The following is a 55,514-nucleotide window of genomic DNA, read 5'->3' as shown; positions in this document are numbered from 1 at the left end:
CCGAGCTTGTCCATGACCTTCAGCCACAGGTTCCGGTGCCCGCCCCGGGCGTCCGCTCGGGCCAGCGACCACTTGGTGAGCGCGATTCCGGTCCAGGCGAACGGCTCGGGCGGGAACGGCATCGGCCTGGACTTCACCATTTCCAGCCGGGTGCGCTCGGTGGAGAGCCCGTCGAGCAGGTCGAGCATGACCTCCGCGCCGAAGCGGGTGGCGCCCACCCCGAGGCCGGTGTAGCCGGCCGCGTACGCCACCTTGCCGGAGTGCGCCGTCCCGAAGAAGGCGGAGAAGCGCGAGCAGGTGTCGATCGCACCGCCCCAGGCGTGGCTGAATTTCAGCCCCTCCAGCTGGGGGAAGGCGGTGAAGAAGTGCTCCGCGAGCCGGAGGTAGGTCTCGGGGCGGTGGTCGTACTCGGAGTCGAGCTTGCCGCGGTACGGGTAGATCGCGTCGTAGCCGCCCCACAGGATCCGGTTGTCCTTGGTGATCCGGAAGTAGTGGAACTGGTTGGCGCTGTCGCCCAGGCCCTGGCGGTTCTTCCAGCCGACGGACGCCAGCTGGGCCTCGTCCAGCGGCTCGCTCATCAGGGCGTAGTCGTAGACGGGGACGGTGAAGGGGCGGATCCGCCGGACCAGCGACGGGAAGATGTTGGTGCCCAGGGCGACCCGGCGGGCGAGGATCGTGCCGTAGGGGGTCTGCACGGTCATTCCGCGCCCCGCCGGGGCGAGCTTCAGGCCGCGGGTGTTCTCGTAGATCCGAACCCCGAGGTCCAGGCACGCCTGCTTGAGGCCCCAGGCCAGCTTCGCCGGGTTGAGCATGGCGACGCCGTCGCGGTCCCAGAGGCCCGCGAGGAAGGTCGGGGAATCGACCTCGGCGCGCACGGCGTCGCGGTCGAGCCATTCGGATCCCCTGGCCAGGCCCAGGCGGAGCGCCTCCTCGTGGAGTTCCCGCAGTTCCTCGACCTGGTGCGGTTCGGTCGCGACGTCGATCTCCCCGGTCCGCTCGAAGTCGCAGTCGATGCCGTAGCGGGCGACGGCCTCCTCGATGGCGTCGAGGTTGCGGGCGCCCATCTCCTCCAGTTTCGCCAGCTCGCCGGGCCAGCGGGCGATGCCGTTGCCCAGGCCGTGGGTGAGGGAGGCGGCGCAGAAGCCGCCGTTGCGGCCGGAGGCGGCCCAGCCCGCCTCCTTGCTCTCGATCAGTACGACGTCCCGCTCGGGGTCGCGCTCCTTGGCGAGCAGCGCGGTCCACAGGCCGCTGTAGCCGCCGCCGATGACCAGCAGGTCGCAGCGCTCGTCGGAGGTGAGCGCCGGCTGCGGGGCGGGCTTGCCGGGGTCGTCCAGCCAGTACGACACCGGCTTCGCTTCGGAAAGGGATTTCGCAACACTACGCATGGCGACTGGGGCCATGGCTTCCAACTCCCTACGGAACTGATTACTTCGGTTGTGCCTTCTTGCGGCGGTTGCCGACCACCTGGCCGGCGAGGACCACCAGCACCGCGATGACGAACATCGCCGTGCCGATGACGTTGATCTGCACGGGCGTACCGCGCTGCGCCGATCCCCACACGAACATGGGGAAGGTGACGGTGTTGCCCGAGTTGAAGTTGGTGATGATGAAGTCGTCGAACGAGAGCGCGAAGGAGAGCAGTGCGCCCGCCGCGATGCCGGGTGCCGCGATGGGCAGGGTCACCCGCAGGAAGGTCTGCACCGGGCCCGCGTAGAGGTCTCGGGCGGCCTCCTCCAGCCGCGGGTCCATGGACAGGACGCGGGCCTTGACGGCGGCGACGACGAAGCTGAGGCAGAACATGACGTGGGCGATCAGGATCGTCCAGAAGCCCAGCTGGATGCCCATGTTGAGGAAGAGCGCGAGCAGCGAGGCGGCCATCACGATCTCCGGCATGGCCATGGGAAGGAAGATCAGCGAGTTGACCGCGCCGCGCGCCCGGAACCGGTAGCGCACCAGCGCGAAGGCTATCGCCGTGCCCAGGGCGGTCGCCGCGAGCGTCGACCACAGGGCGATCTGGAGCGAGAGCCCGAGGGAGCCGCACATGTCGGCGACGCCGCAGGGGTCCTTCCACGCGTCGAGCGAGAACTCCTGCCAGGCGTAGTTGAAGCGCCCGGAGGGGTTGTTGAAGGAGAAGAGGGTGACGACGACGTTCGGCAGGATCATGTACGCGAGCGTGGCGAGGCCCGCGATCACGACCAGGTTGCGCCGCAGCCAGGTGAGGGGGGTGCGCATCAGACCAGGTCCTCCGTCCCCGCTCGGCGGATGTAGATGGTGACCATGATCAGCACGATGGCCATGAGAATGAAGGACAGCGCGGCCGCCGTCGGGTAGTCGAGGATCCGCAGGTACTGCGACTGGATGACGTTGCCGATCATCCGGGTGTCCGTGGAGCCGAGCAGTTCGGCGTTGACGTAGTCGCCGCTCGCCGGAATGAAGGTGAGCAGGGTCCCGGAGACCACGCCCGGCATGGAGAGCGGGAAGGTGACCTTCCGGAAGACCGTGGCGGGGCGGGCGTACAGGTCCCCGGCCGCCTCGTGGAGGCGGGTGTCGATGCGCTCCAGCGAGGAGTACAGCGGCAGGATCATGAAGGGGAGGAAGTTGTACGTCAGGCCGCAGACGACCGCGAGCGGCGTGGCCAGGACCCGGTCCCCCTCGGTCATGCCGAGCCAGCTGGTGACGTCGAGGAAGCCGACCGCGTTGAGGCCGGCGACCACCGGGCCGCCGTCGGCCAGGATCGTCTTCCAGGCCAGCGTGCGGATCAGGAAGCTGGTGAAGAACGGGGCGATGACCAGGACCAGGAGCAGGTTGCGCCAGCGGCCCGCCTTGAAGGCGATCAGGTAGGCCAGCGGGTACCCGAGCAGCAGGCACAGCGCGGTGGCGGTGCCGGCGTACAGCAGGGAGCGCAGGAACTGCGGCAGGTACTCGGTGAAGGCGTCCCAGTACGTCCGGAAGTGCCAGGTGACCTCGAAGCCCTCTTCGAGGGAGCCGGTCTGCACCGAGGTGGAGGCCTGGTAGACCATCGGCAGCACGAAGAAGACCAGCAGCCACAGGATCCCGGGGAGCAGCAGCCAGTACGGGACCAGCCGCTTGCGCGCGGACGGCTTGTGGACCGGGGGTCCGGCGGGGGCGGGCGCCTGGGGCGGCGCGGCGGTGGCGGTCACGCGCTCTCCTCGACCGTCTCGATGCCCGCGTCGATGTCCTGGGCGGCGTCGAGGCCGAAGGTGTGCTCCGGGTTCCAGTGCAGGACGACCTCGGCGCCCGGGACCAGGCGGCTGTCGCGCTCGATGTTCTGGACGTACACCTCGAGCTCGGGGCAGACGGGGCTGTCGACGACGAACTGCGTGGACACTCCGATGAAGGAGGAGGCGGCTATCCGGCCGGTGATCTTGTTCCGGCCTGCCGCTATGGCGTTCTCCTCCTCGGCCGGAACCAGCGACACCTTCTCCGGGCGGACACCGACCAGCAGCTTTCCGCCTGCGCGGGGCGTGGTCGAGCATCGGGCGGCGGGCAGCCGCAGGGCGGTACCGGAGGCCGAGACGACGACATCGGATCCGGCGGACTCCACGGAGGCCTCGATGAGGTTGGAGGTGCCGAGGAAGTTGGCGACGAAGGTGGTCCGCGGGTTCTCGTACAGCTCGGCGGGGGCGCCCAGCTGCTCGACGCGGCCCGCGTTCATCACGGCGACCGTGTCGGCCATGGTCATGGCCTCCTCCTGGTCGTGCGTGACGTGCACGAAGGTGATGCCGACCTCGGTCTGGATCCGCTTGAGCTCCAGCTGCATCTGGCGGCGCAGCTTGAGGTCGAGGGCGCCGAGGGGCTCGTCGAGGAGCAGCACCTGCGGGTGGTTGATCAGGGCGCGGGCGACGGCCACGCGCTGCTGCTGGCCGCCGGAGAGCTGGTGCGGCTTGCGCTGGGCGAACTGGCCGAGCTGGACCAGCTCCAGCATGTCGTCGACCTGCTTCTTGACCGACTTGATGCCGCGGCGGCGCAGGCCGAAGGCGATGTTCTCGAAGATGCTCAGGTGCGGGAAGAGCGCGTAGCTCTGGAAGACCGTGTTGACCGGGCGCTTGTGGGGCGGCAGGTGCGTGACTTCCCGGTCGCCGAGGTGGACCGTGCCGGTGGAGGGCTCCTCCAGCCCCGCGATCATGCGCAGGGTGGTGGTCTTGCCGCATCCGGAGGCGCCGAGCAGGGCGAAGAAGGAGCCCTGGGGAACGGTCAGGTCCAGCGGGTGCACGGCGGTGAAGGTGCCGTAGTGCTTGCTGATCCCGGAGAGGCGGACGTCGCCGCCTTCGGTCTTGTCAGTCATGGAGGGGTCCCGGGGTTGGGTGGGCGAAGAGGTCAAGGACAGGAGATCGCCGCGACGCGGCCGTCGGCGCGGCGGGCGGACAGGCCTAGGCGCCGATGAGCTTGGCGAACTTCTCCTCGTACGCCGTCTCTTCCTCGCCGGTGAGGGAGCGGAAGGCGTGGGACTTGGCGGTCATCGCCTTGTCCGGGACGATCAGGGTGTTCTCCGCGAGCTCGGGGTCGATCTCGGCGAGTTCCTCGCCCACGCCCTCGACGGGGCACACGTAGCTGATGTACGCGGCGAGCTGCGCCGCGACGGGAAGCTCGTAGTAGTAGTCGATGAGCCGCTCCGCGTTGGCCTTGTGCCGGGCCTTGGCGGGGACCAGCAGGTTGTCGCTGGAGGTGATGTAGCCGGCGGCGGGGATCGCGAACTTGATGTCCGGGTTGCCGGCCTGGAGCTGGATGACGTCGCCCGCCCAGGCCAGGCAGGCCGCGAGATCGCCCTTGTCGAGGTCGGAGGTGTAGTCGTTGCCGGTGAAGCGCCGGATCTGGTTCTTGTCCACGCCCTTCTGGAGCCGGCCTATCGCCTCGTCGAAGTCCGCGTCCGTGAAGGAGGAGGGGTTCTTGCCCTGGTCGAGCATGGTCATGCCGACGCTGTCGCGCATCTCCGTCAGGAAGCCGACGCGGCCCTTGAGGGAGGGGTCGTCGAGCATCTGGGTGACGGAGTCGACCTTCTTGCCGTCCGTCGCCTTCTCGTTGTAGGCGATGACGGTGGAGATGCCCGTCCAGGGATAGCTGTACGCGCGGCCCGGGTCCCAGTCGGGGCTGCGGAACTGCGGGGACAGGTTGGCGAAGGCGTGCGGCAGGTGCGCGGGGTCGAGCTTCTGGGCCCAGCCGAGGCGGATGATGCGTGCGGCGAGCCAGTCGGTGACGACGATCAGGTCGCGGCCGGTGTCCTGGCCGGCCGCGAGCTGCGGTTTGATCTTGCCGAAGAACTCGACGTTGTCGTTGATGTCCTCGGTGTACTTGACCTTGATCCCGGTCCGCTTGGTGAACTCCTCCAGCGTGGGACGGGACTTTTCGTCCTCGCTGGTGTCCATGTACTCGGTCCAGTTGGAGAAGTTGATCTCCTTCTCCCGGTCCGAGTGGTCGTCGGAGGCCGCGGCCGCGCCGCCCTCGCGCTTGGCGGGCGGGATTCCGCACCCGGCGAGGGTGGAGATGCCTCCGAGGGTGAGCGCTCCGACTCCGGAAGCGCGCAGCAGCGAGCGGCGGGTGAGGGCGCCGCGCCCGCTGGTGAGGCTGCGCCGCATCGCGGCGAGTTGTGCCGCGGAGAGGCGGTCGGGCTCGAACTGCTCCATGCGCTGTGGCCTTTCGGAAGGTGTACCGCTGGTCGGGCGGTGGTCGGCTATCGGTCCCCGAAGATCGTGCGGTGCCAGTCCTTCGCGGCCACCGCGGTGTTGTCGTACATCACATGCTTGACCTGCGTGTACTCCTCGAAGGAGTAGGCGGACATGTCCTTGCCGAAGCCGCTGGCCTTGTAGCCCCCGTGGGGCATCTCGCTGATGATCGGAATGTGGTCGTTGACCCACACGCAGCCCGCCTTGATGTCGCGCGTGGCACGGCCCGCCCGGTAGACGTCGCGGCTCCAGGCGGAGGCGGCGAGTCCGTACGGCGTGTCGTTGGCCAGCGCGATGCCCTCGTCGTCGCTGCCGAAGGGCAGGACCACGAGGACGGGTCCGAAGATCTCCGACTGGACCACCTCGCTGTCCTGGGCGGCCCCGCTGATGAGGGTGGGCCGGTAGTACGCCCCGGCGGCGAGGTCCCCGCCCGGGATCTCGCCGCCGGTGACGACGGTGGCGTAGCCGCGGGCGCGCTCGACGAAGCCGGCGACGCGGTCGCGCTGGGCATGCGAGACCAGCGGGCCCAGGTCGGTGCCCGGCGCGAAGGGGTCGCCGAGGCGGACGGTCTCCATCAGCTCGGCGACCCGGGCGACGAAGGCGTCGTGCAGGGGGCGCTGCACGTAGGCGCGGGTCGCGGCCGTGCAGTCCTGGCCGGTGTTGATCAGGGAGGCGGCCACGGCGCCGTGCGCTGCGGCCTCCAGGTCGGCGTCGTCGAACACCAGGAAGGGGGCCTTGCCGCCGAGTTCCAGGTGCAGGCGCTTCACGGTCGCGGTGGCGATCTCCGCGACCCGCTTGCCGACGGCCGTGGAGCCGGTGAAGGAGGTCATGACCACGTCCGGGTGGCCCACCAGGTGCTCGCCCGCGTCGCGGCCGGCGCCGGTCACGATGTTGATCACACCGTCGGGCAGGCCCGCGTCCTTGGCCGCCTGGGCGAACATCAGGGAGGTCAGCGGAGTCAGCTCGGCGGGCTTGAGCACGATGGTGTTGCCCGCCGCGATCGCCGGGAGGATCTTCCAGGCGGCCATCTGGAGCGGGTAGTTCCAGGGGGCGATGGAGCCGACGACTCCGATCGCCTCGCGGCGTACGTACGAGGTGTGGTCGCCCGAGTACTCGGCGGCGGCCTGCCCCTGGAGGTGCCGGGCGGCACCCGCGAAGAACGCGGTGTTGTCGATGGTGCCGGGGACGTCGAACTCGGTCGACAGCTTGATCGGCTTGCCGCACTGGAGGGACTCGGCGTATGCGAAGTCCTCGGCCTGCTCGGCCAGTACGGCGGCCAGCCGGTGCAGGGCGTCCGACCGCTCGCCGGGGGTGGCGCCGGACCAGGCGGGGAAGGCGCGCCCGGCGGCGGCGACGGCCTCGTCGACGTCCGCGGTGCTTGCCAGCTCGTAGGTCAGGACCTCCTCGCCGGTGGCCGGGTCGACCACGGTGTGTGACCGTCCGGAGGTGCCCGCCCGGAGCTGCCCGTCGATGTACTGCGCGCCGTCCGCGAAGCGGTCCTTGACCTGGAAGCGGTTGCCCATCACGCTCTCACGCTCTCCGTAGCTACAGTTCGAGCTACAGCTCGAATTGAGTGCCGATCCTGACAGAGGTGATGCCCTCGGCCAAGTGATTCCGTTGTTGCCTTTTGATTACGCGACGGAATCGGTCGACCATGTGTCGAGGCACGCCGGAAATCCGGTACGAAGTGTCAGTGGCGGGTGTCAGACTCGCGTGCATGGAGATGATCGAAGACCTGATCAAGCAGGTCAGCCGCGGTGAGCGGGTGAAGTACCTGCCGTTCTGGGGGCACCGGCCGCAGCCCGACGGGCGGCTCGGCCCGAGCTGCCTGAGCCAGTGGTGGCCGTCCGACTTCACTGTCGGTGACGTCCGTTACGCGACGGCCGAGCACTGGATGATGGCCGGCAAGGCCCGGCTGTTCGGGGACCCCGAGGCCGAGCGCGCCGCCGTGGAGGCGAAGAGCCCGGCCGAGGCGAAGAAGATCGGCCGGCTCGTGCGCGGCTTCGACAACGCGACGTGGGAACGGGAGCGGTTCGCCCTGGTCGTGGAGGGCAGCGTGCACAAGTTCGACTCCGATCCGGCGCTGCGCGCCTACCTGCTGGGCACCGGGGACCGCGTGCTGGTGGAGGCGAGCCCGATGGACCGGATCTGGGGCATCGGGCTGGCGGCCGATGACGAGCGCGCCCTGGACCCCGCCCGCTGGCGCGGGCTGAACCTGCTGGGCTTCGCCCTGATGGAAGCCCGCAAGCAGCTGCGCGAAGTCGCCGTGTGACCAAGCGCCCCCGGGTCGCCGCCGTGATCATCCCCGACGGCTGCGTCCTCATGGTGCGCGGGCGCGGACCGGGCCCCGGGGCGGCACCACGGGGCCGAGGCCGCTGACCGGGGCGAGGGGCCGGGGCGGGCGTAATTGGCTGGCGGAGCCGGAAGGCCCCCGCCTAACGTGTTCCTCGTCCAGGTGCGAAGGCGAGACCTACTTCGACTCATAATCGGGCGGCCGCGGGTTCGAGTCCCGTCACCGGCTTCGGGCCGGTGTAGCTCAGTTGGTAGAGCACCTTGTGGTTTCGCCGGCCTTGTTCTCTGGACACCTACGTCACGCACCTCCCGGTGCGCAGGCTGCGGCTCCTTCTTTTGCAGAGAAACCCAGGCCGCCGCCACCTTGATCTCGGGAGGCCGCGTGGGGGATGCCCGGTGCGCAGGCGACGGTTACTTCTCCTCATCAGCGGGTCGCGGGTTCAAGTCCCGCCCGGCTCAAGCCGGTAGCTCAGAAGATCAGAGCAGCTGACACAAGTCCGCCGCCGACCCCCGATCTCGGGCATCCCCCATGCAACGCCTCCCCCCAATCCATCGAATTCGGGGGGATTCCCATGGCTCGCTTCAACCTGCGCGCGCTCGTCAAGTCAGCGCCTGCCAGGCCCACTTCGCCCGTGCGCTCCACCACAGTCGCCCGCACCGCCGAGGGCGGCCCGGGCCGCCTGCGCGATCCGCGCTCCGAGCTGTTCCTGCTGGCCGTCGCCAACTTCGTGACGCAGCGCACCGCTTACGAGAGCGGTCAGGCGCGCGACGACCGCTTCGCCGCGCTCGTGCGCACCCTCGCCGTCGAGGATCCCGCGTGGACTGCCGGCCTGCTGGGCTGGCTGCGCGGGGACGCCAACATGCGCACCGCGTCCCTCGTCGGCGCCGCCGAGTACGTGAAGGCCCGGCTCGACGCGGGCGTCACCGACGGCCCTTCGAACCGCCGTGTCGTGGACAGCGTGCTGCGGCGCGCCGACGAGCCCGGCGAACTGCTCGCCTACTGGACGGCCGCGTACGGCCGGGCCGTGCCCAAGCCCGTCAAGCGCGGGATCGCCGACGCCGTGCGCAGGCTCTACTCCGGCACCTCGCTGCTGAAGTACGACACCGACTCCAAGGCCTACCGCTTCGGCGACGTCCTCAACCTCGTGCACGCCTCCCCCGACCCGGACAAGCCGTGGCAGGGCGAGCTGTTCCGCCATGCCCTGGACCGCAGGCACAACCCGCAGAGCGCGCAGGTTCCGGCGGGCAACCGCACCCTCGCCGCGCACCGGGCGCTGATGGAGCTGCCGGTCTCCGAGCGGCGCGGTGCCGTGGTCGCCCCGGACGGCGCGGAGCGGCTCGCGGCGGCGGGCATGACCTGGGAGGCGCTGGCCGGCTGGCTGCAGGGACCGCTGGACGCGGCCGCCTGGGAGGCGGTCATCCCGTCCATGGGTGCGATGGCGCTGCTGCGCAACCTGCGCAACTTCGACGAGGCCGGGGTGTCGGACGCGGTGGCCGCGCAGGTCGCCGCGAAGATCTCCGACCCGGAGGTCGTGGCCCGGTCGCGGCAGTTCCCGTTCCGCTATCTGGCCGCCTACCAGCACGCGCCCTCGCTGCGCTGGGCGTACCCGCTGGAGCAGGCGCTGGGCCACTCGCTGGCCAACGTACCGGCCCTGCCCGGCCGCACGCTGGTCCTCGTCGACCGGTCGGGGTCGATGTGGTCCCCGCTGTCGGACCGCTCCCGGCTCAACCGCGCCGACGCCGCTGCCGTCTTCGGCGCGGCGCTGGCGCTGCGGGCCGAGCACGCCGACCTCGTGCAGTTCGGCACGACCAGCGAGGCGGTCCCGCACGCCCGGGGCGAGTCCGTACTGAAGGTGCTCGAACGGTTCGGGGACCTCGGTGGCACCTACACGGCCGCGGCCGTGAAGAAGCACTACCGGAACCACGACCGGGTGCTGATCGTGACGGACGAGCAGGCCGCCTCGTACGGCTACAGCGGGGACCCGACGGAGCACGTGCCGTCCGACGTACCCGTCTACACCTGGAACCTGGCCGGCTACCGGGTGGGACACGCGCCCTCCGGATCCGGGAACCGGCACACCTTCGGCGGGCTCACGGACGCGGCCTTCCGGATGGTGTCGCTGATCGAGGGAGGCCGGGACGCCGAATGGCCGTGGCTTCAGACCCGTTCGTGAAGCCGTGAGTCCGAATACGGGCTCTCGTGGTTCGGGCCGTCGTCCCATCCTCCGCCGAGGAACGGGGCGAACATGGCGAACACCATCAACAGGCCCAGGGCGATGCCGATCGCGCCCAGAATGATGCCGGCCAGGGCCATACCGCCGTTGTCGGCCTCGCCGCGGTTGGCCTTGCCCTTGCCCAGGGCGCCGAAGACCACGGCCCCGATCCCGAGCGCGACCGCTATGAAGCTGGTGATGCAGCCGACCACCGCGAGGATCCCGAGGACGAGCGCGGTGACGCCGAAGCCGTTGCTGGGAGGGCGCCCGTACGGCGGGTACGCGCCGGGGAACGGGTATCCCTGCTGGGCGGGGTACCCGGGATACCCGGGGTAACCCGCGTCGCCGGGGTACCCGTAGGCCGGCTGGGCTGCCGGATAGCCGTACGCCGCCGGGGCCGGTCCGGCCGCGGGCGGCGTGGTCGCGCCGGGGCCCGGCGCTGCGGGGGCCGTGCGGTCGCCCGGCATCCCGGCGAGCGTCGGCTGGTCGTGCGCGGACGGCGGGCCCGAGCCCGGCGTGCCGTGACCGCCCTGTGGTTTGCCCAGGTCCACCGGCGGCCGCTCCGGCGGCGCCCACGGGTCCCGCGGCTCAGGACTGCTGTCGTTCATACGGAGCCCCCCTCTCTCGTACGGCCATGCTAAGCGCTGCGACCGACAGTCACGGCCGTGCCTACGATGAAGGCGACCTGCCCGCACACCGTCCCTCCGGAGGCACCCCCATGACCGACCTGCACCCTTTCATCGCGGGGCTGCCCAAGGCCGAACTCCACGTCCACCACGTCGGCTCCGCCTCCCCGCGCATCGTGGCCGAGCTCGCCTCCCGGCACCCCGACTCCAAGGTGCCCACCGATCCCGAGGCCCTCGCCGACTACTTCACCTTCACGGACTTCGCCCACTTCATCGAGGTCTACCTGTCGGTCGTCGACCTCGTCCGCACCCCCGAGGACGTACGGCTGCTGACCTTCGAGGTCGCCCGTGACATGGCCCGGCAGAACATCCGCTACGCCGAGCTGACCATCACCCCGTACTCCTCCACCCGCCGCGGCATCGACGAGAAGGCCTTCATGGAGGCCATCGAGGACGCCCGCAGGGCCGCCGAGAAGGAACTCGGCGTCATCCTGCGCTGGTGCTTCGACATCCCCGGTGAGGCAGGCATCGAGGCTGCCGCGGAGACCGCGCGGCTCGCCGTCGACCTGCGCCCCGAGGGCCTGGTCTCCTTCGGCCTGGGCGGTCCCGAGATCGGCGTCCCGCGCCCGCAGTTCAAGCCGTACTTCGACGCTGCCCGGGCCGCCGGCCTGCACAGCGTGCCGCACGCGGGCGAGACCACCGGCCCGGAGACCGTCTGGGACGCCATCCGCGATCTGGGCGCCGAACGCATCGGCCACGGCACGAGCTCCGTCAAGGACCCGGAGCTGCTCGCGTACCTCGCCGAGCACCGCATCGCGCTGGAGGTCTGCCCGACCTCGAACATCGCCACCCGGGCGGTGACCGACCTCGACCGGCACCCGGTCAAGGAGATGGTCGCCGCCGGCGTGCTCGTCACCATCAACAGCGACGACCCGCCGATGTTCGGCTCCGACCTCAACAACGAGTACGCGGTGGCCGCCCGACTCCTCGACCTCGACGAGCGCGGGCTCGCGCAGCTCGCCAAGAACGCCGTCGAGGCCTCCTTCCTGGACCCGGACGGCAAGGCGAAGCTCAACGCGGAGATCGACACGTACACGACGCAATGGCTTGCGCGCTGAAGTCCCCCCGAGAATGGGGCCATGCGCACCCTGACTGCCATCGGCCACCGCGGCGATCCCTACCGCATCCGTGAGAACACCCTGCCCTCGATCCGCTCCGCCTTCGCCCGCGGGGCGGACGCGGTCGAGGTCGACGTACGGCTGACCCGTGACGGGGTGCCGGTCCTCCTCCACGACGAGTCGCTCAAGCGGCTGTGGAGTCACGACGTGCGGCTCGACGAGATCTCCGCGGCACAGCTCGAGGAGTTGACGGAGGGCGCCGTTCCGACGCTGCGCGACGCACTGACGACGCCCGGGGCGGGCAGGCTGATGCTCGACCTCCCGGGCGCCACGCCCGACGCGGTCCGCACCGTCGTGGGCCTGGTCCGCGAGTGCGGTGCGCGGGAGCGTACGTTCTACTGCGCGGGACCGGGCTCGATGCTGGTGCTCCGCGCCGCCGATCCCGATGCGGAGATCGCGCTGACCTGGACGACGCTGTCACCGCCCCGGCGGGTCCTGATCGACGCGGTGGCACCGCGCTGGCTCAACTACCGCTTCGGGCTGGTGAGCCGGGAGCTGGCCGACGCCCTGCACCGGGACGGCCTGCTGGTGTCGGCGTGGACCGCCGACACCAAGCGCACGATGAAACGGCTCATCGCGGCGGGGGTCGACGCGATCACCACGAACCGGGTGGACGCGCTGACGGCCGTGCGCGCCGAGTTCGCCCGGTGATACCCGCGCCGGGCCGGCGGGTCCGGCGGCTGCGCGGGGCCCGTCCGTGGATGGTGGACCTGGGCCTGACCGTACTGGTGCAGCTGGCCGTCACGATGCCGTTCGTGCTGCCGCGGGAGCCCGGTCTGCCGCCGGTGACCTGGGCCTCGTACGCGTTCACCACGCTGGGGGTGCTGCCGCTGGTGTGGCGGCGGCGCCGGCCCGTGCTGGTCCTGGTGGCGATCCTGCTGATCGGCGGCGTCTACAGGGTGGCGATCGACGGGCCGGGCCAGCCGCTGCCCTACGCCGGGCTGATGGCCTTCTACACGGTGGCCGTGCAGTGTCCCGGCCGGGTGCGGGCGGCGGTCGGGGCGGGCTCGGTGCTGGCCGTCGCCGCGTCCGTGAGGCTGGGGACGGGGACGGCGAGGGAGCTGTCGTTCACCCTGTTCTGCGCGGGCGCCGCCTACGCGCTGGGCCGGCTCCAGTACACCCGTCAGGCCTACACCGCGGCCGTCGAGGGCCGGGCGGCGCAGTTGGAGCGGGCGAACCGGATCGAGGCGGAGCAGGCCGCGGCCCGGGAGCGGGCCCGGATCGCGCGGGAGATGCACGACGTCCTCTCCCACGCCGTCAGCATCATGATCGTGCAGGCGGAGGCCGGGCCGGTGGCGGTGCGGCGGGCACCGGAGCGGGCCGAGGCGGCCTTCGAGGCGATCTCGGAGACGGGCCGGGAGGCGATGGCGCAGCTGCGCACGATGCTGGGGGTGCTCCGCGAGGCGGACGGCCCGGCGCCGCGCGGGCCGCAGCCGGGGGTGGCGGCGCTCCCGGCGCTGCTGGACCGGGTGCGCCTGGGCGGGCCGGAGATCGTGTACGAGGAGACGGGCGAGGTCGGGAGCCTGCCGTCCGCGGTCGACACGGCGGCGTACCGGATCGTGCAGGAAGCGCTGACGAACGTGGTGAAGCACGCGCGGGCCCGGCGGGTGGGCGTACGGCTGCACCACGGGGACCGGGAGCTCGAGATCACCGTGACGGACGACGGGCGGGGACCGGCGGGCGGTGGCGGAAGCGACGGAGGAAGCGGCGGTGGGCACGGGCTGATCGGGATCCGGGAGCGGGCGGCCGCCCACGGCGGGTCGGCGCGGTACGGTCCGCGGCGCGACGGCTCGGGGTTCGAGGTGCGGGCGGTGCTTGTAACCTCGCGGCTGGAGGTGGGGAGTTGACGATCCGTGTGGTGGTGGCCGACGACCAGGAGCTGGTGCGCAGCGGGTTCGCCATGATCCTCGACGTCCAGGAGGACATCGAGGTGGTGGCGGAGGTCGGGGACGGCGCGGCGGCGGTAGCGGCCGTGGAGCGGCTGACTGCGGACGTGGCTCTGCTGGACGTCCGGATGCCGGGGCTGGACGGGATCGAGGCGTGCCGGTCGATCTCGGCGCGCAGTGCGTGCCGGACGGTGATGCTGACGACCTTCGATTCGGACGAGTACGTGTACGAGGCGCTGCACGCCGGGGCGAGCGGGTTCCTGCTGAAGGACGTGCGGCGTGATGACCTGGTCCACGCGGTACGGGTGGTGGCGGCGGGCGAGTCCCTGCTGGCGCCCTCGGTGGCGCGCCGGGTGATCGAGGAGTACACGGCGGCGACGGTGCGCGCGCCCGCCCTTCCGGCGCGGCGGCTGGAGGTGCTGACGGCGCGGGAGCGGGAGACGCTGCTGCACCTGGGGCGGGGGCTGTCGAACGCGGAGATCGCGGCGGCGCTGGTGGTGAGCGAGCACACGGTGAAGTCGCATGTGGGGAACGTGCTGGCCAAGCTGGGGCTGCGGGACCGCATCCAGGCTGTGATCTGCGCGTACGAGACGGGTCTGATCTCGGCGGGTACTCCCTCCGGGGAGTGAGGGGACGGCGTGTCGCCTCCCTCGCGCCGGTGAGTTGTCGTACCGGTGAAGACCCCTCTCGCTGGTGATCCGCAACCGCCCTTGCGCACAGGAGCATTGAGGTCATCGGGGCGGAGGGCTCCGAGTGACCGCAGGGGGAGCACACCGTCATGAACGCGAAGATGCGCACACTGGTCGCCGCGGCTCTGGTCGTCGGGATCGCGTCGGGTCCGGCCGTCGCCCACGCCGCGGGGGTGCCGGCGCCGGCCGCCTCGGCACGGATGGCGCCGTCGGTTCCGGCCCCGCCGAACGCGGCTGCGCTGGAGGCGGCGATCGCCGGGCTCGGTCCGCAGCACGGGCATGCGACGGCCGCACTGGTCCGGGTGGGCGGCACGGCCGGCCGCTGGCAGGGCAGTTCGGGAGTGGTGGACATCCGCACGGGGCGGGCTGCCGTCGAGCAGGGCAGGTTCCGGGCGGGGTCGGTGACCAAGGCGTTCACGGCGGCGGTCGTCCTCCAACTGGCGGCGGAGGGCCGGGTGGACCTCGACGGACCGGTCCGGCGCCACCTGCCCGGCATCGTCCCCGACCGCTACGGGGCCGTCACCGTACGTCAGTTGCTCAACCACACCAGCGGTATTCCGGCGGCCGACGGTCCGGGTGAATCCTTCGAGGCGCAGTGGGAGCACCGGTTCGACGTGACCGATCCTCGGGCGCAGATCGCCGACGCGGTGGCCAAGGAGAGCGAGTTCGCACCCGGGACCGCCCAGCACTACCTGAACATCAACTACACGGTGCTCGGTGTACTGATCGAGAAGGTGACGGGCATGCGGTACGAGGAGGCTGTCGGCGCCCGGATCCTGCGGCCGCTGGGGCTGCGGCGGACGTCGTTCCCGGGGCGGACGGAGACGAGGATCCACGGCCCGCACAACCGGGGGTACCAGGCGATGACGAAGGCGGACGGCTCGCGCGAGCTGCGGGATGTGACCGAGTGGAATTCCTCGGACCGGTGGGCGGCGGGCGACATCGTCTCGACGACGGCTGATCTGGAGCGGTTCACCGTGGCCCTGTTCAGCGGGCGGGTGGTGCCGCAGGGCCGGCTGGAGGAGATGTTCACGGTGCCGGACGTGAAGGACTTCGCGAGCGGCAAGCCGGCGGTGATGACGGCCGGCCTGTCCAGGACCGTGCTGCCGGACGGCACGGTGGCCTGGGGGAAGTCGGGCGGGCGGCACGGCTACAGCACCGCGATCGGCGCGACCCGGGACCTCTCCCGCACCCTCGTCTACTCGGTGAACGCCACGAACGCCAAGGGCCAGGACATGAACCCGGTGGCCCTCGGCGTCCTCATGGCGGCCTTCACGAAGTAGCGGCGGCCTCGGTCTCCAGCCGCTTGATCATGCGGCGCAGGATCAGGAGGGGTATCACCCCGAAGACGCCGAAAGAGATGTCGATGACGCTCCACCAGAAGGGGATGCCGCGGATCGGGCCGCAGATCAGGGCCAGGGGGATCACTCCGACGCAGGCGATCACGCCGGCTTCGACGATCCAGATGTTGCGGACGGGGTCGCGGTACACACCGTAGAAGAACACGGCGATCACGAGGTGGGCGAAGGCGAGCCAGTCGGTCCCGTACAGGAGGAAGGGGTAGTCGGCATCGGCCCGCTCCAGCCCGTCGCCCACGCGCCGCAGCCATATGTTGTCGATCAGGGCGTTGGCCCAGCGGACTTCTGTCACCAGGGGAAAGGCCGTGAGTCCGCTGAGTACGAGGCAGACGACGAAGACGGTCAACCAGGCCCGGATCCGACGCTCGAGGGCGCTTCTCTCGCTCATGGAAGGAAGCCTACGCAGTTTTCTGAACACGTTCAGCCAATTGGATGAACGCGTTCAATTCTGTGTCCTGACCGTGATCGAAGCCCGACGCTCGCGCTCCACCGCCCGGCGGGGAAAGGCGGGTCGAGGCGTGGGCACGGCCTCCGCGAACGCCGAAGGGGCGGGCAGCGGACATGCTGTCCACCGCCCGCCCCTTCGGGCGCCCTGCTGCGATCGGCGCGGCCGATCAGCCGTCGAGCGAGGTCATCACGTGCTTGATGCGCGTGTAGTCCTCGAAGCCGTAGGCGGAGAGGTCCTTGCCGTAGCCGGACTTCTTGAAGCCGCCGTGCGGCATCTCGGCGACGAGCGGGATGTGGGTGTTGATCCACACGCAGCCGAAGTCGAGGTTCTTCGACATGCGCATCGCGCGGCCGTGGTCCTTCGTCCACACGGAGGAGGCGAGGGCGAACTCGACGCCGTTCGCGTACTCCAGGGCCTGGGACTCGTCCGTGAAGGACTGGACGGTGATGACGGGGCCGAAGACCTCGTTCTGGATGATCTCGTCGTCCTGCTTCAGGCCGGAGACCACGGTCGGGGCGTAGAAGTAGCCCTTCTCGCCGACCTGGTGGCCGCCCGCCTCGACCTTGGCGTGGGCGGGGAGGCGCTCGATGAAGCCGGCGACCTGCTTCAGCTGGTTCGGGTTGTTCAGCGGGCCGTAGAGCACGTCCTCGTCGTCCGGCGCGCCGGTCTTGGTGTCGGCGGCGGCCTTGGCGAGCGCGGCCACGAACTCGTCGTGGATCGACTCGTGCACGAGCACGCGGGTGGCGGCGGTGCAGTCCTGGCCGGCGTTGAAGTAGCCGGCGACGGCGATGTCCTCGACGGCCTTGGGGATGTCGGCGTCCTCGAAGACGACGACCGGGGCCTTGCCGCCGAGCTCCAGGTGGACGCGCTTGACGTCCTTGGAGGCGCTCTCGGCGACCTGCATGCCGGCGCGCACGGAGCCGGTGATGGAAGCCATCGCCGGGGTCGAGTGCTCGACCATGGCCCGGCCGGTCTCGCGGTCGCCGCAGATGACGTTGAAGACGCCCTTGGGCAGGACCGAGTCGATGATCTCCGCCATCAGGACGGTGGAGGCCGGGGTGGTGTCGGACGGCTTGAGCACGACCGTGTTGCCCGCCGCGATGGCCGGCGCGAACTTCCACACGGCCATCATCATCGGGTAGTTCCACGGCGCGACCTGGGCACATACGCCCACCGGCTCGCGGCGGATGATCGAGGTCATCCCGTCCATGTACTCGCCGGCCGAGCGGCCCTCGAGCAGGCGGGCCGCACCCGCGAAGAAGCGGATCTGGTCCACCATCGGGGGCAGCTCCTCGCTGGCCGTGAGGCCCAGCGGCTTGCCGGTGTTCTCCGACTCGGCGGCGACGAGCTCGTCCGCGCGCGCCTCGAAGGCGTCCGCGATCTTCAGCAGCGCCTTCTGGCGCTCGGCGGGGGTGGTGTCGCGCCAGCCCGGGAACGCTGCCGCGGCAGCGGCCATGGCGGCGTCGACATCGGCCTGGCCCGAGAGCGGGGCGGTCGCGTACACCTGGCCGGTGGCCGGGTTGACCACCTCGGTGGTCCGCCCGTCGGCGGCGTCCTTGAACTCCCCGCCGATGTAGTTGCGCAGACGACGCAGTTCGGTGGTCACTACAGCCACACTCCTGATCACATGTCCAACGATTGAGACGTTTACCAAAGCCTAGCCCGTCGGCGGAGGCTTTCGACAGACCCGCACGCCACCACCTACGAAATCAGTGTGATCGGAGTCTTCAAACAACGGATTTCATCGATTCCGTCTTGCGGAACAGACGACCCTCGTGCACAGTGAGGTCGTGGTCAGTCGAAGCGCAGATTCCAGGAACAGACAACCGTCCCCTTCGGTCGATGCTGTGTCTCTGGCGATCATCGAGCAACTGCAGGAGGACGGTCGCCGTCCCTATGCGTCCATCGGCAAGGCCGTCGGCCTGTCCGAGGCGGCCGTACGCCAACGCGTACAGAAGCTGCTCGACCAGGGCGTCATGCAGATCGTCGCCGTCACCGACCCGCTCACCGTGGGCCTGCGGCGCCAGGCGATGGTCGGCATCAACGTCGAGGGCGACCTCGACCCGGTGGCCGACGCGCTGACCGCGATGGCCGAGTGCGAGTACGTGGTGATGACCGCCGGCTCGTTCGACCTGATGGTGGAGATCGTCTGCGAGGACGACGACCACCTGCTGGAAACGATCAACAAGAAGATCCGCACGCTCCCCGGCGTGCGGTCTACCGAAAGCTTCGTTTACCTGAAGCTGAAGAAGCAGACCTACATGTGGGGAACCCGATAACCGTGACCCAGGACCTGTCCAAGACCGCGTACGACCACTTGTGGATGCACTTCACCCGCATGTCGTCCTACGAGAACTCCCCCGTCCCCACCATCGTCCGCGGTGAGGGCACCTACATCTTCGACGACAAGGGCAAGCGCTACCTGGACGGTCTCGCCGGACTCTTCGTGGTCAACGCCGGTCACGGCCGCAAGGAGCTGGCCGAGGTCGCCTACAAGCAGGCGCAGGAGCTGGCCTTCTTCCCGGTGTGGTCCTACGCCCACCCGATGGCCGTGGAACTCGCCGAGCGCCTGGCGAACTACGCTCCGGGCGACCTGAACAAGGTCTTCTTCACCACCGGCGGCGGTGAGGCCGTCGAGACCGCCTGGAAGCTCGCCAAGCAGTTCTTCAAGCTGCAGGGCAAGCCCACCAAGTACAAGGTCATCTCGCGTGCGGTCGCCTACCACGGCACCCCGCAGGGCGCCCTGTCGATCACGGGCCTGCCGGCCCTTAAGGCTCCGTTCGAGCCGCTGGTGCCCGGCGCGCACAAGGTGCCGAACACCAACATCTACCGCGCCCCGATCTACGGCGACGACCCCGAGGCCTTCGGCCGCTGGTGCGCCGACCAGATCGAGCAGCAGATCCTCTTCGAGGGCGCCGACACCGTCGCCGCCGTCTTCCTGGAGCCGGTGCAGAACGCCGGCGGCTGCTTCCCGCCGCCGCCCGGCTACTTCCAGCGGGTCCGCGAGATCTGCGACGAGTACGACGTGCTCCTCGTCTCCGACGAGACGATCTGCGCCTTCGGCCGCCTCGGCACGATGTTCGCCTGTGACAAGTTCGGCTACGTCCCGGACATGATCACCTGCGCCAAGGGCATGACCTCGGGCTACTCCCCGATCGGCGCCTGCATCGTCTCGGACCGCCTCGCCGAGCCGTTCTACAAGGGCGACAACACCTTCCTGCACGGCTACACCTTCGGCGGGCACCCGGTGTCCTCCGCCGTGGCCCTGGCCAACCTCGACATCTTCGACAAGGAAGGCCTCAACCAGCACGTGCTGGACAACGAGGGCGCCTTCCTCCAGACGCTGCAGAAGCTGCACGACCTGCCGATCGTCGGCGACGTCCGGGGCAACGGCTACTTCTACGGCATCGAGCTCGTCAAGGACAAGGTCACGAAGGAGTCCTTCACGGACGAGGAGACCGAGCGCGTGCTCTACGGCTTCCTCTCCAAGGCCCTCTTCGAGAACGGCCTGTACTGCCGGGCCGACGACCGGGGCGACCCGGTCATCCAGCTGGCGCCGCCGCTGACCGCGGACCAGGGCACCTTCGACGAGATCGAAGGCATCCTGCGCTCGGTGCTCACCGAGGCCTGGACCAAGCTCTGACCGGTCCGTAGACGCTCCTGGGCACGACAGTGCGAACACACGGCCCGGATCCTCCGTTCGAGTGAGAACAAGGGGGTCCGGGCCGTGTGCTGTCAGCATTCAAGCGGTTCATCTCTTTACATCTCATTGCGGCGCCAGTGACCGAAAGGGCTCCGTTTCGTTCCCTCGGACGGAGGTGTACGCCATGGTGGCCCCACCGGAGAATGCCCCGCCGGACAACGACGTGCTCTGGGCGCGGTCCCTTCACCACTCGCACGACGGTGCCCCCGCCCTCGTCGGCGTCTCCCTCGGAGTCCGCCAGGGCGAGATCGTGGCCCTGACCGGCTCCCGCGGCAGCGGCAAGACCACACTGCTGCGCTGCCTGTCCGGGCAGCTGCGCCCCTCCGAGGGCGAGGTCTGGTTCAACAGCGTCCCCGTGCACACCATGGGAGACCTGGCCCGTGAGCGGCTGCGCCGCGACCGCTTCGGCTGGCTCGGTCCCGAACCCCAGCTGCTGCCCGAGCTGAAGGTCTGGGAGAACGCCGCCCTGCCGCTGCTGCTCGCCGGGGCCTCCCACCGCACCGCCAAGCACGCCGCCTGCGAATGGCTCGAACGCCTCGACATCGGCGCCTTCGCCCGCAAGCGCCCCGCCTCCCTGACCCGCGCCGAGTGCCAACGGGTCGCCCTGGCCCGGGCCCTGGTCAACGTGCCCTCGGTGATCTACGCCGACGAGCCCACCGCACCGCTGCACCGGGCCGACCGGGCCCTGCTGCTGCGGACGCTGACCACGGCGGCCCGCTCCCACGAGATCACCGTGCTGCTGGCCACCGGCGACGAGGCCACCGCGGCCGTCGCGGACCGTCGCCTGGCCCTGGTCGACGGCCGCCTCGCGGTGAACGGCGCGTCCCCCCTTCCCGACACCCCGGAGGGCCAGGCAGCGTGCTCGCTCTCCGCCTAGCCCGCGGCTCCCGGCCCCTCGTCCAGATGCGGCGGCTGCTCGTCGCCGCCGCCTCGGCCGGGACCGGCTTCCTGCTGCTGTACGTACTCGCCGGAGCCGTGGCCCGGCCCGCCGGATCGTTCCCCCGCCTGCTGTGGGCCCTGGTCCCGCTCGCCGCGACGGTCCACTTCGCCGTCGCCGTCGCCCGGGCCGACCCCGCCACCCGACCCCGCGAGGGTCTGGACGCCGCCGGGCTGGGGCCCGTACGCCTGGCGCTGGCCGCCGCGATCTCCACGGCCGTCGCCTGCGCCCTGGGCAGCGCCCTGGCCCTGGCCCTCTTCCTCCATCTCCGCGGGGACGTCGCCGGCCTGCCGTTCGACGGTTCCGGCGCCCGGCTCCTCCACGCCGAGCAGCCGCTGCCGGTGGCGGCCGCCCTGACGCTGCTGGCCCTCGTACCGCTGACCGCTTCGGCCGCCACGGTCCTCGCACTGCGTCCGCACCGGCCGCTGGCTCCGCAGACGGCCCTGCCCTGGGGCATCGCGCTGACCGCCTGCGGGCTCGCCACCGAGGCCTACGCCGGCCGGGACGGCGGCGGGGTCCTCGCCGGCTGGACGCTGACCGCCGCCGGACTCGCCCTCGCCGGACCGGGTCTGGCCTACGCCTGCGGCAGCCTGGTCCAGGCTGTCCGTCCGGGAGCACTGCGGCTGCTGGCCGGGCGGTCCCTGCAGGAGCAGGCCTCCCGGATCGGCCCGCCGCTGGGCGTGCTGTGCTCCGTCGCCGCGGGGGCCCTGACAGCCCTCGCGCTGCGGGACCGGGGCGGGCTGCACGTACCGCTCGGTCCGCTGGCCTGGCCGGCCGCCGCCCTGGTGGCTCTGTGCGCCGCCGCGACCCTTCTCACATCCGCGACGCAGACCCGCCGGACCGAGACTCCCGGACACCGGGCCATGCTCGATCTGGCGGCTCCCGCAAGGGTCCTGCGTACGGCGGCGGGTGTGCGGGCCACCGCGCTCGTGGCGGTGTGCGTACCGCTCAGCTGGGGTGTGGCACAGCTGACGTCGCTGGCACTGACCCGCTGAGGCGTACAGCCCTTAGGGTGGGCCGAATGGTCAATGCAGACATCGAGATCGAGACGCTCGCCGAATTCGACCAGGTCGTGGCACGCGGCTCGCTCAGCGGCTACCGGATCCAGTCGGTCAACCTGCTGGAGCGGACCTTCGCGCTGCTGGCCGCCGACACCTCCGCGGCCGTCTTCCTGGGCTGCGCGATGGAGCCCGATGCCTCGGCGAAGGTCCGCGCGGACGGCGCGCTGGTCCTGCCGCCCGTTCCGGACCTGCCCTTCAACCCGTACCGGGGCCTGCTGTACACGCCGGAGGAGCTCTTCGAAGGGCTGCCCGGCGGTTACGAGGCCACCCCGGACGCCGAGACGTATGCCTGGTTCCAGGAGACCGGCACCGACGGCGACGTCTTCTCCTCGTTGCTGCGCTCCGTCCACGACGACGCCGTCACCGACGCACTGGACGAGCACCTCGCCGCCGCCCGCGTGGTGGGCGTGATGGGCGGCCACGCCATGTCCCGGGGCAGCGCGGACTACCGCGGTGCCGTGGAGCTCGGCCGGGCACTGACCCGGTCCGGGCTGACCGTGGCCACGGGCGGCGGACCCGGCGCGATGGAGGCCGCCAACCTCGGCGCTTACCTGGCGCCGGCCCCGGACAACGCCCTCGACGAGGCCCTGGAACTGCTGGCCAAGGCCCCTTCCTTCGAGCCGTCGGTGTCCGACTGGGCGCGCGCGGCCTTCGCCGTACGGGACCGCTGGCCCGGCGGCGGCGACTCGGTGGGCATCCCCACCTGGTTCTACGGTCATGAGCCGCCGAACGCCTTCGCGGCCCACATCGCCAAGTACTTCGCGAACGCCACCCGGGAGGACGGGCTGCTGGCCCGGTCCACCGCGGGCGTGGTGTTCCTGCCCGGCGCTGCCGGCACCGTCCAGGAGATATTCGACAGCGCGACGCCGAACTACTACGGGTCCCGGGGCGAGCCGGCGCCGATGGTCCTGGTCGGCCGCACCCACTGGACCGAGCACCTCCCCGCTTGGCCCCTGCTGCGGGCGCTGGCGCGGGACCGGGCGATGGAGTCTCGGATCGCGCTCGTGGACTCGGTGGACGAGGTCCCCGGAGTACTCGCTTCGATGAGCTGAGCTCCGGAGGCAACTTCCGGGCCGATTCCCACGTCTGGCAGAGGTACCGCAAAACCTGCCAGACGTGAACGGAGCCATCGGTGCTCATAGGCCTGCTGACCGCTGTCGCGGCATCCATCTGCTACGGCACGGGGTCCGTGCTGCAAGCCGTCGGATCCCGCCGCGCCGCCCGGATGTCCCCGGCGGCGGCCGGGGTGACCGCCCACGGCGGCCCCAACCTCTCGTCCACCGCGAAAGCGGCGATGACGTGGGAGTTCATCGTCGGCACGATCCTGGACTTCGTCGGCTTCGGGCTCGGCGCCCTGGCCGCCCGCCTCCTCCCGCTCTTCCTCTCCCAGACGGTGATCAGCGCCAACCTGGTCATCACGGCCGTGCTCAGCGTGAAGATGCTCGGCATCCGGCTGACCCGCAAGGAATGGGCCTCGATCGGTGTCGTCTGCACCGCGCTCGTCCTGCTGGCGACGGCGGCCGGCCACGAGGGCGGCCACCACGCGCCCATGTCCACGCACTGGTGGCTGCTGGGTATCACCGCGCTGCTGATGGTGGGCGGCACGGTGGCCGTCCGCCTCCTCGGCGGCGGGGCCGCGATCCTGGCGGGTCTGCTGTCCGGCCTGGGCTTCGGCGCGCTCGGCGTGGGCGTACGGATCCTGGACGGCGTCGACCCGTTCGACCTCGGCACCCTCCTCACCGACCCGGCCCTCTACGCCATCCTGCTGGCCGGCACAGGCGGCATGTACCTGCACACCGTCGCCCTGCAGATCGGCTCGGTGAACGGGGCCACCGCAGCCCTCGTCGTCGGCGAGACGGTGCTTCCCGGCGCGATCGGCGTGCTCTGGCTCGGCGACGCCTCGCGGCCCGGCCTGGCCTGGCTCGCGGTCGCCGGCTTCGTCATGGCCGTGGCCGGCGCGGTGGCGGTGGCCTGGTACGGCAAGCACGAGGGCGCCGAGGAGGAGGACCCGGTGCCCGTACCGGAGCCGGTCGGCTGATCCCGGCCGGGCGGCGCGGGGCGGCGCCCCGCGCCCTCACCCGGTCGGCCGCCCCCGGTGGTGGCAGGGCGACGGCTGGCGCTTGCTGGACCGGGGGGAGAGAGCGAGGGGTCCATGGATCCGACGACCGATCGGTTGCAGACACCACGCGCGGCGGGCCTGGCCGGAGTCGCCTTCGCCCTCCTCCTCGGTGCGGCGATCGTCCTGATGCGGATCTCCGTTCCGGCCGGCGACGCCGCCGACGCGGCCATCGACCAGGACCGCCGCTGGGCGGTCCGGCTGGCCCTGCAGATCGTGCCCTTCGCAGGGATCTTCTTCCTCTGGTTCATGGGAGCTCTGCGCGCGCACACCGGCGAGGCCGAGGACCAGTTCGTAGCCACCGTGTTCCTCGGCAGCGGCTTCGTCTTCGTGGCCACCCTCTTCGCCGCCGCCGCGGCGGCCGGCACGGTGCTGGCCGAGGAGACGCCCTCCGGCTTCGGCCGCCACTACGCCTACGCCCTGCTCGCGACGTACGCGATGCGCATGGCCGCCGTCTTCGTCCTCGCCACCTCGATGATCGGGCGGAGGCTCGGTGTCTTCCCCAGGCCACTGGCCACGCTGGGCACCCTCGTCGGCCTGGTCCTGATCGTGGTGGGCGCCGGCGTTCCATGGTCCGAGCTGCTGTTCCCCGCGTGGGCCCTGGTGATCAGCCTCTACGCCCTGCGGGTCCGGCGCAGCGCCGCGTCCGCGGACCGCTCCGGCCCGGCCTGAACCTGTCCTGACCTGGCGATCCGTGCTCCGGCAGGCGGCCCGCGGGCACCGCGTGCATGCTGGTGGACAGGGAGGATCCGGGGGTGCCAGGGGGGCGACGGGGATCAACAGCCGAGGGAAAGGCAGATCCGCCATGAGGCTTGTCGTCGACCTCAACCGCTGCCAGGGATACGCACAGTGCGCTTTCCTCGCTCCCGACGTCTTCGCGATGCACGGCGACGAGTCGCTCCTCTACAACCCGGAGCCGACTGCCGAGCAGCGCGAGGACGTCGCCCGTGCCGTAGCCGCCTGCCCCGTCGGCGCGATCCTCCTCGAACTCACGGACGAGGACATGGCGGGCATGGTGTCCCAGGAGGCCGCTGCCGGGGCCGGCGCCGGTTCCGGAGGCACCCGGTGACCGGTGAACCCACCCGCGACGGGGCCCTGGAACACCTCAAGCGCGAAGGCCGCATCGTCGTCGTCGGTGCTTCGCTCGCGGGTCTGCGGGCCGCCGAGACCCTGCGGGAGAAGGGGTTCACCGGCTCGCTCACGATGATCGGCGACGAACCCTACGAGCCGTACGACCGGCCCCCGCTGTCCAAGCAGGTCCTGCTGGGCAACGCGGTCGCGGACCACACGGCACTCCCCCGCCGCCGCGCCATCGACGCGGACTGGCGCCTGGGAGTGCCCGCGACGGGTCTGGACATGGCCGCCCGCCGGGTCCGGCTCGGCAACGGCGACGAGGTCGAGTACGACCGGCTGCTGATCGCCACCGGCGTCCGCGCCCGGCCCTGGCCCAACGAGGAGGAAGGCTCCCTCGGCGGGGTCTTCGTCCTGCGCACCCGTGACGACGCCGAGGGGTTGCAGCGCGCCCTCGCCGACAACCCCCGCCGCGTCCTCGTCATCGGGGCCGGGTTCACCGGGTCCGAGATCGCTTCCGCCTGCCGGGAACGCGGACTGAAGGTGACCGTCGCCGAGCGCGGTGCCGCTCCGCTGGTCGGCGCGCTCGGCGGAGTGATCGGCGAGGTGGCGGCCGAGATGCACCGCGAGCACGAGGTCGACCTGCGCACCGGCGTCATGGTCACCGCCCTGGAGGGCGACCCTGCCGGCCGGGTCCGTGCCGCCCACCTGTCCGACGGTTCCACGATCGAGGCCGAAGTGGTGGTCGTTTCCCTGGGCGCGCAGCGCAACACCGAGTGGCTCGCCGGTTCCGGGCTGGGCGCCGGCCCCCGGGGCATCGCCTGCGACGCGGGCTGCCGGGCCTTCGACGTCCGGGGCATCGTCACCGACGACATCTACGTGGCGGGTGACGTGGCGCGTTCCCCGCACGCGCTGTTCGGCTACCAGTTCCTGTCCCTGGAGCACTGGGGCAATGCCGTCGCGCAGGCCGACACCGCCGCGCACAACATGCTCAGCGACAGCGCGGACCGCCGCCCCCACCTGTGGGTACCGGCCTTCTGGTCCTCGCAGTTCGGTGTGAACATCAAGTCGGTCGGGGTGCCGCCGATGGGCACCGAGATCCTCATCACGCAGGGCTCGCTGGCAGAACGCCGGTTCGCGGCCGTCTACGGCTACCAGGGGCGGGTGATCGCCGCCGTCACCTTCGACAACTGCCGGTGGCTGCAGTTCTACGAGCACCAGATCGAGAGCACCGCGCCGTTCCCGCCGCCCTTCTCCACGGTGGACCGCAGGCCGGAGGGCAACAGGCCGGTGCCGGCGGACTTCCCCGACCCCTCGGTCCCGACCCACGGCCCGACCATCACCCTCAGCGGCTACTCGCCGGCCGACCGGAAGATCACCTTCACCCCCGGTCGCTGACCGCGCCGCGACCGCCCCCGAGGATCACGAGGACCCGTCATGACCCAAGCCCTCCTGCGGGAGATCATCGACTACGCGCACCGGGCCAATCCGTACCCGCTGTACGAGGAGCTCCGCAAGACCCCGGTCTCCCACGAGGGGAACGGCCCGTACGTCGTCAGCACGTACTACGAGATCCAGAGCCTGCTGCACGACCCCCGGATCAGCTCCGACGCGCGCAACCTGAAGTCGACCGGTGACGATCCGCTGGGACAGTCGGGCGACGACGAAGGGGCCGCCCTGCCGCCCTCCTTCCTCAAGCTCGACCCGCCTGACCACGACCGCCTGCGGCGCATGACGAACCGTCCGTTCGGGCCGCCGCACGCCCCGCACCGGGTGCACGACATGCGCGACGAGCTCCACGGCCTCGTCGGCGGGCTCATCGACGACATCGCCGCCTCCGGGAACCTGGACCGGGTCGACCTGGTCGACCAGTTCGCGTACCCGTTCCCGGTCACGGTGATCTGCCGGCTGCTCGGGGTGCCCCATGAGGACGAACCCCGCTTCCACGTATGGGCGGAGACCCTCGCCGCCAGCCTGGACCCCGACCCGGACGGGGACCCCGCCCAGCGCGGCAAGGGCACCGCGGACGCCCGCATGGAGCTGGGCATGTACCTGGCCGGGCTGATCGAGGAGCGGCGCAAGAACCCCGGTGACGACATGCTGTCCCAGCTGGCGACCGCTGACGGACCGGACGGTGCGATGACGACCATGGAGGCGCTCAGCACCTCCGCGCTGCTGCTGATCGCGGGGCACGAGACCACCGTCAACCTGATCACCAACGGGATGCTGACCCTGCTGCGCCACCCGGACGTCCTCCAGCGGTTGCGCGAGGACCCCGAACTGTCCGTCCCGATCGTGGAGGAGCTGCTGCGGTACGAGCCGCCCGTGCAGCTGCTGCCTCAGCGCACCACCCTCTCCGACATCGAGGTCGCGGGGGTCAACATCCCCAAAGGCGCGTCCCTGTGGCTGCTCCTGGCCTCCGGGAACCGCGACCCCAAGCGGTTCGAGAACCCCGACCGCTTCGACCCGGACCGCAAGGACATCCAGCACCTCGGGCTCGGCAGCGGCATCCACAGCTGCTTCGGGGCGCCGCTGGCCCGGCAGGAGGCGCAGCTGGCGCTGAGCGAGCTGGCCCGCCGGCTGGAGAACCCCCGGCTGCTGGAGGACCCGCCGCCCTATCGCCAGAACGCGGTGCTGCGCGGGCCGCGGCACCTGCCGATCGCCTGCGACGGCGTCCTGCCGAAGGCCGCCTGACCGGCTCCTACCGATCGCGCGGGGGGAGGACGACCACCTCGGCGGGGGTGAAGGCCACGGCGACCCGGTCGCCGACGGCCGGAGCCCCCGCCAGGCCGCACTCCGCCTCCAGCACCGGGCCGCCCTCCGGCCTCAGCAGCAGGGCGACGTGCGTGCCGCGGAAGGTCCGGGACACCACCTCGCAGCGCAGGCCGACCTCGCACAGGACGACTCCTGCCGGGCGGATCAGCAGCCGCTGCTGCCCCTCGGGGGAGCCGGCCGGGACAGGGACCCTGCCCCATACGGTCGCGGCGGCCGCGCCCGTCACCGTCGCCGGGACCACGTTCTCGAAGCCGAGGAAGCGTGCCACGAACTCAGAGGTCGGGCGCTGCCACACCTCCAGCGGGGTCCCGGCCTGCGCGATCCGGCCGTCCCGCATCACCACGACCCGGTCGGCCAGGGCGAAGGCCTCCCCCTGGTCGTGGGTGACGGCCAGGACCGTCGTCCCCAACCGCGAGAAGAGCGCCCGCAGCTCCACCACGAGCCGCTCCCGCAGCCCCCGGTCCAGCTGCCCGAGCGGCTCGTCCAGCATCAGCAGCCGCGGCGACGGCGCCAGCGCCCGGGCCAGCGCCACCCGCTGCTGCTCACCGCCGGACAGGGAGGCCACGGCGCGGCCCTGGGAGCCGGGGAGCCCGACCAGTTCGAGCAGCTCGGCGACCCGGTCGGCGTGCGAGCCGCGACCCGGACCGCGCCCACCGCCGCGCATCCGCAGGCCGAAGGAGACGTTCGCGCCGACGTCGCGGTGCGGGAAGAGCTGGTGGTCCTGGAACATCAGGCCCACGCCCCGCCGGTGCACGGGTACGGCCGCCTGGTCCGCCCCGTCCAGCAGCACCCGCCCCCCGGACACCTGCTGGAGCCCGGCGACGACCCGCAGCAGGGTGGACTTCCCGCTGCCGCTCGGGCCCAGCACGCACACGGTCTCGTGCTCGGCGACCGCCAGGTCCACGGAGTCGACGACCGCGCGTTCGCCGAAGCGGACCGACACTCCTTCCAGCTGAAGCAGTGTCATCAGAACTCTCCGGAGGTCTTGTCGGGTCGCAGTCGCTCCAGCACCAGCAGGGACACCGCGCACACCAGCATCAGGATCGTGCTCAGGGCCATCGCCTGCCCGTAGTTCAGCTCGCCGGCCCGCCCCAGCAGCCGCGCCACGGCCACCGGCAGCGTCGGCCGGTCCGCCCGCGCGATGAAGACGGTGGCGCCGAACTCCCCGAGCGACACGGCGAAGGCGAACCCGGCCGCGATCAGCAGCGCCCGCCGCACCAGCGGGAGGTCCACCTCCCGCCAGGCGCGCAGTGGTGAGGCGCCGAGCACGGCGGCGGCCTCCCGCAGCCGTCCGTCCACCGCGCGCAGCACCGGCAGCATCGTCCGAACGACGAAGGGCACGCCCACCAGGGCCTGCGCCAGCGGGACCAGGATCCACGACGTCCGCAGGTCCAGCGGCGGCTCGTCCAGGGTGATCAGGAAGCCGAAGCCGACGGTCACGGCCGAAACCCCCAGCGGGAGCATCAGCATCGCGTCGAAGCCGCGTACGAAGCGGCCCCCGCGCCGGGTCAGTGCCGCGGCTGCGAGTCCCCCGACGACCAGCGCGATCGCGGTGGCGGCGAGCGCGTACTGCAGGGAGTTCCAGATCGCCTCCACCGGCGGCACCAGGAAGGTTCCGCCACCCGCGCCGGCGTCCTGCAGGGCCCGGTAGAAGCCGAGTCCGTAGCCGCCGGGGGTGTCGAAGGACCGCTCGACCAGCACGGCCAGCGGCGCCACGATCAGCAGCCCGACGGTGAGCAGGACCCCGCCCAGCAGGGCGCGCTGCGCCCAGCCGCGCGGCCGGTGCGTGGTGCGGCCCGGGTCGACGAGGCGCAGGGCGGTCTCGCGCCGGCGCACGGTCCAGGCGTGCAGGGAGAGGATCGCGCCGATCGCGGCGAACTGCACCATCGTCAGCACGGCTGCCGTCGACAGGTCCAGGAGCTGCGCCGTCTGCCGGTAGACCTCCACCTCCAGGGTGGAGTAAGCGGGTCCGCCCAGGATCAGTACCACGCCGAAGGAGCTGAAGGTGAAGAGGAACACCATCAGGGTGGCCGCGGCCACGGCCGGGGCCAGCGCGGGCAGCGTCACCCGCCGCCAGGCGGCGAACCGGCCGGCGCCCAGCACCCGGGCGGCCTCCTCCTGGCGCGGGTCGAGCTGGGCCCACAGGCCGCCGACCGTGCGGACGATGACGGCGTAGTTGAAGAAGACGTGGGCGAGCAGGATCGCCCAGACGGTGGTGTCGAGGCGGACGCCCGCCAGTTCGTCCAGCAGTCCGCCGCGCCCGAGCAGTGCGAGGAAGGCGGTGCCCACGACCACGGTCGGGAGCACGAAGGGAACGGTCACCACTGCCCGCAGCAGCTGCTTGCCGGGGAACTCGAAGCGCGCGAAGACGTACGCGCCCGGGAGTGCGATCAGCAGCGTGAGCACGGTGGAGGCGAGCGCCTGCCAGGTGGTGAACCACAGCACGTCGGCGATGTCGGGCCGGGACAGCACCTCGCCGATCCGGCCGAGCTGCCAGCCGGTGTCGGTCTTGAGGCCGCGGCCGACGATCGCCGCGACGGGGTAGGCGAAGAACAGTCCGAAGAAGGCGAGGGGGAGGGCCATGAGGGCGAGGCGGACGGTGGTGGCCCGCCCGCTCTCGCCCTGTCCGGGTGCCCGCCCCGGGCCGGGGGCCGGGGCGGCGTCGTGCGACGCCGCGCCCGGCTCCTTCGTACCGCTTACTTCACGACGAGCGCGGTCCATGCCTTGACCCACTGCTCACGGTTCTTGGCGATGGTCTCCGGGGTGACGTTCTCCGGCTTCTCGACCACCACACCGTGCTTGGTGAACAGCTCCGGCAGCGCGGCGTCCTTGGTCACGGGGTTCACGAACATCTGGAGGGGCATGTCCTCCTGGAACTTCTTGCTGATCAGGAAGTCCACGAGGGCCTTGCCGCCCTCCTCGTTTCCGGCGCCCTTCAGCAGCCCCGCGAACTCGATCTGGCGGAAGCAGGTGCCGGTGGCGACACCCGTGGGGGCCTCGGCCGGCTGCGGCTCGCCGTAGAGCACCTCGACCGGCGGGCTGGAGGCGTAGGAGACGACCAGCGGGCGGTCGCCCTTGGCCTTCTTGCCGCCGGCGGAGCCGGAGAAGCGCTCGTTGTAGGCCTGCTCCCAGCCGTCGACGACCTCGACGCCGTTGGCCTTCAGCTTGCTCCAGTAGTCCTTCCAGCCCTCCTCGCCGTACTTGCCGACGGAGGCGAGCATGAAGCCGAGGCCGGGAGAGGAGGTCGCGGCGTTCTCGACCACCAGCAGGTTCTTGTACTCCGGCTTGACGAGGTCGTCCAGCGTCTGCGGCGGGGCGATCTTCCTGTCGGCGAAGTAGGCCTTGTCGTAGTTGACGCAGATGTCGCCGGAGTCGATCGGGGTGACCCGGTGCTCCTTGTCGAGCACGTACTCGGGCTTCACGTCGGCCAGGCCCTTGGCCTCGTACGGGGTGAAGATGCCGTTGTCGAGGGCGCGCGAGAGCAGGGTGTTGTCGACGCCGAAGAAGACGTCGCCGCGGGGGGAGCCCTTGGTGAGGATCTCCTGGTTCAGCGCGGCGCCGGCGTCACCGGACTTCAGCACCTTGACGGTGTAGCCGCTCTGCTGCTCGAACTCCTTGAGGACCGCTTCGGTCACGTTGAAGGAGTCGTGGGAGACGAGCGTGACCGTCTTGGACTTCGGGGCGTCGCTCGTGCCCGCGGTCTTGTCGTTGGCGTCGCCGCCGCCGCAGGCGCTGAGCGTGGTGACGCCCAGCGCGGCCGCGAGCGCGGCGCCCGCGATCTTCTTGGTGGTGCTCACTGGTGATTCCTCCTGGGATGACCAGGAGAAGACGCGGCCCTGCCCGGCGCTCTGTGGGAGCGGACGCCGGGCAGGGCGCAACAGCTTGAGTGGTGACCGAACTTCCTACCCCGAATGACCGGGGCGAGGTTCAGAGGGTCTGCGGATGACGGATACCGCACTCTCAGCGCTGTGGCGCTCCCCTGTCGGAATATGCAATTGGCTCGGCCACAGGGTACCCCGCGGCCGAATGTGCCCGGCCGGAAGCGGACGCTAGCGCTCCGAAGCGGCCAGCTGGCCGCACGCGCCGTCGATCTCCTGACCCCGGGTGTCCCGTACGGTCACGGGCACGCCGTGGCGGGCGATGGCCTCCACGAAGGCCTTCTCGTCCTCGGGCCGCGAGGCGGTCCACTTGGAGCCGGGCGTGGGGTTCAGCGGGATCAGGTTGACGTGTACGCGCTTGCCCTTGAGCAGGCGGCCCAGCAGGTCGCCCCGCCAGGCCTGGTCGTTGATGTCGCGGATCAGGGCGTATTCGATCGAGATCCGGCGGCTGGACTTCTCGGCGTACTCCCAGGCGGCGTCGAGGACCTCGCGGACCTTCCAGCGGGTGTTCACCGGGACGAGGGTGTCGCGCAGCTCGTCGTCCGGCGCGTGCAGCGAGACGGCGAGACGGCACTTGAAGCCCTCGTCGGCGAAGCGCAGCATGGCGGGGACCAGACCGACGGTGGAGACGGTGATGCCGCGCTGGGACAGGCCCAGGCCGTCGGGCTCGGGGTCGGTGAGCCGGCGGATGGCGCCGACGACGCGGTTGTAGTTGGCCAGCGGCTCGCCCATACCCATGAAGACGATGTTCGACAGCCGGGCGGGGCCGCCGGGGACCTCGCCGTCGCGCAGCGCCCGCATGCCGTCGACGATCTGGTGCACGATCTCGGCGGTGGAGAGGTTGCGGTCCAGGCCCGCCTGGCCCGTGGCGCAGAACGGGCAGTTCATGCCGCAGCCGGCCTGCGAGGAGATGCACATGGTGACCCGGTCGGGGTAGCGCATCAGCACGGACTCGACGAGCGTGCCGTCGTGCAACTTCCACAGGGTCTTGCGGGTGGTGTCGTCGTCGCAGCTGATGTGCCGGATGACGCTCATCAGGTCCGGGAGGAGTTCCTGCTGGAGCTTGGTCCGGGAGCCCGCGGGGATGTCCGTCCACTCGGCCGGGTCGTGCGCGTAGCGGGCGAAGTAGTGCTGGGAGAGCTGCTTGGCCCGGAAGGGCTTCTCACCGATCGCGGCGACCGCTTCGCGGCGCTCGGCCGGGGTCATGTCGGCGAGGTGCCGGGGCGGCTTCTTGGCCCCGCGGGGAGCGACGAAGGTGAGCTCACCCGGAGTGGGACGGGGGGCCATGCGGTACTCCTCAGTACGACGAGGTGGGGGTCACCCCGCGCGTGCAGGGCCGGTCCGCGGCTCGGCCGCTGGACGGAAAAGGCGCGCCGCGTACCCGCGGCGCGCCCTCCAGGATAACCCGAACGGGACCGGTCAGCCGGTGCCGACGAAAGCGGCCAGCAGCAGCCACACCACCGGAGCGGTGGGCAGCAGCGAGTCCAGGCGGTCCATGATGCCGCCGTGCCCCGGCAGCAGGGTGCCCATGTCCTTGATGCCCAGGTCCCTCTTGATCATCGACTCGCCCAGGTCGCCCAGGGTGGCGCTGACCGCGACCGCGAGTCCGAGCAGCAGGCCCTGCCACCAGGCACCGCCGTCGATCAGGAACTCCATGCAGAGCGCGCCGGCGACCATGGCGAATGCCACCGCTCCGAGAAGTCCCTCGCGGGTCTTGCCGGGGCTGATGCGCGGCGCGAGCTTGGTCTTCCCGAAGCGCCAGCCCACCGCGTAGGCCCCGGTGTCGCTGACCACGGTCAGCAGCAGGAAGGTGATCACGCGCTGCGGGCCGTCGTCCGCGGTGAGCAGCATCGCCACGAAGGTGGCCAGGAAGGGCACGTAGAACGCCGCGAAGGCGCCCGCCGTGACGTCCTTGAGGTAGTCCTCGGGCGGCTCGGTCATCCGCCACACCAGGACGGCCAGCACGGTCAGCGCCATGGCCACCCAGGCGCCCTCGGCCCCCCGGACGTATCCGGCGATGACCATGGCCGCGCCACCGACCGCGAGCGGGACCAGAGGAGCCTTGATGCCCTTCTTCTCCTGCAGCCGGGAGGTGAGCTCCCACAGGCCCACGACGACGGCGACGACGATGACGCCGACGAAGACCGCCTTCACGATCAGGAGCGAGGCGAAGATCACCGCGCCGAGACCGACGCCGACCCCTATCGCGGCACGCAGGTCCCGCCCCGCCCGCTTCTTCTGCGGAGGGGGGGAGGAGTCCTGCGGGTGCTCGGCATGCGGAGGCGGGGGGCTGGGCATGGGCTCCTGCGGCGGCGTATCGGCGCGGAAGAGGGGGCCGCCGTCCGAGACGGCCCCCCTGTCGCGTGCTTCCCGGTCGTCGAAGTCACGGCCGGCGGCATCGGGCACGATGGGCATGGGCCGAGTGTGCGGGCCCACCTGCGCATCGTATGCGGGACCCGCCGGAACCGGCTCCGGCTGCCAGGAAGAGTCGTTCATCAGACTTCGAGGAGCTCGGCTTCCTTGTGCTTGAGGAGCTCGTCCACCTGCGCGACGTACTTCGCGGTGGTGTCGTCGAGCTCCTTCTCCGCGCGACGGACCTCGTCCTCGCCCGCCTCCTTGTCCTTGACGAGCTTGTCGAGGGCGTCCTTGGCCTTGCGGCGGACGGAGCGGATGGAGACCTTGGAGTCCTCGGCCTTGTTCTTGGCGACCTTGATGTACTCCTTGCGGCGCTCCCCGGTCAGCTCGGGGAAGGTCACCCGGATGATGCGGCCGTCGTTGCTCGGGTTGACCCCGAGGTCGGAGTCGCGGATGGCCTGCTCGATGTTGCGCAGCGCGGACGCGTCGAACGGCGTCACGATGGCCATGCGCGGCTCGGGAACCGCGAAGGAGGCGAGCTGGTTGATGGGCGTGATGGCGCCGTAGTAGTCGGCGACGATCTTGTTGAACATCGCCGGGTGCGCACGGCCGGTACGGATCGCGGCGAAGTCCTCCTTCGCGACGACGACGGCCTTCTCCATCTTCTCCTCGGCCTCGAGGAGGATTTCTTCGATCACCACGTGCTCCTGCATGTCTTGAATGGATGGTTCAGGCGGGCGGGCGGGCCGGTCGGGGCCACCCGGACCGGCAGCGGACTGCTCAGGCCCGGGTTTCCTGGTCGCTGACGAGCGTGCCGATCTTCTCACCCTTGACGGCGCGGGCGATATTGCCCTCGGCGAGCAGCTCGAAGACGAGGATCGGCAGCTTGTTGTCACGGCAGAGGGTGATCGCGGTGGCGTCGGCGACCTTGAGGTCGCGCGAGAGCACCTCGCCGTACTCCAGCGCGTCGAACTTCACCGCGTCCGGGTTCTTCTTGGGGTCGGAGTCGTAGACCCCGTCGACACCGTTCTTGCCCATGAGGAGGGCCTCGGCGTCGATCTCCAGGGCGCGCTGGGCGGCCGTGGTGTCGGTGGAGAAGTAGGGCATGCCCATGCCGGCGCCGAAGATGACGACGCGGCCCTTCTCCAGGTGGCGCACGGCGCGCAGCGGGATGTAGGGCTCCGCGACCTGGCCCATGGTGATGGCCGTCTGCACGCGGGAGTCGATGCCCTCCTTCTCCAGGAAGTCCTGGAGCGCGAGGCAGTTCATGACCGTGCCGAGCATGCCCATGTAGTCGGACCGGGCCCGGTCCATGCCGCGCTGCTGGAGCTCGGCGCCTCGGAAGAAATTGCCGCCGCCGATCACGACGGCGATCTCCGCGCCGTCGCGGACCACCGCGGCGATCTCACGCGCGATGGCGTGGACGACGTCGGGGTCGACGCCCAGTCCTCCGCCACCGGAGAAGGCCTCGCCCGACAGCTTCAGCATGAAGCGGCGGCCCTTCTTGAACTGGTCGCTCTTGTCGTCGGATGCGGTGTGGGGGTCCACGCCCTGATTCATGGAGATCTCCTCGTGCACATACGAAGAAGGCCATTGCCGGTGGGTCCTCGCGGTTCCCTCTACGGCAATGGCCTCCTCGTCAGATCTGCGGTCGCCTCGCGCAAGCGCGGACGACTGCTTCAGACCCTACCGGGGTCCGGTGTCCGTCGCGTACGGACGGACTCAGATGCCGACCTTGATGCGGGTGAAGCGCTTCAGGGTGACACCGGCCTCGTCCAGAACCTTCTGGACGGACTTCTTGTTGTCCAGGGCGTAGGCCTGGCCGAGCAGCGTGGCGTCCTTGAAGAAGCCGTTGACGCGACCCTCGACGATCTTCGCGATGGCAGCCTCGGGCTTGCCCTCCGCGCGGGTGACCTCTTCGGCGATGCGGCGCTCGGACTCGACCTTCTCGGCCGGGACGTCCTCGGCGGACAGCCACTGCGGGGCGAACGCGGCGATGTGCTGCGCGACGCCGCGGGCGACCTCGGCGTTCTCCTTGTCGAGCTCGACCAGGACGCCGATCTGGAACGGCAGGTCGGGCATCGTGCGGTGCATGTACGCGGTCACGTAGCCGCCGGTGAACTGCGCGAAGCGGTCCAGGACGATCTTCTCGCCGAGGTTGGCGTTGGCCTCGTCGACGAAAGCGGTGACGGTCTTGCCGGGCTCGATCTCGGACGCGAGCAGCGCCTCGATGTCGGCCGGGGAGGTGGCGGCGACGTGCGCGGCCAGCTGGTTGGCGACGGCCAGGAACTTCTCGCCCTTGGCGACGAAGTCGGTCTCGCACTTCAGCTCGACGATGACACCGGAGGTGTTGTCGTCGGCGATGAGGGAGACGACGGCACCGTTCTCGGCAGAACGGCCCTCGCGCTTGGCGACGCCCTTCTGGCCCTTGATGCGGAGGGCTTCCTGGGCCTTCTCGACGTCACCGTCGGCGTCCACGAGCGCGTTCTTGCAGTCCAGCATGCCGGCGCCGGTGAGCTCGCGGAGCTTCTTGACGTCAGCGGCGGTGTAGTTCGCCATGAGTCTGTGATTCTCTCTCGAAGTCGTAGATCTACGGGTGAACGGCGGAGGCGCCGCGCTCGTGGCGCGGCTCCCCCGCCGTCATCGTCCGCGCTGTGAGTGCCCGGCCGGTGAACGCCGGGCGCTCTCAGTGGGTCAGGCCTGCTCGGCGTCGGCGGCCGGGGCCTCGGTGGCCTCGGCGGCGGCCGGGGCCTCGGTGGCCTCGGCGGCGGCCGGGGCGGCCTCGGCGGCGTCGTCGGCCTTCTTGTCACCCTCGAGCAGGTCGCGCTCCCACTCGGCGAGCGGCTCGGCGGCGGCCTTCTCGCCCGGCTTCGAGTCGCCGGTCGCAGCGCCGGAGCGGGCGATGAGGCCCTCGGCGACGGCGTCGGCGATCACGCGGGTGAGCAGGGTGACGGAACGGATCGCGTCGTCGTTGCCCGGGATCTTGTAGTCGACCTCGTCGGGGTCGCAGTTGGTGTCGAGGATCGCGACGACCGGGATGTGCAGCTTGCGCGCCTCACCGACGGCGATGTGCTCCTTCTTGGTGTCGACGATCCAGACGGCGCTGGGAACCTTCGACATCTCGCGGATACCACCGAGGGTCTTCTCCAGCTTGGCCTTCTCGCGGGAGAGGACCAGGAGCTCCTTCTTGGTGAGACCCGAGGCGGCGACATCCTCGAAGTCGATCGCCTCAAGCTCCTTCAGACGCTGGAGGCGCTTGTAGACGGTGGAGAAGTTGGTGAGCATGCCACCCAGCCAGCGCTGGTTGACGTACGGCATGCCGACGCGCGTCGCCTGCTCGGCGATGGCCTCCTGGGCCTGCTTCTTGGTACCGACGAACATGATGGAGCCACCGTGCGCGACGGTCTCCTTCACGAACTCGTAGGCGCGGTCGATGTACGACAGCGACTGCAGCAGGTCGATGATGTAGATGCCGTTGCGCTCCGTGAAGATGAAGCGCTTCATCTTCGGGTTCCAACGACGGGTCTGGTGACCGAAGTGGACGCCGCTCTCCAGCAGCTCCCGCATCGTGACGACGGCCATGGCCATCTCCTTGGTTTCTCGGTTTGGTTCCTGACGCCCCACCGCGCCCTGCCCCCATGAGGGACCGAGAGACGCTGTCACCTGGCCGTTTCGGGCTGGTGCCGGGGCGTGCGAAGTCGACCCGGTGACCCGGATCGCCACAAGAAGTGTACGGGACCCGGCGGTATGCCGGGTGACGCCGTTGTCCACAGTGCCCGGGCCGTCCACAGCCCGGCCCGCCGCGCCGGTGGACCGCGGGACGCTGCGGTTCATGACGACACTGCTGCTCAGCCTGCTCCTGGTCGCCCAGACGGCCTTGTCGGCGGCCCTGCCCGTGGTCCGCCCGCTGCCCGCGCCCCTGTCGGTGGCGCGCTGGTGGGATCCGCCCCCGACCCCGTACGCGGCCGGCCACCGCGGGGTGGACCTGGCCGCACCGGTGGGTGCGCAGCTGCGGGCGGTCGCCGCCGGACGGGTCCACCACGCCGGCCAGGTCGCGGGCCGCGGGGTTCTCTCGCTCGCCCTGCCGAACGGTCTGCGCACGACCTACGAACCGGTCCGGCCGCTGGTCGCGGAGGGTGAGGAGGTCACGGCGGGCCAGGTGGTGGCGGTGCTCACGGAGGGGTCCCACTGTCCGGCACCGTGCCTGCACTGGGGCCTGCTGTCGGGGGACGCGTACCTCAACCCGCTGACGCTCCTGGCGCGGCCCACCCCGCGCCTGCTGCCGGGCCCGGGGCCGGCCACGGGCGCGGGGCCGGAGCGCGGCACGGACCCGGGCAGGGGCACGGCAGCGGGCGGCCGGTGAGGCGCGGTGTCCGCCGGTCGCGGCGGGGCTCAGCCCCGGACGCCCCGCAGGGCGATGGCCAGGGCCGTCTCCGTGATGACCTCTGGCTCCTCGGCGGCGCCGAGCTCGATGCGGCGCACGGCCGCGTCGACGACCCCTTGGAGCAGCATCGCGGCCAGCCTCGGCTGCTCCTGCCCGAGGGCGGCCAGCGCCTCGACGATCATCGCGATCAGCCCGCCGTGCGCGGCGCGGATCTTCTCCCGGGCTCCGGCGTCCAGCTCGCTGGCCGAGATCGCCACGACCGCCCGGTGCCGCCGGTCCCCCACCAGGCCGAGCTGGCTGCGCACGTAGGCCTCGACCTTCGCCTCCGGCGACTCGGCCCGTTCCATGGCCGCCTCGATCTCGGCGGCCCACACGGGGAAGTCCACGGCGCACAGCTCTTCGACCACGGCCGCGCGGGAGCGGAAGTACTCGTACACGGAGGACCGGGCAAGTCCGGTCCGCTCCGCCAGGGCGGGGAAGGTCAGTGCCTCCGTACCGCCTTCGGACAGCAGGGAACGCGCGGCGTCCAAGAGGGCGCCGCGCTGCATCGACCGGTGCTCGGCCACGGAGGCCGCTCGAATCCTGGGCACGCATCCACTCTACGGAGGTACCGCAAGCTCACCGCCCCACATCTGCCAACTTCGCGCGCAGTTGCAGCACGGACTTGGTGTGGATCTGGCTGACCCGGCTCTCGGTGACGCCCAGCACGTTGCCGATCTCGGCCAGGGTGAGTCCCTCGTAGTAGTAGAGGGTCACCACGGTCTTCTCCCGCTCCGGCAGCGTGTTGATGGCCCGTGCCAGCAGGCGCCGCAGTTCGCGGTCCTCGGCCACCTCCACCGGGTTGTCGGCGGCGGTGTCCTCCAGCGTGTCCATCAGCGAGAGGCGGTCGCCGCCGTCCCCGCCGACGTGCAGCAGTTCCTCCAGGGCCACCACGTTCGCCAAGGACAACTGGCTGAAGACGGTGTGGAGGTCCTCCACACCGATCCCCATCTCCCCGGCGACCTCGCTCTCCGTCGGAGTGCGCCGCAGCTGGGCCTCGAGCGTGGCGTAGGCCCGCTCCACGGCCCGCGCCTTCTGCCGGACCGAGCGGGGGATCCAGTCCAGTGCCCGCAGTTCGTCGATCATGGCGCCGCGGATCCGGGTGATCGCGTATGTCTCGAACTTGATCGAGCGGTCGATGTCGAACTTCTCGATGGCGTCGATCAGCCCGAACACCCCGGAGGAGACGAAGTCGGCCTGCTCCACGTTGGCCGGCAGGCCCACGCTGACGCGGCCGGCCACGTATTTCACGAGGGGCGAGTAGTGCAGGATCAGCTGCTCACGCAGCCGTTCGTCACCCGAGTCCTTGTACGAGCGCCACAGCGCCTCCAGGGACGAGGGCGCGGTGGACCGCACGCTGCCGCGGGCAGCGGGGGGCACCGCAGCGCGGTCGGACCCTGAGGTGTGCTGGGGCATGCGTCGCCTTTGCCGGAGCCGGATTCCTTGGGAGCGTAGCGTGACGGAACTGTCGCGGTGCGCGAAGAGTACGGGATGGCGCGGAGGCCGAGGAGCGTCCTGGCTCGCGCGGGCGACCCGGGACCGGCGCCGTGCGCACGGTCCCGGCGACTGCCACCGGGAGGACCGCGTCTCTCATCGGTTTCACTCTTTCACCGGAACTCCCCTGGTCAACGACCGCCTCGCCGGGGGACCCGGGTTTGTCTGCCCTCTCCCGCCGCATCTCGGCTCAACTGCCAGCCGTCGCCCTGCCGTTCGACGAACCCCAGAGAGTGAAGTTCGTACAGTCTGCCGATGACTTCATCGGTGCCGGTGCCCGCGGCAAGTGCCAGCTCGGCCGCGGTCGCCGGGCGGCCGGCCGGGAGGGCTTCGAGCACACGGGCCGTGTCCCGGTCCAGCAGGTCGCGGGCGAGCACCGGGCCGCGCCGCTCGGGCGCCAGCTCCCCCATGGAGCCCACGAGTTCCACCACCTCCGCGGCGTCGGTGACGAGCACCGCCTCGCCTCCCCTCAGCAGTTCGTGCACGCCGGCCGAGAGCCCGCTGGTGGCGGCCCCGGGGACGCCCATGGTGAAGCGCCCGAGCCGCTGGGCCCGCCGGGCGGTCACCAGGGAACCGCTGCGGTGGGCGGCCTCCACGACGACGGTGCCGCGGGTAAGGGCGGCGATGACCCGGTTGCGCAGGACGAACCGGCTGCGCGTGGGATGGCTGCCGGGCGGCAACTCCCCCACGACCAGCCCCTGCCCGGCGATCCGGTCGAGCAGCCCGGCGTGTCCGCGGGGATAGGCGGCGTCCACCCCGCAGGCGAGCACCGCCGCGGTCGCGCCGCCCGAGGCGAGGGCCCCTCGGTGGGCGGCACCGTCGATGCCGAAGGCCGCGCCGGAGACCACGACCCAGCCCCGTTCGGCGAGACCGGCGGCCAGCGACTGCGCCATGTGCGCGCCGTACGGGGTGCAGGCTCTGGCCCCGACCACGGCCACCGAACGCAGCGCCCAGGTGCGCAGGTTCGGGCGGCCCCGCAGCCAAAGCCCGACGGGCCGTTCGTCGCCGAGGTCGTCCAGCTGCGTCGGCCACTGCGCGGAACCCGGGATGACGAACCGGCACCCCGCCCCGGCGGCCACCTCCAGGTCACGACGGGGGTCGGCCATCGCCGCCCGTCCGCGGTACGCGGCGAGCCGCTCCGGCCCCACCCCGGGCGGAGGCTGCCACTCCGCCTCCGGGCCGGTCAGCAGCCGGAGCAGCCCCGTGGCCCCGTGCTCCCGGATCCAGCGCCCGCCGTGCGCGTCGCCGGGCTCCAGCACCCGTGTCAGCGCGGCCCGGGCCAGCAGTTCCTCCTCCTCCGCGCCGGTCATGTCCCCGCCCCCGTCAGCGACATGGCCCCGCGGGCGATGCCGGTCCGCAGCTCCAGCGCCACCGCCACGTCGAGCGCCTCGGGCCGGTCCCGTCCCCGCAGGTCGGCGACGGTCCAGGCGACCCGCAGGACCCGGTCCAGCCCGCGGGCGGTGAGTAGTCCCCGCTCCATCTCCCGCTCCGCCGGCGCCAGGGCACCCGGGGCCGCCTGCCAACGGGTCCTCAGCTCCTTACCGGGCACTTCCGAGTTGAGCCGCCAGGGGGTGCCGGTGAGCCGGACCCCGGCACGCTCCCGTGCCTCCCGCACCCGGTGGGCGACCATCGCGCTGGGCTCCCCCCGGCCGCCCGGCCCCAGCAGGTCGCTGCGGGTCACGGGCTCGACCTCCACCCTCAGGTCGACCCGGTCGAGCAACGGCCCGGACAGCCGGGCCTGGTAGCGCCGGATCACCGAGGGCGGGCATTCGCATCCCGCCCCCTGCAGGGTGTGCCGCCCGCACGGGCAGGGATTCGCGGCGAGCACCATCAGGAACCGGGCGGGCAGCCTCACCACACCGGCCGCGCGGGCGATGACCACGTGCCCCGATTCGAGGGGCTGGCGCAGCGCGTCCAGCGCCCGGCTGTGGAACTCCGCGGCCTCGTCCAGGAAGAGCACCCCGCGGTGTGCCAGGGAGACCGCTCCCGGCCTGGGCACCCCGGTCCCGCCGCCCACCAGGGACTGCATGGTCGCCGAGTGGTGCGGGGCGCAGTACGGCGGCCGGGAGACCAGCGGCTCACCGGGCGGCAGGATTCCCGCGACCGAGTGGACCGCCGTGACCTCCACGGAGTCCTGGCGGGTGAGCGGCGGCAGGATCCAGGGCAGACGCTCGGCCAGCATCGTCTTGCCTGCGCCGGGCGGCCCGCTCAGGAACAGGTGGTGCCCTCCGGCGGCCGCCACTTCGAGGGCGCGGCGGGCCGTGTGCTGTCCCGCCACATCGGCGAGGTCGGGAAAGTCGGCGCAGTCCCCGCCGGGACGGCCCGGGGCGAGACCGGTGCCCAGGCCGGCGCCGGGGACGAGCAGTCCGGCCAGCATCGGGTCCGGGCGGCCGGGCGGCTCCCCGGGCTCCTCCGCGGAAACCTCCCCGTCGGTCAGGACGGCGATCAGCCGGCGCAGGCTGCGCACGCCGAGCACCGAGACGTCCGGCACGAGCGCGGCCTCGGCGGCGCACTGCTGCGGCACGACCACCTGCCGGTAGCCGGCCTCGGCCGCGGCGAGGACGGCCGGCAGGATCCCCCGGACCGGACGCACCCGCCCGTCCAACCCCAGTTCGCCGATCAGCACGAGGTCGGCGATGGCCGCCGGGTCGACCACCTCGGCGGCCCCGAGTACCGCGATCGCGACAGCGAGGTCGAACCCCGCGCCGGCCTTGGGAACGGAGGCCGGGCTCAGTCCGACCGTGAGCTTCTTCTGCGGCCAGGCAGCCCCCGAGTTGACCACGGCCGCACGCACCCGGTCCCGGCTCTCGACGAGGGTCTTGTCCGGCAGCCCCACCAGGGTGAAGGCCGCGACTCCGGGCTCCAGGTCGGCCTGGACCTCGACCACCACGCCGTCGACGCCGACCAGGGCCACGGAGCAGGCCCGCGCGAACCCCATCAGGCCACCCCCCTGACGTGTTCCACCAGGGGGGCGCCGCGGCGCGGCAGCAGGATTCCGACGAGGTCGATGCGCACCCCGCCCGGCGGCGGTCCCCCGTGGTCGGCGAGCCACCGCCCGGCGAGCCTCCGCAGCCGGTCCGCCTTGGCGGTCCGCACGGCGGCCATCGGATGCTCGAAGTCGCCCGCGCGCCTGGTCTTGACCTCGCACACGACGAGGGCGTCCCCGTCGCGCGCGACGATGTCGATCTCCCCGGCGCGGCACCGCCAGTTCCGCGCGATCACGGTCATCCCGGCCTCGGTCAGCCTTCGTGCCGCGAGCTCCTCGCCGTACCGCCCCATTGCCTGCCGTGCCACGCTCTTCGCGTCCATCGGGCACCACCTCCGCCGCCGAGGGTCCCGCGTCCCCGCCCACCTTGTGGATCTTGGTGGACAACGCGGCGGCTGTGGAAGGACCCGTCACCCTCCCGGGTGAGGCGGCTCAGCTTCCGGGCAGTTCGAGGTCGCTCTTGTTGAGCTCCTCGATGTTCACGTCCTTGAAGGTGAGCACCCGGACCTGCTTCACGAAGCGGGCCGGCCGGTACATGTCCCAGACCCAGGCATCGGCCATCGAGACCTCGAAGAACACCTCGCCCTGCACGGAGTGGACCTGCATCTCGTAGTCGTTGGTGAGGTAGAAACGGCGTTCGGTCTCGATCACATACTTGAACAGCCCGACGACGTCGCGGTACTCCCGATAGAGCTTCAGCTCCATCTCGGTCTCGTACTTTTCGAGGTCCTCGGCACTCATGGCATGTTCCCCTTCAGCCGTGCGTCCCCCTATTGTGCGCCAGCGCCGTGCGCCCCTAAACGATTTCCGGGGCCAGGACCACCGGCGCACCCGGAGGACCATCGTCGAGCAGCGTGCGGAGCAGCTCGGCGAGTCTGGTCGGGTACACCGTCTCACGTGCCGCGAGAAGTTCCTCGGAGGTCCACCACCTGGCTCCGGTGACGCTGCGCCGCTCGAGCTCGGTCAGGCCGCCCATCCGGGTCGTGGTCTGGCTGGTCCGGGCCAGGAAATACCACTCGTCCTGCTCCCAGCGCCGGCCGTCGAAGGGGAAGGAGCAGAAGCGGTGCCACAGCACCGGCCCCAGCTCCACCTCGGTGATCCCGGTCTCCTCCGCCAGCTCGCGCAGCGCGGCCTGCGCCCGGGTCTCCGTCCCCTCGAGTCCGCCGCCCGGGGTGAACCACCAGTCGTCGGAGGGGTCGGCCGGTTCGAAGCCGTGCAGCAGCAGGATCCGGTCCGCGGGGTCGAGCAGGATCACCCGGGACACCTGTCGGTGGGCGCGGTCGCCCGACGGCTCAGGCGACACCGGCCCGCTCCCGCCGCCCGCGCCCCAGGACCCGCGACAGGGGCCCGTACGCGGCCCCCAGCACCACCAGGGCCGCGCCGACGGCCACGGCCGCCACCTGGAGCCGCAGCGGCCCGTGCCCCGAGATCCCGCCGGGCAGGGCCGCGTACGTCTGGGGGCGTTCCAGCATTGTCACGGACGGCCAGGCCAGGGCGTCGACACGGGCGCTGACGGCGGACCGGGGCACCGTGCCCTGTCCGGCCTCCTGGAGGTGGGCCCGCGAGTCCAGCGAGGCGGCACGCCGGTCGCCCAGGAGGAAGAGGTTGCCCTCGGGGACCGTCACCTCGAAGGGGGTCCCGGGGGGCGGGGCCTGCCCGGGCGGCATGGCGAGGCCCGAGTCCGGCCGGCTGGTGTCGGCGTAGGCCTCGTCCAGCGGGATGCCGTTCACGGTCAGCCCGCCGCCGGCGCCGCAGCACTTCACGGTGTCGCCGCCGATGCCGACGACCCGCTTGAGCATGGGCGAATCGCTCCACATGGAATCAGTAAAGATGACCACGTCCCCGCGGCGCACCTCACCGCCGTCGATGCGCTGCGCCAGCACGCGGTCGCCCGGGCGGACCGTGGGCATCATCGAGTCGGTCGGGACCGTGTAGGGCTGGTAGACGAGCGCCCCCCACACGAAGCCGCCGAGGAAGAGCGCAAAGCCGATGGCCACGACGATCCCCGACAGCACGTTGCCGAGACCGCCGCGGCCATCCTTGCCACTGCGTATCGCTTCTGTTCCGCCCATTCCAGCGCCCCCACATCGGGATCGTCGACCTGGGCGGCACCCTACCCGTCGGTACGACCGCTGGTCAGCCTCCGGCGGCGCCACATCACGAGCGGCACCGCTCCGGCGAGCCCCAGCGCGGCCGGGCCGAGCCCGACGGGCGCGAGCCCGGCGGCCCCGAGGCCGAGCGCGGTGGCCGCGGCCTGGTTGCCGATGCCCGGCTGGTCGAAGGTGTCCGGGACCGGCAGGGTGGACCAGCGGGTGACCGGCCACGCGATCACGACGGCCCGTCCGACGACCTTGTCGACCGGCACGAAGCCCTGGGTGGAGTCCTGCATGTGGTAGCGGGAGTCCTGGGAGTTCTGCCGGTGGTCGCCCATCACCCAGATCTTGCCCTCGGGCACCTTGAGCGGGCCGAAGGGGGCGTCGTCGCACGGGGTGTTGCCGGGGTAGATGTACGGCTCGTCGAGCGCCTTGCCGTTGACGACGACCGGTCCCCCCTTCTTGCACTCGACCGTGTCACCGCCGACGGCGATGGTCCGCTTGATCAGGTCCTTCTCCTCGGCGGACGGCATCAGGCCGATCCAGCTGAGGACCTTCTGGGCGATGTTCGGCTCCGGCGTGGGCTCGCCCGACAGCCAGTTCGCCGGGTCGTGGAAGACCACGACCTCGCCGCGCTCCGGCTCGGAGCCGAACCACGGCGTGAGCTTGTCGACCAGCACCCGGTCCCCGCGCTGCAGGGTGTCCTGCATCGAGTCGGAGGGGATCGAGAACGCCTGGACCAGGAAGGTCTTGATCAGCAGGGCCAGCAGCAGGGCGATGCCGATGAGGAGCGGGAGCTCCTTCCAGAAGGAGCGGTGCGGCCTCTCCAGAGCGCCGTCCTCCTCGGTCTCGCGCGCGACGGCGTCGTCCGGCCGCTCCTCGCCCTCGTCGCGTCCGGACCGTGCGCCTACCGCCACGTCCCCCACATCCACTCCTCACTCACGTTCGCCGCCCGCGCCGAACCGACACGGGCCCTCCCCTCCCTAACGAGCGGGAGTTCCCTAAGGCTCGGGAGACCGAGGACACACTATGCGAACGGTGTGCCCGTCCGGCGTCGCCTGCGGCCGCGTCCCTCGCGGCGCGCCTGATCGGGCACCATGCGGAAGGTCTCGGGCTGCTCCAGACGGGTCCAGTGCCCGAAGGGCCAGGCGATCACCACGGCCTCCCCCACGACCCCGTTCTCGTTGATGGTGCCCTCGAAGGCCTCGTCCAGATGGAAGCGGGAATCGGCCGAATTCGCTCGGTGGTCGCCCATCACGAAGAGCCGTCCGGCGGGCACCTCCACCTCGAAGGGGATGTCCGAGGGCGTGTTGCCGGGTTTCACGTACGGCTCGTCGAGAGGCGAGCCGTTGACGGTGACCCGTCCCCGGGCGTCGCAGCACTTGACGGTGTCTCCGCCGACGCCGATGACGCGCTTGATCAGGTCCTGCTCGTCGGCCGAGGGCAGCAGGCCGATGAAGGTCAGGGTCTGCTTGATCTGCTTGACCACGACCGGGTCCGGGGCGGGCCGGGCCGCCTCGCCCTTGAGCCAGCCGCCGGGGTCCTTGAAGACGACGATGTCGCCGCGCTCGATCTTGGAGCCGAACCACGGGGTCAGCTTGTCCACGAGGACGCGGTCGCCGATCCGGATGGTCTGCTCCATCGAGCCCGACGGAATGAAGAAGGCCTGCACCAGGAAGGTCTTGAGCAGCAGGGCTATGCACAGCGCCACCACGACGAGCAGCGGCAGTTCGCCCGCCCGGCGCGTGCGGCGGCGGCGCTTGACCCTGCGGGCCAGCCGGCGCCGTTCGGCCCGGCCGCCCTCCACCACGACCGGCTCCGGCTCCGGCTCCGGCCGACGTCGGCCCCGCGGCCTTCCGCGCGGCTGAGGCTCGGGCTCGGGCTCGTCATCGAGCCAGTCCCGTCGGCTCCGCGTCCTGGCGCGCGGCTCCGGTCCGGGCTCCCGCTCGCGCCGGCCCTTCGGCCGCCCCCGGCTACCCATGACCGCCGCCGACGGCGCCCCAGCGCGAAACCGGCCAGCCGATCCAGTCGGCCCGCCCGATCACCTTCTCCACCGGCACCATCCCCCCGCCCGGTTCCCCGAGGTGGTCCCGCGAGTCCCGGGACTGGGAACGATGATCGCCCATCACCCAGAGGGTCCCCAGCGGCACGACGATCCGGAAGGGCACCTTCGAGGGGGCGTCCCCGGGATGCAGGTACGGCTCGTCCAGCGGGACGCCGTTGACCGAGAGCCGGCCGCCCGCGTCGCAGCAGACCACGTCGTCACCACCCACACCCACCACCCGCTTCACGAAGTCGGTGTCGGAGGGCTCCGCGAGCCCGAGCGCCGAGGCGGCGCCCTGCACCAGGTCGCCGACCGGGCTGACGCCCGTGCGTTCCCGTACGAAGGAGCCGGTGCCGTCGAAGACCACCACGTCCCCGCGGCGCGGCTGATCGCCGAAACGGTACGCCAGCTTGTTGACCAGCACCCGGTCCCCGACCCGGAGCGTCGGCTCCATGGAGTGGCTCGGGATCAGGAAGGGCTGGACGACGAAATTGCTGAGCAGCAGCAGGAAGACCGCGCAGACCACGCCGAGCCCACCCGCCCGGCGCCAGGTCAGCTGCCGCCCGGAGGACCGGTCCTGTCCGGGCCCCTCAGCAGGTGCCGCGCCGACCGTCCGGGAGAACGCAGAACGCGGCCACCCTTGCCCCTCGCGGGGGGAAGAGTGACCGCGCTGCGTGTGAGGTGCCTCGGTGTCCATCGGGGGCGAGCCTATCCGGCCGCCGCCGGACACCGGAGACGACCTTACTTGTCGCGCTTCTCCTTGATCTTCGCGGCCTTGCCGCGGAGCTCACGGAGGTAGTACAGCTTCGCACGGCGGACGTCACCGCGGGTGACGAGCTCGATCTTCTCGAAGATCGGGGAGTGGACCGGGAAGGTACGCTCCACGCCGACGCTGAAGGAGACCTTGCGAACGGTGAAGGTCTCGGAGACACCGGCGCCCTGGCGGCGGATGACGACACCCTTGAACTGCTGGATACGGGAGCGGTTGCCCTCGATCACGCGGACGTGCACGTTGATCGTGTCACCGGGGCGGAAGGCCGGGACGTCCGAGCGGAGCGCGGCGGCGTTGACGCCATCGAGCAGGTGAGACATGTTCTTCGTCTGCTTTCTTCGCATGACGCCACAGGTCGCCGATGCGGGTTTCCGTAGAGAATTCGGGAGCCGTGCCACTCGGCGGCCGACGGTCCCCCTGTGGCAGGGGCGTCCGCGAGCACACAGCAGCCGCCTATTCTTCCACGGCCTGCGGCCTGCGCCAAAATCGGCCGTCCGGCGACGGCTGCCAGCCCAGGATGGAGAGGATCTCGCGGTCCTTCTTGTCGAAGCCGGAGGCCTCGCAGCGCTCGATCAGGTCGGGGCGGTTGCTCGCGGTCCGGCGGAAGGCCTCGTCCCGGCGCCACCGGGCGATCTTGCCGTGGTGGCCGCTGAGCAGCACGTCGGGGATGTCCCGGCCGCGCCACACCGGCGGCTTGGTGTAGACGGGCCCCTCCAGCAGGTTCGCCATCTCGCCGGGCGCGAAGGAGTCGTCGCGGTGCGACTCGGCGTTGCCGAGCACCCCGGGCAGCAGCCGCGCCACGGCTTCGGTGACGACCAGGACCGCCGCCTCGCCGCCGGCCAGGACGTAGTCGCCGATGGAGACCTCGTACACCGGCATGCGCGTGGCGTACTCGTCCATGACGCGCCGGTCGATGCCCTCGTAGCGGGCGGGAGTGAAGATCAGCCACGGCCGCCCGGCGAGCTCGACGGCCAACTCCTGGGTGAACGGACGGCCGCTGGGTGTGGGGACCACCATGACGGGGCCGGACGCGCCCGCCTCGTAGCCGTCGGCCAGCGCCTCGTCCAGCGCCTCGCCCCACGGCTCGGTCTTCATGACCATGCCGGGGCCGCCGCCGTACGGGGTGTCGTCGACCGTGTTGTGCCGGTCGTGGGTCCAGTCCCGCAGGTCGTGGACGTGCACGTCGAGCTGCCCGCGAGCCCGCGCCTTGCCGACGAGCGAGACGTTCAGCGGTTCCAGGTACTCGGGGAAGATCGTGACGACGTCGAGCCTCATCGGGCGTCGCCCTCGGAGTCCGCGCCCGCGGAGTCCGCGGCCTCCGCGTCACGGGCGGAGGCGATCTCGGCGCGGTCGTCGATCAGCCCAGGCGGCGGGGTGATGACGCAGCGCTGCTCCTCCAGGTCGATCTCGGCGACGATCTCCTCGACGAAGGGGATCATCACCTCGGTGCCGTCGGGGCGCTCGACGATGAAGAGGTCCTGCGAGGGCAGGTGCGAGATCTCGGTGATCCGGCCGATCTCGGTGCCGTCCTCGAGCACCACGTCCAGGTCCATCAGCTGGTGGTCGTAGTACTCGTCCTCCTCCTCGGGCAGCTCCGCCGGGTCCACGTCGGCGATGAGGAGGATGTTGCGGAGGGCCTCCGCGCCGGTGCGGTCCTTGACACCGGCGAAGCGCAGCAACAGCCGGCCGCTGTGCACCCGGCCCGTCTCGATGGTCAGCGGGCCCGCCGAAGCCGGTTCGGTGCGCAGCACGGCGCCGGGGCTGAGCCGCAGTTCCGGCTCGTCCGTGCGCACCTCGACGGTGACCTCACCCTTGATGCCGTGGGCGCGGCCGATCCGCGCGACTACCAGCTCCACTGTCTGTGCCTCTCCTGTTCAGACGACGACGGGCCGGGGCGGGCACGTGTGCCCTCCCCGGCCCGTGCCGGTGATTCAACTGCTCAGCGGACCTGGTCCACGTCGACGAGGTCGACGCGGATCCCACGGCCGCCGATGGCGCCCACGACGGTACGCAGGGCACGTGCGGTGCGGCCGTTGCGGCCGATCACCTTGCCGAGGTCGTCCGGGTGGACCCGGACCTCGAGCACCTGCCCGCGGCGCAGGTTGCGCGAGGCGACCTGCACTTCGTCGGGGTTGTCCACAATGCCCTTTACGAGGTGCTCAAGAGCCTCCTCGAGCATGCTCAGGCCTCGGTCGACTCGGCGGCGGCCTCAGCCTCGTCCGCCTTCTTGTCGGCCTTCTTCTTCTGCGTGATGGCCTCGCCCTTGCCCTCGCCGATGCCCTCGAGGGCCTTGGCGAACTCGTCGAAGGAGCGACGCTTGTCTTCCTTCGTGGCCGGCTGCAGCAGCGGCGCGGGGGCCGGGAGGCCCTTGTGCGCCTGCCAGTCACCGGTGAGCTTCAGGATGGCGAGAACGGCCTCGGTCGGCTGGGCGCCGACAGAGAGCCAGTACTGGGCGCGCTCGCCGTTGACCTCGATGCGCGACGGGTTGTAGGTCGGCTGGTAGATGCCGATCTCCTCGATCGCGCGGCCGTCCCGACGGGTGCGGGCGTCGGCGACGACGATGCGGTAGTGGGGAGAGCGGATCTTACCGAGGCGCTTGAGCTTGATCTTGACTGCCACTGGAGTGGTGTCTCCTGAACTTGACGTGGTTGGGCACATGAGATGCCACGTGGGGTTGCGGTACTCGGATGCCCGATGGACGCGTCAGCCGGAGGAGAGAGGGGTCCTATGCGACTGTCGAGTACAGCTAGCCATTGTGCCATACGCCTGCGGCGCGCTCGGCCGACGGGAAGGATCGCTCCGGTCGGACGAGCCCGCACGTCACGGCCGGCTCCGCGCGCCGGCCGCCCGCAGCGTCAGGAGGCCGCCGCGATGGCGACTTCGGGGATGCGGAAGGGCTTCATGCAGCCGCCGCACACGATCGGCGCCTGCGCGAGCACGGAGGGGACGACGCGCACGTTGCGTCCGCAGTCGCAGACCGCCTTGACGCGCACGCCGCCACCGGAGGAGCCGTGCCGGGCGGCCGGCCCGCGGAAGCTGCGCTTGGTGTCGGCGGCGGTGGCCGCCGTGTGCGCCTTCAGCGCGCGCTGCAGCCGCTCCATGGTGGGGCGGTAGCGCCGCTTCGCCTCGGCATTGAGAGTGACCAGGGAGAAGCCGCTGCTCGCGTGCGGCTCGTCGGAGTGGTCCAGCCCCATCTCCTCGGCGATCGCGAGGAACCGGCGGTTGTGGTAGCGGCCTGCGCGCGAGGTGTCGCGGACACCGCGGGCGGCCGCGATGCCGTGGACTGCCTCGTGCAGCAGTCGCTCGAAGGAGAGCTCGGCGCCGCAGGCGGACGAGGACTCTCCGATCAGGGACTCGGGCGCGGCAAGGTCGGGCAGCTCGGGGTGGTACCGCTGAATGTCGGCCCACGCCTGTGCCAGCTCTGCGGCGAGAACAGGTGGTGTCGTGCTCACGTCGTGACAACGAGCCGAGGTGCCCGGGTGTTCCGATTCCGGGCCATTCCAAATTTTTTGCACGTACCAGTCAGTTCATCCTCATGCGTCCGGACGAGGACGCGTGCGCCGAACTCAGGAGGAGTCGGTACGTAACGTCGACCAAAAAGCACCGGCCCCGGCGCGCGGCACCAGCCGCACGCCGGGGCCCGGAAGCCTTCGGCGGCGGGATCAGTACGAGCGCGCCACGATGGCGAGGGTACCGGGAGCGTCGTCGGCGTCCGGAACGGACCCGTCCTCGGCCACCAGGCAGCGCACGGAGACGGCCTGCTCGGCCAGCTTCGCCTCGCCCTCCGGACCGAGGTCGGCCCACGGGATCCGCGCCCAGCCGCCGGCCACGGCGGCCTCGGCGGCCTCCTCGATGGTCGCGACGTCGGAGGTACGGGCCTCACGGCGCTCGCGGGACTCGCGCAGCAGCTGCGCCTGGTCCTCGTCCAGCACCTTGGGCAGGAGGTCGACGAGCGCGTCGATCTGCACGGGGGTCTTCCCGCCCGGGATGCGGCGGGCCAGCATCGCGGTGCCGGCCTCCAGGTCGCGGGGGCCGATCTCGATGCGGACCGGTACGCCCTTGAGCTCCCAGTCCACGGCGCGGCGGCCGAAGGGGGTGTCGACGCGGTCGTCGACCTGCACGCGGATGCCGGCGGCCTTCAGCCGGTCGCCCAGCTCGCGGACCTTGGCGACGGCCTCGTCGCCCTTGATGGCCATGACGACGACCTGGACGTGGGCCAGCCGCGGCGGGACGCGCAGGCCGCTGTCGTCGCCGTGGGACATGATCAGACCGCCGACCATGCGGGTCGAGACGCCCCACGAGGTCTGCCAGACGAGCTCCTGCTTGCCCTCCTTCGACAGGTACTGGGTGTTGAAGGCCTTGGCGAAGTTGGTGCCGAGCTCGTGGCTGGTGCCCATCTGGAGGGCCTTGCCGTCACCCATCATGCCCTCGAGGGTGAGGGTGTTGATGGCGCCGGCGAAGCGCTCCTTGGCGGTCTTGCGGCCGAGCACGACGTCGATGCCGAGCACGTTCGTCATGAAGTCGCCGTAGACGTCGCGGTGGATGCGGGCGGCGTAGTCGCGGGCGTCCTCGTACGTGGCGTGGGCCGTGTGGCCCTCCTGCCAGAGGAACTCGCTCGTGCGAAGGAAGACGCGGGGGCGCATCTCCCAGCGGACCACGTTGGCCCACTGGTTGATCAGCAGGGGCAGGTCGCGGTAGCTCTGGACCCACTTGGAGAAGTAGTCGTTGATGATCGTCTCGGACGTGGGCCGGACGACGACCGGCTCCTCCAGCTCCTTGCCGCCGCCGTGCGTGACGACCGCGAGCTCGGGCGCGAAGCCCTCGACGTGCTCGGCTTCCTTCGTCAGGTACGACTGCGGGATGAAGAGGGGGAAGTACGCGTTCTGGGCGCCCGCGTCCTTGATGCGGGCGTCCATCTCCTGCTGCATCCGCTCCCACAGGCCGTAGCCGTACGGTCGGATGACCATGGTGCCGCGGACCGGACCGTTGTCGGCCAGCTCGGCCTTGTTGATCAGATCCTGGTACCAGCGGGGGAAATCCTCCGCCTGCGGGGTGAGAACGGGTGCCTTTGCCATGCCGCGAATCGTACGGCGCCCGGCACAGGATGCGTGAATCGGGTGGCGCGCTCCTCTGGACGCGGGGGCGAATGGGGAGTTCTCTGGCAACGGGGGCTGGGGGGCGAGACGGAATCAGGAGCGCTCTTTCGATGACACCGACGCCGACCGCGACGCTCGTCGCCCGGGACTGGGCGGAGATCCAGGAACGGATGCTGGTACCGCTGTACGAGGCGGTCTACGACCGGCTGGAGGTCGGGCCGGGTGACCGGCTGCTGGGCCTCGGCTGCGGGGCCGGCCTGCCCCTGCTGCTGGCGGCCGCGAGGGGAGCCGCGGCCACGGGCGTGGAGGCTGATCCGGCCCGGCGGGCTCTGGCCCGTGAACGGCTGCTGGAGGTGCTGGCGGAGCCGCCGTCGGCGTCCTCGGCGCCCCGCCCCTACGACGCCCTGCTGGCCTTCTCCCCCGCTCCGGCGGCCCTGGCCGCGGCCCTGCCGGCCGTCAGACGCGGCGGCGCCGTGGTGCTGGCCGACTGGGGTCCCGCCGAGCGCTGCACGGTGCCCTCGGTGCTGGGCGGCGGCCCGGCGCCCGGGGACCTGGACGCGCTCGTGGAGCGGGCAGGGCTGCGGCCGGACGGCTCGGGGCGGGTGTTCTGCCCCTTCGGCTACGCGGACGTGGACAGCGCGGTGCGCGGGCTGCTGTCGACCGGGCTCTACGACGGTGCGTCCGATGCCGCGCTCGCCGAGAAGGAGCTCGCCGAGGCGCTTCACCCGTTCGAGCGGTCCGACGGCGCCGTGTGGCTGCCGAACATCTTCCGGTACGTGATCGCCCGGGTGGCGTAACCGCGGCCGTGTGACGGCGCGACGAAGGGCCCCGACCGTGCGGGCTGGTGCCCGTGCCCGGTCGGGGCCCTTCGTCGCGGCCGTCCGCCTGCTACTTCATGAACTTCTTGAACTCGTCCGGAAGGTCGAAGTCCTGACCGTCCTGACCGCCGGTGGGAAGACCGAACGGGTTGGACGCCGCGGCCGGGTCGACCGTCTGCGGGCCCTGCTCGCGGCGGGCCGCCGCTGCGGCCTCCTCCTGCTTGCGCTTCATCGGGTTGCCGCTCTTGCGCTTGCCCTTGGCCTGCTTGACCTGCTTCTTCTGCCGGCCGGGACCGCCGCCCATTCCGGGGATGCCCGGCATACCGGGCATGCCGCCGCCCTGGGCCATGCGCGACATCATCTTGCGGGCGTCGAAGAACCGCTCGACCAGCGCCTTGACTGCGCTGACCTCGGTGCCGGAGCCCTTGGCGATGCGGGCGCGGCGCGAGCCGTTGATGATCGTCGGATCCTGGCGTTCGGCCGGGGTCATCGACTTGATGATCGCCGCGGTGCGGTCGACGTCGCGCTCGTCGATGTTGTTGATCTGGTCCTTGATCTGCCCCATGCCGGGCAGCATGCCGAGCAGCTTGGAGATGGAGCCCATCTTGCGGACCTGCTCCATCTGGGCCAGGAAGTCGTCGAGCGTGAACTCCTTGGGCCCCTTGGCGAGCTTGGCCGCCATCTTCTCGGCCTCGGCCTGCGAGAAGGTCTTCTCCGCCTGCTCGATGAGGGTGAGCATGTCACCCATGTCGAGGATCCGGCCCGCCATGCGGTCGGGGTGGAAGGCGTCGAAGTCGTCGAGCTTCTCGCCGTTCGAGGCGAACATGATCTGCTTGCCGGTGACGTGCGCGATGGAGAGCGCGGCACCGCCGCGGGCGTCGCCGTCGAGCTTGGAGAGCACCACGCCGTCGAAGCCGACGCCGTCGCGGAAGGCCTCGGCGGTGTTGACCGCATCCTGGCCGATCATGGCGTCGACGACGAAGAGGATCTCGTCCGGGCTGACGGCGTCGCGGATGTCCGCGGCCTGCTGCATCAGCTCGGCGTCGATGCCGAGGCGGCCGGCGGTGTCGACGATGACGATGTCGAACTGCTTGGTGCGCGCGTACTCGACGGAGTCCTTCGCGACCTGGACCGGGTCGCCGACGCCGTTGCCCGGCTGGGGGCCGTAGAAGGCCACGCCCGCGCGGTCGGCGACGACGGAGAGCTGGTTGACGGCGTTCGGGCGCTGGAGGTCGCACGCGACGAGGAGCGGGGTGTGGCCCTGCCCCTTCAGCCAGAGGCCGAGCTTTCCGGCGAGGGTGGTCTTACCGGCACCCTGGAGACCGGCGAGCATGATCACGGTGGGGGCGGTCTTGGCGAAGCGCAGCCGCCGGGTCTCGCCGCCCAGAATGGTGACGAGCTCGTCGTTGACGATCTTCAGGACCTGCTGGCCCGGGTTCAGGGCCTTGCTGACCTCTTCACCGCGCGCGCGTTCCTTGACGTTCGCGATGAAGGAGCGGACGACCGGGAGGGCGACGTCGG

Annotated in this window: 56 protein-coding genes (2 of these 56 cut by a window edge); 19 read left to right on the top strand and 37 right to left on the bottom strand. The window is 71.2% G+C overall.

From position 1 onward, the window contains the following. The 6 genes from ACZ6JS_RS03475 to ACZ6JS_RS03450 form a co-directional block, all read right to left on the bottom strand. A protein-coding gene (locus tag ACZ6JS_RS03475) for an NAD(P)/FAD-dependent oxidoreductase (RefSeq protein ID WP_469295445.1) crosses the window boundary here: on the bottom strand, positions 1–1,400 show its 5' portion. 19 nt of this gene lie to the left of the window's left edge; the window shows 1,400 of its 1,419 coding nt (coding positions 1–1,400); its start codon is at positions 1,398–1,400; its stop codon lies beyond the left edge, outside the window. 25 nt (positions 1,401–1,425) lie between these two features. Next, positions 1,426–2,232 carry an ABC transporter permease gene (locus ACZ6JS_RS03470; RefSeq protein ID WP_469295444.1) on the bottom strand — a complete coding sequence of 269 codons (807 nt, stop codon included), beginning with the start codon at positions 2,230–2,232 and terminating at the stop codon, positions 1,426–1,428. Continuing rightward, positions 2,232–3,161, bottom strand: a complete 930-nt coding sequence (locus ACZ6JS_RS03465) for an ABC transporter permease (protein ID WP_469295443.1) — start codon at positions 3,159–3,161, stop codon at positions 2,232–2,234. Before ACZ6JS_RS03465 ends, ACZ6JS_RS03470 begins: the two co-directional genes overlap by 1 nt. Next, positions 3,158–4,306 carry an ABC transporter ATP-binding protein gene (locus ACZ6JS_RS03460; protein ID WP_469295441.1) on the bottom strand — a complete coding sequence of 383 codons (1,149 nt, stop codon included), beginning with the start codon at positions 4,304–4,306 and terminating at the stop codon, positions 3,158–3,160. The genes ACZ6JS_RS03465 and ACZ6JS_RS03460 overlap by 4 nt, the downstream gene beginning before the upstream one ends. An 85-nt stretch (positions 4,307–4,391) precedes the next feature. Next, positions 4,392–5,642, bottom strand: a complete 1,251-nt coding sequence (locus ACZ6JS_RS03455; RefSeq protein WP_469295439.1) for a polyamine ABC transporter substrate-binding protein — start codon at positions 5,640–5,642, stop codon at positions 4,392–4,394. Positions 5,643–5,689: 47 nt separating this feature from the next. Beyond that, a complete protein-coding gene (locus ACZ6JS_RS03450; RefSeq protein ID WP_469295565.1) occupies positions 5,690–7,204 on the bottom strand; it encodes a gamma-aminobutyraldehyde dehydrogenase in 1,515 nt (504 codons plus the stop codon). A gap of 194 nt (positions 7,205–7,398) precedes the next feature. Between ACZ6JS_RS03450 and ACZ6JS_RS03445 the strand changes: the two genes are divergently transcribed. Both ACZ6JS_RS03445 and ACZ6JS_RS03440 read left to right on the top strand, forming a co-directional pair. Beyond that, on the top strand, positions 7,399–7,953 hold the full coding sequence (locus ACZ6JS_RS03445; protein ID WP_469295438.1) for an NADAR family protein: 555 nt from the start codon (positions 7,399–7,401) through the stop codon (positions 7,951–7,953). 592 nt (positions 7,954–8,545) lie between these two features. Further along, positions 8,546–10,147, top strand: coding sequence for a TROVE domain-containing protein (locus ACZ6JS_RS03440; protein ID WP_469295436.1), 1,602 nt, complete (start codon positions 8,546–8,548; stop codon positions 10,145–10,147). On the opposite strand, the gene ACZ6JS_RS03435 is transcribed toward ACZ6JS_RS03440, so the two are convergent. After that, complete coding sequence (locus tag ACZ6JS_RS03435; RefSeq protein WP_469295434.1) at positions 10,132–10,794, bottom strand: DUF4190 domain-containing protein; 663 nt, start codon at positions 10,792–10,794, stop codon at positions 10,132–10,134. The two genes, ACZ6JS_RS03440 and ACZ6JS_RS03435, sit on opposite strands and share 16 nt — an antisense overlap. A 110-nt stretch (positions 10,795–10,904) precedes the next feature. Between ACZ6JS_RS03435 and ACZ6JS_RS03430 the strand changes: the two genes are divergently transcribed. The 5 genes from ACZ6JS_RS03430 to ACZ6JS_RS03410 all read left to right on the top strand — a co-directional run bounded on the left by ACZ6JS_RS03430 (position 10,905) and on the right by ACZ6JS_RS03410 (position 15,848). Beyond that, positions 10,905–11,930, top strand: a complete 1,026-nt coding sequence (locus ACZ6JS_RS03430) for an adenosine deaminase (protein ID WP_469295432.1) — start codon at positions 10,905–10,907, stop codon at positions 11,928–11,930. Between the two features lie 21 nt (positions 11,931–11,951). Then, a complete protein-coding gene (locus tag ACZ6JS_RS03425) occupies positions 11,952–12,641 on the top strand; it encodes a glycerophosphodiester phosphodiesterase (protein WP_469295430.1) in 690 nt (229 codons plus the stop codon). Continuing rightward, a complete protein-coding gene (locus ACZ6JS_RS03420; protein WP_469295563.1) occupies positions 12,641–13,837 on the top strand; it encodes a sensor histidine kinase in 1,197 nt (398 codons plus the stop codon). Before ACZ6JS_RS03425 ends, ACZ6JS_RS03420 begins: the two co-directional genes overlap by 1 nt. Next, the gene (locus tag ACZ6JS_RS03415; RefSeq protein WP_469295429.1) at positions 13,834–14,505 is read left to right on the top strand and encodes a response regulator; all 672 of its coding nucleotides are present in this window, start codon (positions 13,834–13,836) and stop codon (positions 14,503–14,505) included. Before ACZ6JS_RS03420 ends, ACZ6JS_RS03415 begins: the two co-directional genes overlap by 4 nt. Before the next feature lie 149 nt (positions 14,506–14,654). After that, positions 14,655–15,848, top strand: coding sequence for a serine hydrolase domain-containing protein (locus ACZ6JS_RS03410; protein WP_469295427.1), 1,194 nt, complete (start codon positions 14,655–14,657; stop codon positions 15,846–15,848). On the opposite strand, the gene ACZ6JS_RS03405 is transcribed toward ACZ6JS_RS03410, so the two are convergent. Both ACZ6JS_RS03405 and ACZ6JS_RS03400 read right to left on the bottom strand, forming a co-directional pair. Continuing rightward, a complete protein-coding gene (locus ACZ6JS_RS03405) occupies positions 15,838–16,311 on the bottom strand; it encodes a hypothetical protein (protein ID WP_469295426.1) in 474 nt (157 codons plus the stop codon). The two genes, ACZ6JS_RS03410 and ACZ6JS_RS03405, sit on opposite strands and share 11 nt — an antisense overlap. Positions 16,312–16,537: 226 nt before the next feature. Further along, positions 16,538–17,977, bottom strand: coding sequence for a gamma-aminobutyraldehyde dehydrogenase (locus tag ACZ6JS_RS03400; RefSeq protein ID WP_469295424.1), 1,440 nt, complete (start codon positions 17,975–17,977; stop codon positions 16,538–16,540). Positions 17,978–18,146: 169 nt separating this feature from the next. On the opposite strand from ACZ6JS_RS03400, the gene ACZ6JS_RS03395 reads away from it, so the two are divergent. The 10 genes from ACZ6JS_RS03395 (at position 18,147) to ACZ6JS_RS03350 (ending at position 27,953) form a co-directional block, all read left to right on the top strand. Further along, positions 18,147–18,650 (top strand): Lrp/AsnC family transcriptional regulator, encoded by a 504-nt coding sequence (locus tag ACZ6JS_RS03395; protein WP_007266859.1) that lies wholly within the window; start codon positions 18,147–18,149, stop codon positions 18,648–18,650. Then, positions 18,635–20,014 (top strand): aspartate aminotransferase family protein, encoded by a 1,380-nt coding sequence (locus tag ACZ6JS_RS03390; protein WP_469295423.1) that lies wholly within the window; start codon positions 18,635–18,637, stop codon positions 20,012–20,014. The genes ACZ6JS_RS03395 and ACZ6JS_RS03390 overlap by 16 nt, the downstream gene beginning before the upstream one ends. A 184-nt stretch (positions 20,015–20,198) precedes the next feature. After that, positions 20,199–20,951 carry an ABC transporter ATP-binding protein gene (locus tag ACZ6JS_RS03385; RefSeq protein ID WP_469295421.1) on the top strand — a complete coding sequence of 251 codons (753 nt, stop codon included), beginning with the start codon at positions 20,199–20,201 and terminating at the stop codon, positions 20,949–20,951. Further along, positions 20,933–22,006 carry a hypothetical protein gene (locus ACZ6JS_RS03380; RefSeq protein ID WP_469295419.1) on the top strand — a complete coding sequence of 358 codons (1,074 nt, stop codon included), beginning with the start codon at positions 20,933–20,935 and terminating at the stop codon, positions 22,004–22,006. Before ACZ6JS_RS03385 ends, ACZ6JS_RS03380 begins: the two co-directional genes overlap by 19 nt. A gap of 26 nt (positions 22,007–22,032) precedes the next feature. Beyond that, complete coding sequence (locus ACZ6JS_RS03375; RefSeq protein ID WP_469295417.1) at positions 22,033–23,124, top strand: LOG family protein; 1,092 nt, start codon at positions 22,033–22,035, stop codon at positions 23,122–23,124. Positions 23,125–23,204: 80 nt separating this feature from the next. After that, positions 23,205–24,110, top strand: a complete 906-nt coding sequence (locus ACZ6JS_RS03370) for a DMT family protein (protein WP_469295416.1) — start codon at positions 23,205–23,207, stop codon at positions 24,108–24,110. 114 nt (positions 24,111–24,224) lie between these two features. Continuing rightward, the gene (locus tag ACZ6JS_RS03365) at positions 24,225–24,860 is read left to right on the top strand and encodes a hypothetical protein (protein ID WP_469295414.1); all 636 of its coding nucleotides are present in this window, start codon (positions 24,225–24,227) and stop codon (positions 24,858–24,860) included. A 133-nt stretch (positions 24,861–24,993) separates the two neighbouring features. Then, positions 24,994–25,257, top strand: a complete 264-nt coding sequence (locus tag ACZ6JS_RS03360) for a ferredoxin (RefSeq protein ID WP_469295412.1) — start codon at positions 24,994–24,996, stop codon at positions 25,255–25,257. Beyond that, entirely contained in the window at positions 25,254–26,657 is a 1,404-nt protein-coding gene (locus tag ACZ6JS_RS03355) for an NAD(P)/FAD-dependent oxidoreductase (protein ID WP_469295411.1), read from the top strand. Before ACZ6JS_RS03360 ends, ACZ6JS_RS03355 begins: the two co-directional genes overlap by 4 nt. A gap of 39 nt (positions 26,658–26,696) precedes the next feature. Next, positions 26,697–27,953: a cytochrome P450 gene (locus tag ACZ6JS_RS03350; protein WP_469295410.1), complete on the top strand. Its 1,257-nt coding sequence runs from the start codon at positions 26,697–26,699 to the stop codon at positions 27,951–27,953. 7 nt (positions 27,954–27,960) lie between these two features. Here the strand turns inward: ACZ6JS_RS03350 and ACZ6JS_RS03345 are convergent, their stop codons facing one another. The 9 genes from ACZ6JS_RS03345 to rpsB form a co-directional block, all read right to left on the bottom strand. Beyond that, a complete protein-coding gene (locus ACZ6JS_RS03345) occupies positions 27,961–29,001 on the bottom strand; it encodes an ABC transporter ATP-binding protein (protein WP_469295409.1) in 1,041 nt (346 codons plus the stop codon). Further along, positions 29,001–30,617 (bottom strand): ABC transporter permease, encoded by a 1,617-nt coding sequence (locus ACZ6JS_RS03340; RefSeq protein ID WP_469295562.1) that lies wholly within the window; start codon positions 30,615–30,617, stop codon positions 29,001–29,003. Before ACZ6JS_RS03340 ends, ACZ6JS_RS03345 begins: the two co-directional genes overlap by 1 nt. A 113-nt stretch (positions 30,618–30,730) precedes the next feature. Beyond that, the gene (locus tag ACZ6JS_RS03335; RefSeq protein ID WP_469295408.1) at positions 30,731–31,831 is read right to left on the bottom strand and encodes a thiamine ABC transporter substrate-binding protein; all 1,101 of its coding nucleotides are present in this window, start codon (positions 31,829–31,831) and stop codon (positions 30,731–30,733) included. 252 nt (positions 31,832–32,083) lie between these two features. Further along, positions 32,084–33,199 carry a dual-specificity RNA methyltransferase RlmN gene (rlmN, locus tag ACZ6JS_RS03330; protein ID WP_469295407.1) on the bottom strand — a complete coding sequence of 372 codons (1,116 nt, stop codon included), beginning with the start codon at positions 33,197–33,199 and terminating at the stop codon, positions 32,084–32,086. A 132-nt stretch (positions 33,200–33,331) separates the two neighbouring features. Continuing rightward, positions 33,332–34,408, bottom strand: a complete 1,077-nt coding sequence (locus ACZ6JS_RS03325) for a phosphatidate cytidylyltransferase (protein ID WP_469295406.1) — start codon at positions 34,406–34,408, stop codon at positions 33,332–33,334. Further along, the gene (gene frr / locus ACZ6JS_RS03320; protein ID WP_030028670.1) at positions 34,408–34,965 is read right to left on the bottom strand and encodes a ribosome recycling factor; all 558 of its coding nucleotides are present in this window, start codon (positions 34,963–34,965) and stop codon (positions 34,408–34,410) included. The genes ACZ6JS_RS03325 and frr overlap by 1 nt, the downstream gene beginning before the upstream one ends. Before the next feature lie 82 nt (positions 34,966–35,047). Beyond that, on the bottom strand, positions 35,048–35,827 hold the full coding sequence (gene pyrH, locus ACZ6JS_RS03315; protein ID WP_030028671.1) for a UMP kinase: 780 nt from the start codon (positions 35,825–35,827) through the stop codon (positions 35,048–35,050). A 162-nt stretch (positions 35,828–35,989) separates the two neighbouring features. After that, positions 35,990–36,826, bottom strand: coding sequence for a translation elongation factor Ts (gene tsf, locus ACZ6JS_RS03310; RefSeq protein ID WP_030844487.1), 837 nt, complete (start codon positions 36,824–36,826; stop codon positions 35,990–35,992). 135 nt (positions 36,827–36,961) lie between these two features. After that, positions 36,962–37,849 (bottom strand): 30S ribosomal protein S2, encoded by an 888-nt coding sequence (gene rpsB / locus ACZ6JS_RS03305; protein ID WP_469295404.1) that lies wholly within the window; start codon positions 37,847–37,849, stop codon positions 36,962–36,964. Positions 37,850–38,099: 250 nt separating this feature from the next. On the opposite strand from rpsB, the gene ACZ6JS_RS03300 reads away from it, so the two are divergent. Then, the gene (locus ACZ6JS_RS03300; RefSeq protein WP_469295403.1) at positions 38,100–38,630 is read left to right on the top strand and encodes a M23 family metallopeptidase; all 531 of its coding nucleotides are present in this window, start codon (positions 38,100–38,102) and stop codon (positions 38,628–38,630) included. 29 nt (positions 38,631–38,659) lie between these two features. Here ACZ6JS_RS03300 and ACZ6JS_RS03295 read toward each other — a convergent pair whose 3' ends face one another. The 18 genes from ACZ6JS_RS03295 to proS all read right to left on the bottom strand — a co-directional run bounded on the left by ACZ6JS_RS03295 (position 38,660) and on the right by proS (position 53,154). After that, a complete protein-coding gene (locus ACZ6JS_RS03295; protein ID WP_469295560.1) occupies positions 38,660–39,217 on the bottom strand; it encodes a TetR/AcrR family transcriptional regulator in 558 nt (185 codons plus the stop codon). Between the two features lie 52 nt (positions 39,218–39,269). Next, the gene (whiG, locus tag ACZ6JS_RS03290) at positions 39,270–40,106 is read right to left on the bottom strand and encodes an RNA polymerase sigma factor WhiG (RefSeq protein ID WP_469295402.1); all 837 of its coding nucleotides are present in this window, start codon (positions 40,104–40,106) and stop codon (positions 39,270–39,272) included. A 209-nt stretch (positions 40,107–40,315) separates the two neighbouring features. Then, positions 40,316–41,494: a DNA-processing protein DprA gene (gene dprA, locus ACZ6JS_RS03285; RefSeq protein ID WP_469295400.1), complete on the bottom strand. Its 1,179-nt coding sequence runs from the start codon at positions 41,492–41,494 to the stop codon at positions 40,316–40,318. Beyond that, complete coding sequence (locus tag ACZ6JS_RS03280; protein WP_469295399.1) at positions 41,491–43,122, bottom strand: YifB family Mg chelatase-like AAA ATPase; 1,632 nt, start codon at positions 43,120–43,122, stop codon at positions 41,491–41,493. The genes dprA and ACZ6JS_RS03280 overlap by 4 nt, the downstream gene beginning before the upstream one ends. After that, the gene (locus ACZ6JS_RS03275) at positions 43,122–43,493 is read right to left on the bottom strand and encodes a YraN family protein (RefSeq protein ID WP_469295396.1); all 372 of its coding nucleotides are present in this window, start codon (positions 43,491–43,493) and stop codon (positions 43,122–43,124) included. Before ACZ6JS_RS03275 ends, ACZ6JS_RS03280 begins: the two co-directional genes overlap by 1 nt. Before the next feature lie 109 nt (positions 43,494–43,602). Beyond that, positions 43,603–43,911 carry a DUF2469 domain-containing protein gene (locus ACZ6JS_RS03270; RefSeq protein WP_005311352.1) on the bottom strand — a complete coding sequence of 103 codons (309 nt, stop codon included), beginning with the start codon at positions 43,909–43,911 and terminating at the stop codon, positions 43,603–43,605. A gap of 55 nt (positions 43,912–43,966) precedes the next feature. After that, the gene (locus tag ACZ6JS_RS03265; RefSeq protein ID WP_469295392.1) at positions 43,967–44,473 is read right to left on the bottom strand and encodes an NUDIX hydrolase; all 507 of its coding nucleotides are present in this window, start codon (positions 44,471–44,473) and stop codon (positions 43,967–43,969) included. After that, positions 44,463–45,242 (bottom strand): signal peptidase I, encoded by a 780-nt coding sequence (gene lepB, locus ACZ6JS_RS03260; RefSeq protein WP_469295391.1) that lies wholly within the window; start codon positions 45,240–45,242, stop codon positions 44,463–44,465. The genes ACZ6JS_RS03265 and lepB (ACZ6JS_RS03260) overlap by 11 nt, the downstream gene beginning before the upstream one ends. A gap of 41 nt (positions 45,243–45,283) precedes the next feature. Beyond that, entirely contained in the window at positions 45,284–46,180 is an 897-nt protein-coding gene (gene lepB, locus ACZ6JS_RS03255; protein WP_469295390.1) for a signal peptidase I, read from the bottom strand. Between the two features lie 110 nt (positions 46,181–46,290). Continuing rightward, positions 46,291–47,073 (bottom strand): signal peptidase I, encoded by a 783-nt coding sequence (lepB, locus tag ACZ6JS_RS03250; RefSeq protein ID WP_469295388.1) that lies wholly within the window; start codon positions 47,071–47,073, stop codon positions 46,291–46,293. A 163-nt stretch (positions 47,074–47,236) separates the two neighbouring features. Next, the gene (lepB, locus tag ACZ6JS_RS03245; RefSeq protein ID WP_469295386.1) at positions 47,237–48,004 is read right to left on the bottom strand and encodes a signal peptidase I; all 768 of its coding nucleotides are present in this window, start codon (positions 48,002–48,004) and stop codon (positions 47,237–47,239) included. A gap of 44 nt (positions 48,005–48,048) precedes the next feature. Continuing rightward, a complete protein-coding gene (rplS, locus tag ACZ6JS_RS03240) occupies positions 48,049–48,399 on the bottom strand; it encodes a 50S ribosomal protein L19 (RefSeq protein ID WP_030823745.1) in 351 nt (116 codons plus the stop codon). Positions 48,400–48,532: 133 nt separating this feature from the next. After that, on the bottom strand, positions 48,533–49,354 hold the full coding sequence (gene trmD / locus ACZ6JS_RS03235) for a tRNA (guanosine(37)-N1)-methyltransferase TrmD (protein WP_469295385.1): 822 nt from the start codon (positions 49,352–49,354) through the stop codon (positions 48,533–48,535). Further along, complete coding sequence (gene rimM / locus ACZ6JS_RS03230) at positions 49,351–49,935, bottom strand: ribosome maturation factor RimM (protein ID WP_469295384.1); 585 nt, start codon at positions 49,933–49,935, stop codon at positions 49,351–49,353. Before rimM ends, trmD begins: the two co-directional genes overlap by 4 nt. 83 nt (positions 49,936–50,018) lie before the next feature. Continuing rightward, positions 50,019–50,258, bottom strand: a complete 240-nt coding sequence (locus ACZ6JS_RS03225; RefSeq protein WP_030011889.1) for an RNA-binding protein — start codon at positions 50,256–50,258, stop codon at positions 50,019–50,021. Positions 50,259–50,260: 2 nt separating this feature from the next. Continuing rightward, positions 50,261–50,698: a 30S ribosomal protein S16 gene (gene rpsP, locus ACZ6JS_RS03220; protein ID WP_030031059.1), complete on the bottom strand. Its 438-nt coding sequence runs from the start codon at positions 50,696–50,698 to the stop codon at positions 50,261–50,263. Positions 50,699–50,934: 236 nt separating this feature from the next. Beyond that, entirely contained in the window at positions 50,935–51,531 is a 597-nt protein-coding gene (locus tag ACZ6JS_RS03215; protein WP_469295382.1) for a hypothetical protein, read from the bottom strand. Positions 51,532–51,741: 210 nt separating this feature from the next. Continuing rightward, on the bottom strand, positions 51,742–53,154 hold the full coding sequence (gene proS / locus ACZ6JS_RS03210; protein ID WP_469295380.1) for a proline--tRNA ligase: 1,413 nt from the start codon (positions 53,152–53,154) through the stop codon (positions 51,742–51,744). Between the two features lie 131 nt (positions 53,155–53,285). Here proS and ACZ6JS_RS03205 point away from each other — a divergent pair, with 131 nt between their 5' ends. Continuing rightward, the gene (locus ACZ6JS_RS03205; RefSeq protein ID WP_469295379.1) at positions 53,286–53,972 is read left to right on the top strand and encodes a methyltransferase type 11; all 687 of its coding nucleotides are present in this window, start codon (positions 53,286–53,288) and stop codon (positions 53,970–53,972) included. 91 nt (positions 53,973–54,063) lie between these two features. Here the strand turns inward: ACZ6JS_RS03205 and ffh are convergent, their stop codons facing one another. Next, on the bottom strand, positions 54,064–55,514 hold the 3' portion of the coding sequence (gene ffh, locus ACZ6JS_RS03200) for a signal recognition particle protein (RefSeq protein WP_469295377.1). 121 nt of this gene lie beyond the right edge of the window; the window shows 1,451 of its 1,572 coding nt (coding positions 122–1,572); the start codon falls outside the window, past its right edge — the gene reads right to left on this strand; it ends in the stop codon at positions 54,064–54,066.

The sequence above is a fragment of the Streptomyces sp. NPDC046349 genome, assembly GCF_055587885.1.
The sequence above is the reverse complement of the archived record's forward strand: the minus strand, read 5'-3'. Positions and strand labels throughout refer to the sequence as shown.

What these genes read in the sequence shown, in the direction of transcription:
- ACZ6JS_RS03425 (WP_469295430.1), top strand. Translation starts at nt 11,952, where the DNA reads ATGCGCACCCTGACTGCCATCGGCCACCGCGGCGATCCCTACCGCATC.
- ACZ6JS_RS03350 (WP_469295410.1), top strand. Translation starts at nt 26,697, where the DNA reads ATGACCCAAGCCCTCCTGCGGGAGATCATCGACTACGCGCACCGGGCC.
- whiG (WP_469295402.1), bottom strand. Translation starts at nt 40,106, where the DNA reads ATGCCCCAGCACACCTCAGGGTCCGACCGCGCTGCGGTGCCCCCCGCT.
- pyrH (WP_030028671.1), bottom strand. Translation starts at nt 35,827, where the DNA reads ATGAATCAGGGCGTGGACCCCCACACCGCATCCGACGACAAGAGCGAC.
- lepB (WP_469295386.1), bottom strand. Translation starts at nt 48,004, where the DNA reads ATGGACACCGAGGCACCTCACACGCAGCGCGGTCACTCTTCCCCCCGC.
- ACZ6JS_RS03385 (WP_469295421.1), top strand. Translation starts at nt 20,199, where the DNA reads ATGGTGGCCCCACCGGAGAATGCCCCGCCGGACAACGACGTGCTCTGG.
- rlmN (WP_469295407.1), bottom strand. Translation starts at nt 33,199, where the DNA reads ATGGCCCCCCGTCCCACTCCGGGTGAGCTCACCTTCGTCGCTCCCCGC.
- tsf (WP_030844487.1), bottom strand. Translation starts at nt 36,826, where the DNA reads ATGGCGAACTACACCGCCGCTGACGTCAAGAAGCTCCGCGAGCTCACC.
- ACZ6JS_RS03460 (WP_469295441.1), bottom strand. Translation starts at nt 4,306, where the DNA reads ATGACTGACAAGACCGAAGGCGGCGACGTCCGCCTCTCCGGGATCAGC.
- ACZ6JS_RS03435 (WP_469295434.1), bottom strand. Translation starts at nt 10,794, where the DNA reads ATGAACGACAGCAGTCCTGAGCCGCGGGACCCGTGGGCGCCGCCGGAG.
- ACZ6JS_RS03275 (WP_469295396.1), bottom strand. Translation starts at nt 43,493, where the DNA reads ATGGACGCGAAGAGCGTGGCACGGCAGGCAATGGGGCGGTACGGCGAG.
- ACZ6JS_RS03365 (WP_469295414.1), top strand. Translation starts at nt 24,225, where the DNA reads ATGGATCCGACGACCGATCGGTTGCAGACACCACGCGCGGCGGGCCTG.
- ACZ6JS_RS03440 (WP_469295436.1), top strand. Translation starts at nt 8,546, where the DNA reads ATGGCTCGCTTCAACCTGCGCGCGCTCGTCAAGTCAGCGCCTGCCAGG.
- ACZ6JS_RS03325 (WP_469295406.1), bottom strand. Translation starts at nt 34,408, where the DNA reads ATGAACGACTCTTCCTGGCAGCCGGAGCCGGTTCCGGCGGGTCCCGCA.
- ACZ6JS_RS03225 (WP_030011889.1), bottom strand. Translation starts at nt 50,258, where the DNA reads ATGCTCGAGGAGGCTCTTGAGCACCTCGTAAAGGGCATTGTGGACAAC.
- rplS (WP_030823745.1), bottom strand. Translation starts at nt 48,399, where the DNA reads ATGTCTCACCTGCTCGATGGCGTCAACGCCGCCGCGCTCCGCTCGGAC.
- ACZ6JS_RS03455 (WP_469295439.1), bottom strand. Translation starts at nt 5,642, where the DNA reads ATGGAGCAGTTCGAGCCCGACCGCCTCTCCGCGGCACAACTCGCCGCG.
- ACZ6JS_RS03375 (WP_469295417.1), top strand. Translation starts at nt 22,033, where the DNA reads ATGGTCAATGCAGACATCGAGATCGAGACGCTCGCCGAATTCGACCAG.
- ACZ6JS_RS03405 (WP_469295426.1), bottom strand. Translation starts at nt 16,311, where the DNA reads ATGAGCGAGAGAAGCGCCCTCGAGCGTCGGATCCGGGCCTGGTTGACC.
- ACZ6JS_RS03360 (WP_469295412.1), top strand. Translation starts at nt 24,994, where the DNA reads ATGAGGCTTGTCGTCGACCTCAACCGCTGCCAGGGATACGCACAGTGC.
- ACZ6JS_RS03345 (WP_469295409.1), bottom strand. Translation starts at nt 29,001, where the DNA reads ATGACACTGCTTCAGCTGGAAGGAGTGTCGGTCCGCTTCGGCGAACGC.
- ACZ6JS_RS03470 (WP_469295444.1), bottom strand. Translation starts at nt 2,232, where the DNA reads ATGCGCACCCCCCTCACCTGGCTGCGGCGCAACCTGGTCGTGATCGCG.
- rpsB (WP_469295404.1), bottom strand. Translation starts at nt 37,849, where the DNA reads ATGGCCGTCGTCACGATGCGGGAGCTGCTGGAGAGCGGCGTCCACTTC.
- proS (WP_469295380.1), bottom strand. Translation starts at nt 53,154, where the DNA reads ATGGCAAAGGCACCCGTTCTCACCCCGCAGGCGGAGGATTTCCCCCGC.
- ACZ6JS_RS03205 (WP_469295379.1), top strand. Translation starts at nt 53,286, where the DNA reads ATGACACCGACGCCGACCGCGACGCTCGTCGCCCGGGACTGGGCGGAG.
- ACZ6JS_RS03300 (WP_469295403.1), top strand. Translation starts at nt 38,100, where the DNA reads ATGACGACACTGCTGCTCAGCCTGCTCCTGGTCGCCCAGACGGCCTTG.
- ACZ6JS_RS03450 (WP_469295565.1), bottom strand. Translation starts at nt 7,204, where the DNA reads ATGGGCAACCGCTTCCAGGTCAAGGACCGCTTCGCGGACGGCGCGCAG.
- ACZ6JS_RS03445 (WP_469295438.1), top strand. Translation starts at nt 7,399, where the DNA reads ATGGAGATGATCGAAGACCTGATCAAGCAGGTCAGCCGCGGTGAGCGG.
- dprA (WP_469295400.1), bottom strand. Translation starts at nt 41,494, where the DNA reads ATGACCGGCGCGGAGGAGGAGGAACTGCTGGCCCGGGCCGCGCTGACA.
- ACZ6JS_RS03430 (WP_469295432.1), top strand. Translation starts at nt 10,905, where the DNA reads ATGACCGACCTGCACCCTTTCATCGCGGGGCTGCCCAAGGCCGAACTC.
- ACZ6JS_RS03280 (WP_469295399.1), bottom strand. Translation starts at nt 43,122, where the DNA reads ATGGGGTTCGCGCGGGCCTGCTCCGTGGCCCTGGTCGGCGTCGACGGC.
- lepB (WP_469295391.1), bottom strand. Translation starts at nt 45,242, where the DNA reads ATGGGCGGAACAGAAGCGATACGCAGTGGCAAGGATGGCCGCGGCGGT.
- ACZ6JS_RS03270 (WP_005311352.1), bottom strand. Translation starts at nt 43,911, where the DNA reads ATGAGTGCCGAGGACCTCGAAAAGTACGAGACCGAGATGGAGCTGAAG.
- trmD (WP_469295385.1), bottom strand. Translation starts at nt 49,354, where the DNA reads ATGAGGCTCGACGTCGTCACGATCTTCCCCGAGTACCTGGAACCGCTG.
- ACZ6JS_RS03410 (WP_469295427.1), top strand. Translation starts at nt 14,655, where the DNA reads ATGAACGCGAAGATGCGCACACTGGTCGCCGCGGCTCTGGTCGTCGGG.
- ACZ6JS_RS03340 (WP_469295562.1), bottom strand. Translation starts at nt 30,617, where the DNA reads ATGGCCCTCCCCCTCGCCTTCTTCGGACTGTTCTTCGCCTACCCCGTC.